Source organism: Pseudaquabacterium pictum, assembly GCF_005403045.1.
GTDB lineage: Bacteria > Pseudomonadota > Gammaproteobacteria > Burkholderiales > Burkholderiaceae_C > Pseudaquabacterium > Pseudaquabacterium pictum.
The window spans coordinates 55,582-113,252 of sequence record NZ_BJCL01000004.1; the positions used below are offsets into that span (position 1 = coordinate 55,582).

Below are 57,671 nucleotides of genomic sequence, written 5' to 3' on the forward strand. Positions count from 1 at the left end.
GGGCTGGTTCCAGCACGGCTCGACGATCATCGTCTTCACGCCGCGCGGCTTCACCCTGGCCGATGGCCTGGCCCCCGGCAGCCGGCTGCGCATGGGCCAGGCGTTGATGCGGCTGCCAGCGGGCGCCTGAAGCCTCAGGCGGTGTGGCGGCGGCCGCGCTGCAGGGCCAGCAGCACCAGCAGGCCGGCCGACAGCATGGCCAGCGTCGACGCCTCGGGCACCGGGCTGGTGACCACCCACAGTTGCGGCGCGACCGACCCCTGCAGGCTGTCAAACCGCTTGGCGGTGCGCGTGTCCGCCGGCTCGGCGCCGATCAGGATCCAGCCGAAATTGCTGGCGGGCCGGTCCAGCCAGCCCTGCACATCGGCCACCAGGCCGGGCGTGCTCGTCCAGGTGTAGGCCGCTGGCGCCGGACCGACCAATGTGGCAGCGCTGGACTGCGCCACGAAGTCGCCACCGCGGCGGGCCCATTCGGTCACGCCGAAACTGCTCCAGCGCCAGGTGGTATCGCCCGCCTGCGCCGGCGCGCCGGAACCCAGCGATCCGCCGTTGGACGGCCCCTCGCCCCAAGGCGACAACAGCCGGTGCACCCGCACCGCATGGTCGTCCACCGAACGCGTCTCGAACAGGCGCAGGGAAGCCGACACCACCACCTGCCCCGCCGGAATGCTGCCGAGGTCGAACCGCAGCAAGGCCCGCCGCACGAAGCCACCTGCCGTCGTTCCCAGCCACAACGATCCGCCCTGGCTGTCGCTGACGCTGTCCCAGTCGACGACCGACGGTGCATCGGTGGCGTTGGCGAAGATGGTCGTGTCCGCCACGGGCTGGAACTGGTGGACCACCTCGCCCGGCAGCGCCTGGGCGGCGCCGCTGCCCAACAGCACCAAAAGACAAAGCCCGTGTCTGCCGTCCATCGATCGCATGCCGCACTCCTGTCTGTTGCCATCCGCAGCGTAGGCACCCCACGTGGCGGCCATGTGACAGCACCGCGGCCGGTGTGCCCCGACTCGATCGGGGGGCATGGCAAGGCCTTCACGCCACGGTCACATCGCCTCCCTAGATTCCACGGCATTCCGCCGCACAACCAGGCCAGTGACGGCGGAGCCACACCACACGCCAGGAGCATCCCCGCCATGAGCAGCGTCTTTCACCCGAGCAACGACGAGACCATCAATCCGTCCGGCAACGCATCGATCCGCGATGTCATGGCCGCCTTCACCGGCCGCCGCAATTTCATGAAGGGCACCCTGGGTGCGGCCACGCTGGCCACGCTGGGTGGCTTCGGTACGTCGGCCCATGCCTATCCGGTGGCACCGGCGCCGACCGGCGCCATCGGCTTCACCGGCCTGCCGCCCAACCTGGCAGCCGGCTTCATCGATGCGGTGCGCGTGCCCGCTGGTTACACCGCCAAGGTCATGGTCAGCTGGGGCGACGCCATCGGCGTGGCCGGCCCGAACGCCCTGGTCGGCCACGACCACAGCGATCCGTCGCCCATCACGGCTGCCGTGCAGAACGCGACCTTCGGCCAGCACAACGACGGCATGCACTTCTTCCCGTTCGCCGGTGTCGGCGCGGGCACGGTGAGCAATGACCGCGGCCTGCTGGTGGTCAACCACGAGTACGTCGATCCGGGCCTGCACGCCAACACCGCCAGCTACGGCTCGGCCACCATCACCAAGGCCCTGGTCGATGCGCAGGTCGCGGCCCATGGTGTGAGCGTCGTCGAACTGCGCCGCATGGGTGGCAAGTGGAGCGTGGTGCGGCCGTCGACGTTTGCCCGCCGCATCACCGGCGCCACGCCGATGACCATCAGCGGACCGGCCGCTGGCGCCGATGCCCTGAAGACCGCTGCCGACCCGACCGGCATGTCGGTGATGGGCACGCTGAACAACTGTGCCCACGGCACCACGCCCTGGGGCACCTACCTCACCTGCGAAGAGAACTGGAACGGCTACTTCGGTGCCAACGGCGCCTTCACGCAGACGCCCGTCGAGCGCCGCTACGGCGTCACGGCCGGCGGCTTCGGCTACCGCTGGCATGAGGCCGATGCGCGTTTCGACCTCAACGCCCCGGGCAACCGCAACGAGCCCAACCGCTTCGGCTGGGTGGTGGAGATCGACCCGTTCAACCCGCGCTCGACGCCGGTCAAGCGCACCGCGCTGGGCCGCATCAAGCACGAGAGCTGCGACTACGCGGTGGCGCCGGACGGCACGGTCTGCTTCTACACCGGTGACGACGAGCGCAACGACTACATGTACAAGTTCGTCTGCGCCGGCAAGTTCAACAAGACCAACCGCGCCGCCAACCGCAACCTGCTGGACAGCGGCACGCTGTACGTGGCCCGGTTCAATGCCGATGGCACCGGCACCTGGCTGCCGCTGGTCTTCGGCGTGGGCCCGCTGACGGCCGAGAACGGCTTCACCAGCCAGGCCGACGTGCTGATCCGCACCCGCCAGGCCGCCGACCGCGTGGGCGCCACGATGATGGACCGCCCGGAGTGGGTGGCCGTGCACCCCACCACCCGCGAGGTCTACCTCACGTTGACCAACAACAACCGCCGCGGCACCAGCCCGGCGTCGGTGAACAACCCCAACGGGTCGTCCAGCGCCGGCGGTTCCCGCCCGCCGGTGGATGCCGCCAACCCGCGTCCGGACAACCGCTACGGCCACATCATCCGCTGGACCGAAACCGGCAACAGCCCGGCCGCCACCAGCTTCGACTGGGATATCTTCGCCGAGTGCGGCGACAAGATGGCCACGGCGGCCAACCTGAAGGGCAACATCAACGGCGACGACCTGGGTGCGCCCGACGGCCTGTGGTTCGACAAGCAGGGCCGGCTGTGGATCCAGACCGACCAGCAGGGCGATGGCCTGGGCGACTGGGCCAACATCGGCGGCAACGCGATGTTCGCGGCCGATCCGTCGACCCGCAAGATCACCCGCTTCCTGACCAGCCCGCGCAACTGCGAGGTCACCGGTGTGATCAACACGCCGGACGGCAAGACCATGTTCGTCGGCATCCAGCACCCGGGCGAGGACTGGGCCCCTGGCGGCTACACCAAGAACAGCACCTGGCCCGACAGCGGCGCCAACGGCCCCACCACGCAGGCCGTGGTGACCAAGCCGCGCTCGTCGGTGGTGGTCATCACCAAGGACGACGGTGGCGTGATCGGCACCTGACCGCCACGCGGCCGGCCCAGGCCGGCTGCCACCCGCATCCCCATCCCTCGACTGGAGTTCCCATGAAACTGCACCTGATTGCCGCCGCCACCCTGGCCGCCGCGGCCACCCTGCCGGCCCACGCGCTGCTGGTCAACGACGCCGCCGCCATCGCCGGCCCGACCATGATGGTCGATTTCGAGGCCTTCGACGGCCTGCTGGGCAGCGGCCCGGTGACCGTGGCCCCCGGCGTCGTGTTCAGCGGCGACAGCGGCGCCGAGCTGGGCGCCAACAACCGCGACCTGGGCGACAACGGCCTGTGGGGCGCCATCGGCAACTTCGCCGCCGGCGGTGTCGGCGGTGAGCTGCGCTTCACCTTCAGCGACGGCCTGAGCAGCGGCGCCGGCGCCTTCGTCAGCCACTATGCCAACGCGGCGCTGCCGTTCGCGCTGGCGGTGGAAGTGTCGGCCTACGGCGACAACGGCCTGATCATCGAGACCCACAGCTTCACCGTGGGCGCCACGGCCGAGGACTACAACGCCGGCCAGTTCCTGGGCATCACCCGCGCGCAAGCCGACATCCGCAGCATCAGCTTCAAGGGCGTCGGCGTGGTCGCCGACAACCTGGTGCTGACCACGCCGGTGCCGGAGCCCGGCACCTGGGCGTTGATGCTCGCCGGCCTGGTGGCCGTGGGCTTCCTGGGCGTGCGCCAGCGCATGGGCTGAGCGTCCCCGCAACAGACAACAGCAAGAACAAGGCCGGGCGCAAGCCCGGCCTTTTCTTTTGGTGCGCCATGGGCTGTCACACGCCTGCCGCCACACCCGCCCAGCCCGGCCAGAAGGCTGCGTGGGCATGGTCCGAACGGACCATGCAACGCACCAAAGCGCGTCGAAACATCACTCGGCAGTCACGGCCGGTCGGTAGTCTGAGCCGATTGTTGCTGCGCCTTGTCCACACCGTGTCCGTCCCTCCCGTCCACCCCCGTTCCACCCCGCCCCGGCGCAGGTTGGCCACCGGCTTCACCCTGCTGGAGCTGCTGGTGGTGATGGTCATCATCGGCCTGCTGGCGGGCTATGTCGGCCCCAAGCTGTTCGCGCAGATCGGCAAGTCGGAGACCAAGGTCACCCGGGCCCAGATCGACGCGCTGCAGAAGGCGCTGGACCAGTACCGCATCGACACCGGCCGCTACCCCAGCACCGAGCAGGGCCTGGCGGTGCTGGTGCAGCGCCCGGCCGACGAGCCGCGCTGGAGCGGCCCCTACCTGGCCAAGGCCGTGCCCGCCGATCCCTGGGGCAGGCCTTTCCTCTACACCATGCCCGGCCGCCAGGGCGAGTACGACCTGCAGAGCCTGGGCAAGGATGGCCAGCCCGGTGGCGACGGCGACGACGCCGACCTGAACAGTTGGTGAACCGGCATGCCGCAGTACCGCGCCCGCTGGCTGGAGCCGGCCACCACCACCGCGGCCGCCCGCCTGCGCCAGGCCACGGTGCAGGCCGCCGGCCCGCAGGCGGTGGCCGCAGTGCTGGGTGTGGCACCGCCGCAGCTGCTGTCGGTGCAGCCGGTGGCGCCGGCCTGGGGCTGGGCCGTACGCTGGCGGCAACGGCCGCTGGGACTGCAGTTGTTCAGCCAGGAGCTGGCAGTGCTGCTGCAGGCCGGCATCCCGCTGCTGGAAGCGCTGCAGACCCTGCGCGAAAAGGACGACGGCAGCGCCGGCAGCAGCCCGCTGGATGCGGTGATCGCCGCGCTGCGCGACGGCCAGCCAGTGTCGGCCGCGCTGGCGCAATCGCCCGACTGCTTCGATGCGCTGTTCATCGCCCTGGTGGCCGCCAGCGAGCGCAGCGGCCAGCTGGCCACCACGCTGCGTGACCATGCCGCCTACCTGGGCTGGGTGCAGGCGCTGGCCGGCCAGCTGCGCGCTGCCCTGGTGTACCCGCTGCTGCTGCTGGGCGCCGGCGGCGCGGTGATCCTGTTCCTGCTGCTGTATGTGCTGCCGCGCTTTGCCGGCGTGTTCGACGGCCTGGGACGCGACTTGCCGCTGGCCTCGCGGTGGCTGATCGACCTGGGCGTGCTGGCTGCGGCCCACCCCGGCGCGGCCGTGGCGCTGGCCCTGGCCGGCCCGGTGCTGGCCGGGCTGGGCAGCCGTTGGCCGGCCTTGCGCCAGGCGGTGCAGCGCGGGCTGTGGCGCAGCCCCGGCCTCGGCCCGCGGCTGCGCCTGGTGGCCCTGGCCCGGCTGTACCGCGCGCTGGGCCTCACCCTGGCCGCCGGCCTGCCGGCGCCGGCCGCGCTGCAGCTGGTGGCCGGCGTGCTGCCGCAGCCGCTGCAGCCGGCGCTGCAGCAGGTGCTGCAGCAGGTGCGCAGCGGCCTGCGCCTGTCGGCCAGCCTGCAGGGGCAGGGCCTGGCCACGCCGGTGGCCTGGCGCATGCTGCGGGTGGGCGAAAGCAGCGGCGAGGTGCCGGCCATGCTGGCCCAGGCCGCCGCGTTCCACGATGGCGAGATCGCCCGCTTCTCCGAGCTGGTCACCCGCCTGGTCAACCCGCTGCTGATGCTGGTGATGGGCGTGGTGATCGGCGGCATCGTGGTGCTGATGTACCTGCCGATCTTCACGCTGATGGAGCAGGTGCAGTGACGCCGCTGCAGCGCTTCGACCACGCACGCTGGCCGCAGGCCCAGGCGGTGCGCCACCGCGCCCTGGTGGCGCTGCAGGCCGACGGCGCAGCCCGCCTGCTGGCCGACCGGCCCCTCGACCCGCTGCTGCTGCAGCTGGCCGAGGCCCGCCTGGCCGCGCCGCTGCAATGGCAGCAGGTGGATGCGGCCACGCTCGACGGCTGGCTGGCACAGGGCGAGGCCCAGGGCCGTGCGCTGGATGCATTGGGCAGCGAAGCGGCCACGGTGGCCGCAGGCCCATCGGCCAACGACAGCGGCACCCAGGAGCTGAGCCTGGCCGGCCTGGGCGCCGAGACCAGCCCGGCGGTGCGCCTGCTGGACGCGGTGCTGTTCGACGCCCTGCAGGACGGTGCCAGCGACATCCACATCGAAAGCCAGCCCCGTGGCGCCCAGCTGCGCCTGCGCCACGACGGCGTGATGCAGCCGCTGCGCAGCATCGACAGCGCCGCGCTGGCCGAGCAGATGGTGTCGCGGCTGAAGGTGATGGCCGAGCTCGACATCGGCGAGCGCCGCCTGCCGCAGGACGGCCGCTTCAAGCTGCGGGTGCAGGGGCGCGAGGTGGACTTCCGCCTGTCCATCATGCCCAGCGTGTTCGGCGAGGACGCGGTGGTGCGGGTGCTCGACCGCAGCCACCTGGCGCCGGGCGGCCAGGCGCTGACGTTGCAGTCACTGGGCTTCGCGCCCGCGCTGCGCGCATCGGTGCTGGCGCTGGCCCGCGCGCCGCACGGCATGCTGCTGGTCACCGGCCCCACCGGCAGCGGCAAGACCACCACGCTGTACGCCGCCATCACCGAGGTGCACACCGGCCGCGAGAAGGTCATCACCATCGAGGACCCGGTGGAGTACCAGCTGGCCGGCGTGGTGCAGATCCCCGTCAACGACCGCAAGGGCCTGGGCTTTGCCCGCGGCCTGCGCTCCATCCTGCGGCACGACCCCGACCGGGTGATGGTCGGCGAGATCCGCGACACCGAGACCGCGCAGATCGCGGTGCAGGCGGCGTTGACCGGGCACCTGGTCTTCAGCACCGTGCATGCCAACAGCGCCTTTGATGTGATCGGCCGCTTCATGCACATGGGGCTGGACCTGTACAACGTGGTCTCGGCGCTGAATGCGGTGCTGGCCCAGCGCCTGCTGCGCCAGGTGTGCGGCCAGTGTGCCGAGCCGGTGGCTGCCAGCGCCAGCGAACAGGCCGTGCTGGGCAGCGACGATGGGGCCCCGCTGCAGCTGCGCCGCGGCCGCGGCTGCGCCCACTGCCACGGCAGCGGCTACCGCGGCCGCCAGGCCGTGGCCGAACTGCTGCGCCTGGACGACGGCCTGCGCGACCTGATCGCCGGCCGCGCACCGCTGTCCGACATCAAGCAGGCCGCCCGGGCGCGTGGCCTGCAGACCCTGCGCGCCGCCGCGCTGGCCGCGGTGCGCCAGGGCCACACCACGCTGGAGGAGGTGGACCGTGTGGTCGGCAGCGACTGAGCGCCCCGCCTGGGCCCGCCGTCTGGCACCGCCGCATGCGCTGTGGCTGGGCGCCGATGGCCTGTGGGACCACGGCCCCCAACCCGGCTGGCGCGCCCGCGCCATGGCACCGCAGCGCCATGCCGGCTTCGGCGCCTGGTGCCAGGCCCACCCGGGCCGGGCCTGCCAGCTGGCGCTGTCGGGCTGGCTGCTGCATGAGCTGCTGCTCGATGCCCAGCTGCCGCTGGCCGACGACGCCGCCCGCCTGGCCTATGCCCGCGGCCTGCTGCAGCACTACCACGGCGAGGCCGCGGCCCATTGGCCGCTGGCGGCCTGGCAGGCCGGTGGCCGCCACGGCATCAGCGCCCTGCATGGCGTTGCGCTGGATGCCCTGCAGGCCAGCGCCCGCCGGGCCGGCGTGGCGCTGCGGCGGGCCTGCCCGGCCTGGAGCCTGGCCCTGCCGCTGGTGCAGCAGCACCAGCCGGCGCTGGCCAGCGCGGCCAATGCCCGGCTGCTGGTGGTCGACGGCACGCTGGTCACCCAGATCGACCTGGCCGGCGGCCGCCTGCAGCAGCTGCTGCAGCGGCGCCTGGCCAGCAACCAGCCGGCCGCGCTGGCGGCCCTGGTTGCAGGCTTGCCGCCGGTGGACTGCAGCCTGGCCGTGGGCCATGGCCTGGCCGCGCCCTGGCCGGCGGGCCTGGCCGACCTGCCGGCGCTGGGCAACCTGGCAGGCGACGTGCCGCCGGCACCCTGGCTGGCAGCCACCCCGCATCGGATGGCGGCATGACTGCAGCACGCTGGCCCCGGCCCGACTTCCTTCGCCCGGCCGCCCGCGCCGGACGCCTGGCCTGGGCCTGGTGCGCCACCGGCCTGCTGGTGCTGGCGGCAGCCGGCCTGGAGGGCCAGACCGCCTGGGCCGAGCGGCAGCAGGCACTGCAGCGCCAGGCGCGCGCCGCACAGCAGCCCGCAGCCTCCGCCCGTGGCCCGGCCAGTGGCGATGCCACCCGGCGGAGCGCCGAGGCCACCCAGCGCGCCGCCGAAGCCGCCCGCTGGGCCGCCGGGCTGGCCCAGCCATGGCCCGCGGTGTGGGCCGCCAGCGAGACGGCCCCGGCCAGCGTGCAGTGGCTGCAGCTGGCCCATGGCCCGGGTGGCGGCCTGCGCCTGTCCGGTCTGGCCAGCGACCCAGCCGCCGCCCAGGCCGCGGCGCAGGCCCTGCATCAGCAGGCGCCGTGGCAGGGCGTGACACTGGCCAGCATCGAGCGCCTGCCGGAGGGCCAGCGCTTCGAGCTGGTGGCACGCTTGGCGGGCGACACCCGGAGGCCGGCGCCATGACTGCGTGGCGCACGCACCTGCCGGTACTGACCGGCAGCGCCGCCCTGCTGCTGGCCGCCTGGCTGGCGGTGGTGGCCACGCCGCGCTGGCGGGCCGAGGCCACGCAGGCCATGCAGACGCAGCGCCAGGCAGTGCGTGCGACGGCTGGCGCACCACCACCGGCCGATGCCCGGCTGGTGCAGGCGCTGCCCAGGTCAGACGCCAGCGCCGCCCGCATCCAGGCGCTGGTGGCCGCCGCCCAGGCCCACGGCATCCGGCTCGACAACCTGCGCCAGAGCCCACCGCTGCGCCTGGGCCAGGGCGCCGGCCAGCTGGCCGCCGAGCGGGTGCCGCTGCAGCTGAGCGGCCATGCCAGCTACAGCGCCTGGCGGCAGTTCGTCGCCGACGCACTGCAGCAGGATGACGCCCTGCTGCTGGACGACCTGCGCCTGCACCGCAGCGGCCCCACCGAGCCGCTGCTGGCCGGCACGCTGCAATGGGCCCTGCTGCAGCAGTTGCCCGGCGCCGCTGCGGCGCCCACCGCCGCTCCCCTGCCCACCCGCCCGGCCGACTGGCCCGCTGCCCCGGCCACCGCGCTGGCCGCCTGGCAGCCGCCCGCGGCCAAGCCGGTGCTGACCGCCGCAGCCCCGCAGGCCGCCGCACCCAGCGCGCCGCCGGCACCGCCCTTCCCCTACCGCTGGATCGGCCAGCTCGACGATGGCGGCCCGCCCCAAGCGCTGCTGGCCAGCGCCCAGCGCAGCGTGGCCGTTCGCCTGGGCGACACGCTGGACGGCCGCTGGCGGCTGCTGCGCGGCGCCGATGGCCGGCTGCTGGCCCAGGCCCTGCCCGACGGCACCCCGCTCCCGGTGCCTGGCGCGCCGGCTGCTGCCCTGCCCTGAAACCGCCTCCGCGCCCCTGACACGTGACGACCCGAGCATTCGCCTTCCCACCCGCCAGCCCAGCCGTGCGCTGTGCAGCCGCCCTGCTGCTGGCCGCCGCCCTGGTCGGCTGCGCCAGCACGCCGGTGGACGATGCCGAGCGCCAGGCGCGCAGCCAGCGCGCCGAGGCCGCCCTGACCGCCCGCTTGGCTGCGCTGGACGCGCTGCATGCCCAGTCCCGCGCCAACCTGCAGCGCCAGGCCGAGGAGGCGCAGGCCCGTGCTGCCGCCGCCGCAGCGGCCACCACACCACCGCCACCCCCGCTGCCTGCCGCGCTGTCGGCCGCCTTCCAGAAGCCGGTGGGGCTGGAGTTCCGCGAAGCCACGCTGCGCCAGGTGTTCGAATCCCTGGCGCGCAGCAGCGGCGTCAACTTCGTCTTCGACAAGGACGTGCGTGGCGACGCCAAGGTCACCGTGTTCCTGCGCCAGGTGTCGCTGGACGAGGCGCTGCGGGTGATCCTGGCCACCCAGCAGCTCGACCGCAAGCTGCTCAACGACAGCACGGTGCTGGTCTACCCCAACACCACCGCCAAGCAGCGTGAGCACCAGGAGCTGGTGACCCGCACCCTGTACCTGGCCAATGCCGATGTGCGGCAGGTGCTGACCCTGGTGCGCACCATGGCCAAGACCCGCGACCTGCATGCCGACGAGCGGCTGAACCTGCTGGTGGTGCGCGACACGCCCGAGGTGGTGCGCCAGGTGGAACGCCTGGTGGCCACGTTGGATCTGCCCGAGCCCGAGGTGATGCTGGCGGTGGAGGTGATGGAGGTGGCCAGCAGCCGGCTCGACCAGCTGGGGCTGAACTGGCCCAGCACGGTGCAGTACGGCATCACCAACGCCACGGGCCAGATCGAGCTGGGCCAGCGCGGCAGCTTCACAGCCAGCATCGCCAACCCGGCGCTGCTGGCCACGCTGCGCGGCGACAGCGGCAGCACCAATTTGCTGGCCAACCCCAGCATCCGCGCCCGCAACCGCGAGAAGGCCAAGGTGCAGATCGGCGACAAGCTGCCGGTGTTCACCACCACCTCCACCGCCAACGTGGGCGTGTCCACCTCGGTCAGCTACCTGGACGTGGGGCTGAAGCTGGAGGTCGAACCCACCGTGCAGCTCGATGGCGACGTCACCATCAAGGTGGCGCTGGAGGTGAGCAACCTGCTGCGTGAGGTGAGCGGCCCGGCGGGTGCGCTGGCCTACCAGGTGGGCACGCGCAGCAGCAGCACCACGCTGCGGCTGAAGGACGGCGAGACCCAGGTGCTGGCTGGCCTGATCAACGACGAGGACCGCCAGCGTGCCGTGGGCGTGCCAGGCCTGAGTGCGGCCCCGGTGGTGGGCAAGCTGTTTGGCACCCAGAGCGACACCCGCAACAAGACCGAGGTGGTGATGCTGATCACCCCGCGCATCCTGCGCCAGGTGACACCACTGCCCGTGGCGCTGGCCACCACCGGCTCGGGCACCGACAGCCAGCCGGGCGCGCAGCCGCTGCGCCTGGGCAGCAGCGGCGCGGCGCGTGTGGCGGCCGGCAGCGGTGGGCGCGGCGCCACGCCGCGGCAGACCGAGCCGTCCGACAGCGATGCCGTGGCCGCCACCGCCGCCGCCGGCCCGCGCCTGCTCTTGTCGGCCGCCAGCCAGGCGCGGGTGGGCGAGACGGTGGCCGTCACGCTGCGCAACGACAGCCCGCTGCAGGCCGGCGGCACCCTGGTGTTCGACCCCGCCAGCCTGCAGCCGGCCTCCGGCGGCAGCGATGCCGGCAGCGGCCGCGTGGCCTTCTCGCTGACGCCGCGCGGCGAGCTGGTGGCGGTGTTCCGGGTGCTGGCGCCGGCCGCCGGCCAGCAGCTGGCGGTGCAGTTGGGCGGGCTGCGCGCCAGCACCGCCGATGGCGCCACCGCCAGCCTGGCTGTCGAGGGCACGGTGCAGATCGACGTGCCTGCGGCCGACCAGCCACGCAGCGGAACCGCACCATGACCAGCCGGGCCAACCGGCGGGGCTTCACGCTGATCGAGATGGTGGTGGTGCTGGGCATCGTCGCCATCCTGGCGGCCACCGCGCTGCCGCTGCAGGAGCTGGCGCTGCGGCGCAGCCAGGAGCAGGCCCTGCGCGAGGCCCTGCGCAGCCTGCGCGGCGCGCTGGACGCCCACCGCCTGGCGGTGGAGGCCAAGCGCATCGCCCCGGGGCCCGACGGCTCGCCCTGGCCGGCCAGCCTGCAGGTGCTGGTGCAGGGCGTGCCGCTGCTCGATGGCGACGGCCAGCCACAGACCAACGGAAGCCGGCTGTACCTGCTGCGCCAGCTGCCGCGCGACCCGTTCGCCGATGCCGCGCTGCCGGCCGCCGACACCTGGGCGCTGCGTGCCAGCGACACCCCGCCCGACGCGCCGGCACCCGGCCGCGATGTCTTCGACGTGCGCTCGCGCAGCAAGCGCAGCGCCCTGGATGGCAGCCGCTATGCGCAGTGGTGAGCACGCCCGCGGCTTCACGCTGATCGAGCTGATCGTGGTGATGGCTATCGTCGCGCTGCTGGTGTCCATCGCCGCACCGCGCTACCTGCAGAGCCTGGACCGCGCCCGCGAGGCCAGCCTGCGCAGCAGCCTGCAGGTGCTGCGCCATGCCATCGACCAGTTCGCCGCCGACCGCGGCCGCTACCCCGACAGCCTGGACGAGCTGGTGCAGGCGCGCTACCTGCGCGCCCTGCCCGAGGAGCCGATCAGCGGCCAGCGCGACCGCTGGGTGACGCTGAGCCCGGCACCCGACAGCACCGTGCCGGGCCAGGTGTGGGATGTGCGCAGCGGCGCCGCCGGCCGCGCCCGCGACGGGAGCCTCTATGCCGATTGGTGAGCGTCCAGGCCGCAGTGCCCAGCGCGGCTTCACCTACCTGCTGCTGCTGTTCATCGTGGCAGCCAGCGGGGTGGCCGCGGCCACGCTGGGCACCCGCTGGCAGACCCAGGCCCAGCGCGAGCGCGAGGCCGAGCTGCTGTTCCGCGGCCTGCAGATCCGCCAGGCCCTGCAGCAGTACCACGACCAGAGCCCCGACGGCCAGCCCCGGCGCCCGCAACAGCTGCAGGACCTGCTGGTCGACGCGCGCGGCGGGCCGGTGCGCCACCCGCTGCGCCAGCTCTATGCCGACCCCTTCACCGGCCAGGCCGACTGGGTGCTGCTGCGCGATGCCGACGGCGGCATCGTCGGCCTGCACAGCCGCGCCAGCGTGCCGTTGCTGCGCCGCCAGGGCCTGCCCCCCGGCGTGGAGGGCGGCAGCACGGCCACCACGGTCGACCAGTGGCAGTTCCTGGCCGGCCCGGCCAGCGCCCCTGCCCTCACCCAACCAGCCGATGCCCAGGCCGCGGCTTCCGCCGGCGGCACGCCACCATGACCCCCTCCCCCGACCACCTGCCCCTGCCGCGGCCGCAACCGGTGCCGCTGCTGCTGTCCACCGACCAGGCCCAGAGCCTGGTGCGGCTGATGGAGGCCGCGCCCGCGGTGCACCGCCGCTACCAGTTCTTCGTCTGGGCCCAGAGCCATGTGCAGCCGCTGGTGCCGCACCAGCTGCTGGTCTGCGGCCACTACCAGCGCCAGCGCCGCGGCGTGGTGTTCGACACCTTCCACAGCGTGGTGCTGTCAGGCGCGTTGCTGGCGGCGCTGAACGATGCCGAGGGTGCGCTGATGCGCGCCATCAGCCAGGCCTGGGTGGACGGCCGCGGCCACCCGCTGCGCCTGGCGCTGGCCGGGCTGCCGGCCGCGGCCCGGCCGGCCGCCGAGCTGATGGCCCGCGAGCTGGGCACCGCCGGCCTGCTGGTGCACGGCGTGGCGCGGCCGCAGCGGCCGGCCGACATCGAGAGCCTGTTCATCTTCGGCACCACCGGCAGCCCGCCCGCTGCCGCCGACACCCGGCTGCAGGCCTGCCTGGACCTGCTGCTGCCGCAACTGCACCGCACCTGGCAGCGGGTGGTGGGCACCGAGAGCGATCTGCTGCGCCCCGGCCTGCCGTCCGCCGAACGCCCGCCCGCCACCCGCCCGGCCGAGCTGCCTGCGCGCAGCGCGGTCACGCCGCGCGAGTGCCAGATCCTGGCCTGGGTGCGCGAGGGCAAGAGCAACCAGCAGATTGCCGACGCGCTGGCCATCAGCCCGCTGACCGTCAAGAACCATGTGCAGAAGATCCTGCGCAAGCTGCAGGCCAGCAACCGCGCCCAGGCCGTGGCCATTGCCATGGACCTGGGCCTGCTGGGTGATGCCGGCAGCCGCGGCATCGCCTGACCCGCGGCACCCCCCAACCCCTTCAACCAACCGCCCGCCTGCCGGAGCCTCGCCATGCCCGCCTTCCACACCCCGTCCATTCGCCGCCCCGCCGGCGCGCTGCTGTCCACCCTGGCCCTGTTGACCCTGGCCGCCTGCGGCGGTGGCGGTGGTGGCGGCGGCGATGCCGAGCCCGTGCCCGTGCCCGAGCAGCCACCAGCCGGCATCCCCGACAGTGCCACTGCGCAGTTCACCAGCAGCGCCGATGCCGCCGCGGCACTGGCGCGCGATGTGGAGCAGCGCACCCGCGACCTGCAGCTGGGCAGCGGCCTGGCCCATGCCACCGCGCCGCAGGCGCCGTCGGCGGTGGGCGGGCCGGTGGCCGTCAGGTTGCGGATCGTGCCGGACGGCATGAAGCGCCCGTTGGCGGTGGAAGACCTCAGCGCCGAACTGTGCAGCCAGGGCACCGCCAGTGTCGACGTGCCCGACGCGCTGCTGCAGCGCTTCGCCAACGACCCCAACGCCACGCTGCGCACCGGCGACAGCCTGTCCTTCAGCGCCAACGCCTGCGTGGTGCGCGGTGCGGTGGAGCTGGGCGACGATGTGGCGCTGGGCAACTTCGGCGTCGGCGACACCGTCAGCGGCAGCTTCCGGCTGGACGTGGAGGCACGCGATGCCAACCAGGAACTGCTGCGCCTGACCTACACCGCCTTCCGCTGGCAGCCGGCCGGCCAGGCCGCCTACGACCCGCTGGACGCGGTGGTGCGCTTCGGCACCCAGGGCGGGCAGCAGGTGTTCGCGCTGGACCTGGCCGGTCGCCGCTTCCTGGATGCGCCGCAGGTGGTGGCCCAGGTCGACGGCAGCCGCATCGCCAACGGCCGCCTGCGCAGCGCGCTGCCGGCAGCCGCCGGCAGCGGCTACGGCGACTACCGCTTCACCGGCTGGCGCTACCTGCCGGGTAGCAGCCGGGCCAGCGCGGGCACGGTGGTGGTGACGGGCGGTGGCGTGCAGCAGGCCACCGTCACGCCCACGGCCGGCGGCTACCAGGTGCAGATCACCACCGCGGCAGGCACGCAAGCCTATGCCATTAGCCGCTGACACCCGCACCCCCGGGTTTGCAGGGGTGCCGTTCAGCGCAGGGATGGTCCGAACAGCACATGGCCGCATGTTTCCAGACCATTGCTGGTGTCATGCACGCTTGCCAAACTTCCGGCAGTGCAAAGGCTAGTGGAGGGTTCTGGGGTGCAACGCCCCGGGCTCCGGGGTGCGCCCCGATCCGCCGGCGCTGCGCGTCTTCACCGGCCGGCCGCCCCGCGCGGCCCGGCCGGTGGCAACCACAGCACCGATCCATCCCAGATCTCAGGAGTGACCCAACCATGAAACTGATCCAGAAGACCCTCGTTGCCGCTGCGGTGGCACTGTCGGCACCGGCGTTCGCGGGCATCGCGCCCACCGGCACCGGCAACGGCGAACTGTTCCTGGTCCTGTTCAACCCCACCGCCGAGGTGTCGCTGACCAAGGACCTGGGCATCGGCATCAACGACTTCCGCGCCTTGGACTTCAACGCGGCGATGGCGCCCGCTGGCAGCAGCAAGACCTGGGCGATCGAGGCGGGCAACGCCGAAGTGGCCAAGTTCCTGGCCAAGGCCGGCGCCTCGAGCGACTGGCGCTGGTATGTGCAGGCCGGCGACTCGGTGGGCCCGCAGAACGTCTTCGGCGGCCGCGGCCTGCTGACGACGCTGACCGACGGCGTCGATGCGGCGACGATCGGGACGATGAAGAACAACTCGTTCACCGCAAACTTCGGTCCGATCAACAGCTTCCTGTCGGCCACCAACGTCAACGGCGACACCGAAGGCGACAGCCACGAGCTGCATGGCTACAGCTTCGGCGACAAGACCAACGGCGGCTATGCGCTGACCGAGGGCTTCGCCGGCATCAACGGCGGCTCGTTCGCGCCCTACACCAACGACAACGCCTTCGGCACCAGCTCGGCGGTCTACTACGTCAGCCGCGACGTGTCGAGCAACCTGGCCAACGCCAAGTACGACCAGTTCGACAGCCAGCACGGCCCCAGCACCTTCAGCGTGGCAGCCGCCTCGGGTGGCGACTACGTGGTGAGCTTCACCACCGCCGTGCCCGAGCCCGGCACCTACGCACTGATGCTGGCCGGCCTGGCCGCCGTGGGCCTGCTGGCCCGCCGCCGCGCCTGAGCGGCACCGCCACCCCTCCCTGACCCCATCGCCGACCCACCCGCCGCAGGCGGGCAGGGCGGCGCCATGCCCGAAGGACACACCATGCAAATCCGTCTGATCGCCGCCGCCGTCCTGTTGGTCGCCGGCCAAGCGCACGCCCTGACCCCCACCGAAGTCGCCGCCGCCTCCACCATCAAGGTGTATGCATCGGGCGCCTCGGCCATCCGCAACATCGTCGGCCAGATCTTCCTGCAGAACTGCGCCTCCAACCTCGACATCTACTACAGCGACCGTGCAGCCGGCGGCAACTTCACCGCCGACGGTGCCAATGGCGACTCGCACCGCGTCTACACCTGCACGCTGAAGGCCGAGGCCAACCTCGAGACCGACCTGAAGGGCAAGGGCCTGGGCGGCCGCAACGTGGCCTTCTTCAAGCGCGATGCCGGTGGCTCGGCCCAGGGCGTGTTCCCGGTCGCCGTGCCGTCGAACTCGGCCAACCTGGCCGTCAACGGCACCTCGTGCGTGGCCACCGGCAATGCCGCCGCCTTCAACGCGGCCACCGGCGTCACCACGCCGTCGTTCCTGTGCAAGAACAGCGAGACGGTGCGCGCCCCCGAGCTGGGCTTTTCCGACGTCGAGCCGGCGTTCTTCAAGGGCCTGAATGCGTTGTCGGGCTTCAGCAGCGCCGGCCTGACGCCGGCCCAGGCCAGCGGCCTGACCGTGGTGCCCACCTTCCTGACCATCATGGGCGTGGGCGTCAGCAATGCGCTGTACACCGCGCTGCAGGACGCCCAGGGCACCACCGGCGTGCCGACCGTGCCGCGCAGCGTCATCGGCTCGCTGACCCGCGGTGAGCTGGCCGACCCGGCTGGCGGCCTCGGCTGGCAGGCGCTGGGCGTGGCCGATGCGGAGAAGCAGGTCAACATCTGCCGCCGGGCTGCCGGCTCGGGCACGCAGGCTGCCGCCAACCTGCTGTTCAGCAACTTCCCCTGCAGCCGCGACGCCCAGGCCGCGCCGTCCGTCAACGCCGACTCCGAGTACCCCAACACGCTGACCCCGGCGAGCTGGAACGATGGCGCCTTCTTCGTCTACGAAGCCAGCTCGGCCGGCAACGTGGCCAACTGCCTGTCCAACGCCAATGACGCCGGCGGCTATGCCATCGGCCACCTGTCGCTGGAGAACGCACCCACCGCCAAGTGGAAGCATGTGGCCCTGGACGGCGTCGAGCCCACCCGCGCCAACATGACCGCCGGCAAGTACGACTACGCGGTGGAATCGACCGCCCAGTACCGCACTGCGCTGATCACCGCGCTGAACGCCGGCAGCGCCGACGACAAGGCCAAGGCCGGCTTCATCACCGGCTTCGCCAAGGCCGTGGGTCGCCCGGTGAACATGGACAAGCTGGCCACCGCCACCAAGGCCGGCCTGGCTGCCCTGCCCGGCGCCGGCATCTACAACGACCCGGCCGATCCGATCGCTGCTGCCTTCGTGTCGCGTGTCGGCCGCACCAACGGCAACAACTGCACGCCGCTGGCCGTGGTGCAGTGACCGGGGCCTGACTGCCCCGCCACCGCAGGGTGCCGCACCGTCGGCAGCCTGCGTTCCCGTGGCCCCGGCATGCCGGGGCCACCTTGATGTTCCTTCGCCACCGGTCCCTGCCGTGAACAAGCGCTCCCTCCCTCTTCTGCTGGTGCTGATCGCAAGCCTGGTGTCCGCACACCATGCGCAAGCCACGCTGCGCCGACCGAACCTGGCGACCCTGAGCAACGGCGACAGCACGGACGGCACACGCTCGGAGCTGTGGTTCAGCGTGCTCGATCCGGTGGGCGAGATGTCCTACACCCTGGACCTGGGCGTGACCATGACCATGGTGCGCCAGGCCAATGCGGATGCCGGCTCGGCCAGCACGCTGGCGCCGGCCGGCAGCAACATCGCCGCCACCTTCCAATCGGCCAGCGACGCGACACGGGACCACGCCTTCTGGATCATCGATCCCGGCAAGGACACGGCCTGGTCCCAGTTCGCCGCTGCGGCGAGCCTGTCGAACAGCGCCTGGGCGGTGATGGGCAGCGACTCCATCGGCTCGGCTGCCACCGTCGGCGGCCGCGGCATGCTGCTGACCATCGGCCAGGGCGGTGAGGCCGCCTACCGCAACCTGACCAACGGCGGCCTGAACGGGCTGTTCGCGCAGGTCAACCAGTTCGTCGGCGTCGGTGTCAACAACCGGCCCAGCCATGCAGTGGAGAGCGATGTGACTGGCGACCTCGAATCGTCGATCGCGGTCAACGGCTCCAGCTTCGACACCAAGGCCAGCCACCCGGATGCCTACTTCGCCCAGGTGGTGGAAACCTTCGCCGGCCTGGGCGTGCCCGCCATCACCAACCCCATCGGCCAATCGGCCTGGTTCTACGACATCACCCGCAGCGGCAGCAGCAACCTGGCGCTGGCCACCGTCAATGAATTCGACAACCTCGGTGGCGATGCCTACTGGGGCTTCACCGCCGAGGCCGGCAACACCGGCCGCTACCTGCTGAGCTTCACCACACAGCGCTTCGTGTCGACGGCCGAGGCCCGCACCGCGCTCACCTTCGAGAACAGCTTCGCCCGCCTGGCCGGTGTGCTGAGCGTGGCCAACGCCGTGGGCCAGAGCGACGAGGTCATCGGCCTGACCGACGGCTTCCTGCGCCGGCTGGTCAGCCGCCAGGCCGCCCGCAGCCAGCTCGATGGGCCGACCGACAAGACGCTGCAGCTGGTGCAGGGCCTGCAGGCGCCGGTGACCCCGGTGCCCGAGCCCGCCGGCTGGGTGCTGATGGGCCTGGGCCTGGCCGGCCTCGGCCTGTGGTCACGCCGCCGCGCCCGCTGACACCGCGCCACCGTCCCGCCATGCGCCGCACCGCCTGCCTGGTGGCGCTGCTGTTCGCCGTCCTGGCGCCGGCAGCGCCTGCCGCCGATGCACCTGCCCGCCCCGCCACGTCTGCCGAGCCGGCCTTCGACGTGCTGGAGTTCGAGGTGCATGGCAACACCGTGCTGCCGGTCCTGGCGATCGAGCAGGCGGTCAGCCCGCACCTGGGGCAGCAGCGCGGCATGGCCGCGGTGGAGGCCGCCCGCGCCGCACTCGACAAGGCCTACCAGCAGGCCGGCTTCCTCAGCGTGGTGGTCGACATCCCCGAGCAGCGGGTGGACCAGGGCGTGGTGGTGCTGCGGGTGGTCGAAGGCAGCGTGGCCCAGCTGCGGGTGACCGGCGCGCGCCACTTCTCGCAGGGCTGGATCCGCGACAAGGTGCCTGCCCTGGCCCCCGGCTCGGTGCCCGATTTCAACGCCGTGCAGACCCAGCTGGCCGCGCTGAACCGCAGCGCCGAGCGCCGGGTGCAGCCGCTCTTGAGCGCCGGCGCCGTGCCCGGCACGCTCAATGCCGAGCTGCGGGTGGAAGACAGCCTGCCGCTGGCCGCCAGCCTGACGCTGCACAACCGCCATGCCGCCAACACCGTGCCCTGGCGCCTGGCCGCCAGCCTGCGCTACGACAACCTGTTCCAACGCGAACACAGCCTGTCGCTGACCGCCATCACCGCGCCCGAGGCGCCCCGCCAGACCCGGGTGCTGGTGCTGAACTACGCCGTGCCCACCGACGACGGCGGCCGCTGGACGGTGCAGCTGGTCGATTCCGACAGCCTGACCGAGCCGCTGGGCAGCAGCGTGATCGGCCAGGGCAGCACCCTGGGTGTGAAGCGCAGCTGGCCGCTGCCGGGCGCGGGCGACTTCAGCCACGGCCTGACCCTGGGTCTGGACCTCAAGCGGGTGCAGCAGCGCATCGTCGCCGGCAGCGATGTGCTGGCCTCGCCGCTGCGCTACCTGCCGCTGTCGGCCGCGTGGTCGGGCGTGCTGGCCGGCGCCGACCACAGCACCCAGTTCGACCTGACGCTGACCCTGGCCAACCGGGCGGTGCTGCGCCGCACCGTGCGCTGCGCCGGCCAGGCCGAAGACCAGTTCGCCTGCGCCCAGCGCGATGCCGACGGCAGCTTCATGACCCTGCGCGCCGACCTGCGCCATGACCGCGCCCTGGGCGCCGGCGGCTGGCGCCTGGCCGGCCGGCTGGCGCTGCAGCAGGCCACCGGCGCCCTGGTCAGCGGCGAGCAGTTCGCCCTGGGCGGCGCCGACACGGTGCGCGGCCACCTGGAATCGGCCACCGCCGGCGACCAGGCCTGGCTGGCCTCGCTGACGCTGCGCACCCCCAACCAGGCGCCGCGCCTGGGCCTGGCCACCAACGCCGAGCTGGTGTTCTCGGCCTTTGCCGATGCCGGCGGCACCACGCTGCTGGCGCCAGCCATCGGCCAGGCCGGCCACCGCCAGCTGGCCGGCGCCGGGCTGGGCATGGCCGTGCGGCTGGGCGGCCAGCTCGACGGCAACCTCGACCTGGCGTGGCCGCTGCACCGCAGCGGCAACAGCCTGGGTGACCCCCGGCTGCATGCGCAGCTGCAGTGGAAGTTCTGACCGCCATGGCCCGCCGCGCACCGCCCCTCCCTGCCGCCCCCACGCTGCGCCCCCTGGCCGCTGCGCTGGCCGGCGTGTTCCCGCTGGGCCTGGCCATGGCCGCCGAGCCGGTGGCCGCGCCCCGCATCAGCCTGCCGCCGCCGGCTGCCGCAGCGCTGCCGGTGCCCGCTGCGCGCTGGGTGGTCAACGGCGCGGCCCGCGTGGCAGCCGATGCCGCCAATGCCCAGGGCGGCCGCAACCTCACCATCGAGCAGAGCTCGCAGCGCGCCATCTACCACTGGCAGCGCTTCGACATCGGCGCAGCCAGCGGCGTGCACTTCGACATGCGCACCGGCGCCAACGGCACGGCGCTGAACCGGGTGGTGGGCGATGGCAGCGGCATCAGCCCCAGCCAGATCCTGGGCCGCCTCACCAGCAACGGCACGGTGGTGCTGGTCAACCAGAACGGCGTGCTGTTCGGCGCCAATGCGCAGGTCAACGTGGGCGGGTTGATCGCGTCGACGCTGAACGTCGGCGATGCCGACTTCCTCTCGGGCTTCACCAACAGCCTGTTCAGCACCGCGCCCACCTTCCTGCTGCAGGATGTACACCAGCCGCTGGCGCTGTTCGCCAACCCGGGCAACTTCGTGCTGGTGGAGCCCGGTGCGGCCATCACCACGCCGGCCGGCGGCCGGGTGATGCTGCTGGCCGAATCGGTGGAGAACCGCGGCCGCATCAGCACCCCGGGCGGGCAGACGGTGCTGGCCGCCGGCAACCAGGCCTACCTGCAGACGCCCACCGCCGAGCGGCTGTACGCGTCCGAGGCCAATGCCGACATCCCGGCGCTGCGCGGCCTGCTGGTCGAGGTGGATGGCGCCGGCCGCGCCAGCAACCTGGGCGAGATCCTGACCGAGCGCGGCAACACCACGCTGGTGGGCCTGGCGGTCAACCAGAGCGGCCGCATCTCGGCGTCGACCGGTGTCAGCGAGAACGGCTCGGTCTTCCTGCTGGCGCGCAACAAGGTGCAGGCCACGCAGACCAATGCGCTGGTCAAGCGCGCCACCGAGGGCGGCCAGCTGGTGCTGGGCCCGCAGAGCGACATCCGCCTGCTGCCGGCCACCGAGTCCGACAGCGCCGGCAAGCCGCTGACCTCGTCGGACAACTCGGCCTTCACCACCTCGCGGGTGGAGCTGTCGGGCGCGCAGATCGACCTGCGGGGCGGGTCGTCCATCGTGGCCCCGGGCGGCCTGGTGCGGGCCCGCGCCGAAGCCCAGCCGCTGTACGACGGCACGCTGGCCGATGCGCCGCCGCAGACCTTCCTGCCGGCCGATGCGCACAGCCGGCTGACGCTGAGCGACGGCGCCCGCATCGACGTGGCCGGCACCCGCAGCGAGACGCTGTCGGTGGCGCGGCAGTTCGTCACCACCGAGCTGCTGGGCAACAGCGACCTGCGCGACGCCCCGCTGCAGAAAGACGGTCCGCTCTACCGCAGCCGCGTCACCTTCGACCTGCGCCAGGGCGTGCCCATCCTGGGCGACACCAGCGCCTACAGCCGTGCGCTGCAGCGCACGGTCAACGAGCGCTTGTCGGTGGGCGGTGCGGTGCTGCTGGCGTCGCGCGGGGATCTGCACACCGCCGCCGGCGCGCGCATTGACCTGTCCGGCGGCCAGCTGACCTACACCGCCGCCAGCGTGCGGCCCAGCGCCCTGGTGGCCGACGACGGCAGCCGCTACAGCCTGAACACCGCCCGCGCCGACCTGCGCTACACCGCGCTGGAGAACGCCACCCAGACCGCCCGCAACCGCTGGCAGGACACCCTGCCCAGCTTCGCCAGCAACCTGGCCGGCCAGCTGGAGCCCGGCTACACCGAAGGCCGCGCCGCCGGCAGCCTGAGCCTGCTGGCCCGCCAGGCGGTGCTGGACGGCCAGGTGCTGGCCAGCACGCTGCAGGGCAGCCGCCAGACCAGCGGCAGCGATGCCCTGGCCGGCCGTGCCAGCCTGGCGCTGGCACTGAGCGCACCCTTCAACACCACATTCGGCACCGCCGCCATCAACCCGGCCGACCTGCGGCTGGCCGCCGCCGCCAGCGGCCTGTCCGCACCGGACTGGGCCGCCCTGGGCAGCAACGGGTCGGCGCTGGCCGATCTGGTGGCCGGTAGCCACTGGTCGGCCACGGCCCTCACTGCTGCCGACCCTAGCCGGCTGACGATCAGCACCACCGGCGCCCTGCTGCAGCAGGACGGCGCCCACCTGCGCCTGGGCCCACGCACCAGCATCAGCCTGACGGCCCAGGGTGCCGGCGGCCTCACGCTGGGCGCCGACATCACCAGCGCCGGCGGCAGCCTGACGGCCCGCACCGCCGATGCCGCCGCCGGCTCGGCCACCGGCCCGGGCGTGGCCGGCACGCTGCAGCTGGGCGCGGCCGCCCGGCTGGACATGGCCGGCACCTGGGTCAACCAGGCCGCGGCGGTGCAGGCCCTGCCGGCACCGGCGCTGGCCGGCGGCAGCGTGGCGCTGCAGGCCGCCCACGGGTTGCAGCTGGACGCGGGCAGCGCCATCGACGTGTCCGGCGGCGCCACGGTGCGCACCAACGGCAGCGTGCAGGGCACCGCGGCCGGCAGCATCACGCTGGAGGGCAACACCGGCCTGGCCTCGCCCGGCGAGGCACTGGCACCGGTGCTGCTGGGCAGCCAGCTGGCCGGCTTCGCGATCAACGGCGGCGGCAGCCTGAAGCTGCGCGCCGCCGACGTGCACATCGTCGCCGACACCGCCGGCCAGCCCGCGCTGCAGGCGCTGGACGGCGGCCTGGGCCTGCAGCTGGGCACCAGCTTCTTCCAGCAGGGCGGCTTCGCCAGCTTCGACATCGACGGCGCCAACCGCCTGGTGCTGGAACCGGGCGCGGTGCTGGCGCCGCGCCAGCTGAATTGGCTGGCCGGCGCCGACGCCCGCCTGTCGGCCAGCGGCAGCCGCCCGGCCGAGGTGCTGCAGACCAGCCGGCTGGACGACGCCCTGCGCCAGCCGGTGCACCTGGCCCTGCGTGCCACCGGCACCGACCGGGTGCTGCCCGCCGGTGCGCTGACGCTGTCGGCCGGGTCCGCCATCCAGGCCGATGCCCGCGCCAATGTGCAGCTCATTGCCGGGCGCGACCTGCTGGCCGCCGGCCAGGTGCAGGCGGCGGGCGGCAACGTGGCGCTGTCGCTGGCCGGCAGCTTCAGCGGCGTGCCGGCGGGGTATGCGGGAAGCCTGGTGCTGGCCAGCGGCGCGGGGATCGACGTGGCGGGCACCACGCTGGTCACACCCACCACCAACGGCCTGCAGCAAGGCCAGGTGCTGGCCGGCGGCACGGTCAGCATCAGCGGCGCACGGCTCACCGGCATCGACCTGCAGCCCGGCGCGGTGATCCGCCTGGACGGCGCCAGCGCGGTGCTGAACCAACCCACCCCGACCGGCGCAGGTGCCACCGCCACCCAGCGCGTCCACGTGCACAGCGATGCCGGCCAGCTGCAGATCGCCACGCAGGAAGGCGGCGGCCGGCTGGCCGCCACGGTGTCGGCCAAGGGCGGGCGCAGCGCCGCCGGCCAGGCCGCCGGCGGCAGCCTGGGCGTGCGCCTGTCGGCGCAGGCCAATGCCACCGATGCCAGCCAGGACCGCGACGATGTGCAGCTGCGGGTGCAGGCCGGCGCGGCCGATGCGCCGGTGCAGGCCGGCGTGGTCACGCTGTCGGCCGATGCGGTGCGCGACGCCGGCCTGGCCAGCCTGAGCCTGCGGTCCAGCGACCGCATCCGCTTCGACGGCGATGTGGCGCTGGACCTGCAGCGCGCGCTGACGCTGGACGCGCCGGTCATCGAGGCCACTGCGGGCGCCGACGTGCGCCTGTCCACTGCCGGCGTGCTGACGGTGGGCAACACCGACACCGGCACCCGCTTCAACGACAGCGCCCGGCCCAACAACCAGGTGCAGCGGCCGGCCAGCGGCGGCAGCGCCAGCCTGGCGCTGCAGGGCGACCTGGTGCAGCTGGTCGGCCGTCAGGCGCTGCAGGGCGTGGGCACGCTGGACCTGCGCAGCACCACCGAGCTGCGGCTGCGCGGCGCCAACGTCGGCAGCGGCGCCACCGGCAGCCTGGCCACCGCGGCCGATGTGACGCTGCTGGCCGCCCGCGTGGCGCCGGCCACCGACACCACCTACCAGCTGCTGGCCCCCGGCCACCGCCTGCGCATCGACGCTGGTGGCACCCTGGCCGACCCGCTGCTGTCGGCCGGCGGCGTGCTGACGCTGCAGGCCGCGCAGATCGAACAGTTCGGCCGCGTGCAGGCGCCGTTCGGCCAGATCACGCTGGACGCCAGCGAGCGGCTGACGCTGGGCAGCGGCAGCATCACCTCGGTGGCGGGTGGCAACACCACCGTGCCCTACGGCAGCGCGGTCGCCAACACCGCAGGCAGCGCCTGGACGGCCGGCGACGGCCGCAGCCTGGCCAGCGGCCCGGCCAAGTCCATCCAGCTGAAGGTGGCCGGCGGCAGCGCCGAGGTGCAGGCCGGCGCCACGCTGGACCTGTCGGGCGGCGGCAGCCTGCAGGCGCAGTCCTTCGTGCCCGGGCCGGGCGGCTCGCGCGATGTCTTTGCCGGCGGTGCCGACGGCGCCTTCGCGGTGCTGCCCGGCGTGCAGGCCTACGCGCCGCATGACGACGCGATCCTGGCGGCGGTGAACGACCGCAACCAACCGGTCAGCGTGCGCCCCGGCGACACCATCACCTTCGGGCCCGGCGGGCCGATCCCGGCCGGCACCTACGCCCGCCTGCCGGCGCGTTACGCGGTGCTGGATGGCGCCTTCCTGGTGCGGCCGGCGGCCGGCAACCTGGGGCTGGGCCAGACCCAGGCGCAGCCATCAGGCGCCACCCTGGTGGGCGCCCGCACCGGCCTGCGCGCCGATGCCGCGGCCGGCCTGGCGCCGGCGGCCGACAGCACCTGGCAGGTGCTGCCGTCGGCGCTGGCGCGGCGGTCCAGCGAGATCCGGACCGCCCAGGCCGACACCGTGTTCGCCGCGGGCCAGGGCCGGCCCATGGATGCCGGCCAGCTGGCCATCGAGACCGGCGCGCTGACGCTGGCCGGCGCCCTGCGCTTCGACCTGCCCGGCGGCACCGCCGGCCGGGGTGCGGTGGGCGGCGAGCTGGCCATCGCCTCGCGCCACATCCTGATCGACAGCGCCGGCAACGCCGAAGCAGGCAGCCTGCTGCTGACACCAGCGCAGCTGCAGGCCGCCGGTGCCCAGCGGCTGCTGATCGGCGCCACCCGCGGCGCTGACGGCCAGCTGGCGGTGCAAGCCGACACCATCCGCGTGGGCGCCGGCCTGGACCTGGCCGCTGCCGCCGACCTGACCCTGGCCGCCACCGACAGCCTGCAGGTGGGCGCCGGCACCCGGCTGGGCACCCGCGGCAGCCTGGCCGCCGGCAGCGCCACCGAACTGCGCCTGGCCGGCGACGGCGCGCTGCTGCGGCTGTCGGCCGATGCCGAGGCCAGCACCCGGCGCAGCGGCACCAGCCGCCTGGCCGGCACGCTGGACCTGCGCACGGGCGTGCAGCTGCAGGCCGCCTCGGTGCTGGCCGAGGCCACGCAGGCGGTGCAGCTGGCGGCCGATGTCGCGGTGGCGGCCCAGGCCGTCACGCTGGGCGGGCCGCGCATCGCCGTGGGCGCGGGCGATGGCGATGCGCTGGCGCTGTCGGCTGCGCTGGCCGCCCAGCTGGGCCAGGCCGAGGCGCTGACGCTGCGCAGCTTCAGCAGCATCGACTTCTTCGGCGACGCATCGCTGGGCAGCCCCGGCCAGCGCCGGCTGGCACTGGACGCCGGCAGCCTGCGCCTGGCCACGCCCGGCAGCACGGTGACCGTGCAGGCCGGCGCGCTGGACCTGGTCAACACCAGCGGCGCGGCGGCCACGGCCGGCAGCGGCGGCAGCAGCCAGCTGCGGCTGCTGGCCGGCGGCACGCTGACGCTGGGTGGCGGCACCGTGGCCGTCGACGGCGCCGACCACACCCTGCTGCGCGCCGATGGTGGCCTGGTGGCCGGGGTGGCAGACAACGCCCCCGCCCGCCTGGCGACCAGCGGCGATCTGACCCTGCAGACGCCGCTGCTGACCGCCGGCACCGGCGCCAGCGCCAGCCTGACCGCCACCGGTGCGCTGCAGCTGCAGCCGCTGCCGGCCGGCCGTGCGCCCAGCGCCAGCCTGCCCACGCCGGGCGCAGGCGCCCATCTGCAGCTGCAGGCCGGCACCGTGGCGCTGGACGGCCGCGTGGCGCTGCCGTCCGGCGCGCTGCAAGTCCAGACGCGCGGTGCGGGCGCGGACGGCGTGGCGGTGCACCTGGGCAGCGCCGGCGTGCTCGACCTGGCCGGCCAGACGCGGCGCATCGACGGTGTGACGATCGCCACGCCCGGCGGCGACCTGCAGCTGCGTGCCGACGCCGGCAGCGTGCGGCTGGATGGCCTGGTCGATGTCTCCGGCGCTGCCGGTGCTCCGGCCACTGCCAGCATGCCGCGGCGGCCGGCCAGCCAGGGCGGCAGCCTCAGCCTGCAGGCCGCCGCCGGCGCCATCGACCTGGGCGGCACGCTGCGCGGCCACAGCAGCGCCGGTGCCGATGGCGCGACGCTGCGCATCGATGCCCGCGACGCCGTCGATCCGGCGCAACTGCAGGCCCTGCTGACCGCCAGCGCAGCGGCCGACGGCAGTGGCAATTTCAACGGCCTGCTGGCGCTGCGCAACCGGCAGGGCGACCAGACGGTGGCCGCCGGCACCAGGCTGCAGGCCGCCACGATCGACCTGGCCAGCGACGCCGGGCGGCTGACCGTGGCCGGCAGCCTGGTCACCGACGGCGCCACTGGCGGCCAGGTGCTGCTGGCGGCAGGCCAGGACCTGCAACTGGCCGACAGCAGCCGCATCCGCGCCACCGGCGTGGCTGGCCAGCCTGGCCGGGTGACGCTGGCCAGCCGCGATGGCAGCGTGCAGATCGCGCCGCAGGCCGGCATCGACGTCGCGTCCGCAGCCGGCGCGGCCAGTGGCGAGCTGCTGCTGCGGGCCCCACGCACGCCCGGCGGCGACGTGGCCGTCGGCGCGCTGAGCGGCCGCATCCAGGGCGCCGCCCGGGTGGTGGTGGAGGCGGTGCAGGTCTACCAGGCGGACACCATCGTGGCGGGTGACCTGGCACCGACCGCAGCACCGACACCGGCCCCGACTGCGGCGCCAACTCCCGCCCCGACGCCTGCCCCCACGGCTGCACCGACCGCCGCGCCCAGCCCGGCGCCGACGGGCGCGCCCGCGCCGGCACCCACCGCGCCACCGGCCACGTCGACCATCGGCGTGACGCCGCCGACGCCGCCCGACCAGGTGCCCGGCGCGGCCGCCACCAAGACAGCTGCGGACGCGGCCAATCCGGGCAGCTCGACCGTGGGCAGCAAGCCGCCGTCGCCGCCTTCGAGCATCCCGGCGCCGACCGCGGCACCGACGCCAGCCCCCACGCCGGCGCCCACCCCGGCCCCGACGCCCGCACCGACACCTGCACCAACGCCCGCACCAACGCCCGCACCCACGGCAGCGCCTGGGGAGTCGACGGTGGGCGTCAAGCCGCCAGCGCCACCGTCCGTGGTGCCGACCCCGGCACCCACCCCCGCGCCAACCGTGGCGCCGACGCCGGCGCCAACACCGGCACCCACCGCCGCGCCGACGCCAGCGCCAACACCGGCACCCACCGCAGCACCGACACCTGCGCCAACACCGGCACCCACCGCAGCACCGACACCTGCGCCAACACCGGCACCCACCGCAGCACCGACACCTGCGCCAACACCTGCACCCACCGCAGCACCGACACCTGCGCCAACACCGGCACCCACCGCGGCCCCCACACCTGCTCCCACTGCTGCCCCCACCGCAGCCCCCACCGCAGCCCCCACACCTGCCCCCACCGCAGCCCCTACCGCAGCGCCGACACCGGCGCCGACGCCTGCACCCACGCCCGCCCCCACCGTTGCGCCCACGCCGGCGCCGTCACCGGGCGGCTCGACGATCGGCGTGAAGCCACCGCTGCCGCCGTCGGTCGTCCCCACCGTGGCGCCCACGCCGGCGCCCACCGCTGCACCCACGCCGGCGCCGACACCGGCCCCAACCGCGGCCCCGACGCCAGCACCAACCCCAGCGCCCACGGCTGCGCTCACACCCGCACCCACGGCCGCGCCCACACCCGCACCGACGCCCGCACCCACGGCTGCGCCCGCACCGGGCAGTTCAACCATTGGCGTGACGCCCCCGCTGCCGCCATCGGCCGTGCCCACGGCAGCGCCCACGCCCGGGCCGACCCCAGCGCCCACCGCGGCGCCAAGTCCGTCGCCCACGGTTGCACCCACCGCCGCGCCGACGCCAGCGCCCACCGCGGCGCCCACGCCAGCCCCGACGCCGGCGCCCACCGCGGCGCCGACGCAGGCCGTGGGCACGGCGCAGATCCAGCGCGACAACCAGGCCTTCGCCGGCGCCGACGGCAGCGGGCTGGCAGCCATCGCCGGCCGGTTGACCGGTGGCGACGGCATGCTGGCACCAGCCGTGCAGGTGCGGCCCGGCGTGGAGGTGCGCAGCGCCGGCCGCCTGCGCCTGCAGGGCGACTGGAACCTGCTCGACTTCGACGACACCGGCACCGTGCTGCCGCGCCCCGGCGGCGCACCCACCGTGCTGACCCTGCGCGCTGCCGGCGACCTGGTGCTGGACCACAGCCTCAGCGACGGCCTGCGCAGCAGCACCCGCGAGACCGCCGGCAACGCGGGCAGCACGCTGGCCGACCGGGCCGCGGCGGTGCGACCCGACAGCACCATCGTCGCCGGCGAAGGCGCCAGCCTGCGCCTGGTCGGCGGCGCCGACCTGGGCGCGGCGCGGGTGCTGGAGACACGCAGCGACGGCACCGGCGATGTGCGCATCGGCCGCCAGGATGGCGCCAACGCGGCCGACGTCATCGTGCGCACCACCACCGGGCGCATCGACATCGCGGCCGGGCGCGACGTGGCCCTGGCCAATGCCAAGGCCGTGGTCTACACCACCGGTCTGCCGCAGCCCACGGCCGGCATCGCTGGTCTGGTGCTGCCGGCTGCCAGCCAGCTGCTGGCGGCCGGCCAGGAAGGCAACAGCCGGCAGAGCCCGTTCCTGGACGGCGGCGGCGACATCACGCTGCAGGCCAGGCGCGACCTGGTCGGTGCGGCCGGCAGCGGCGCCAGCCCCTACGGCACCGACTGGTGGTGGCGCAGTGCCAGCGGCACCACCGGCGCACTGAACTGGTGGAGCCGCTACGACCTGTTCCAGCAGGGCGTGGCCACCTTCGGCGGCGGCAGCCTGGCGGCCATGGCCGGTGGCGATGCGCGCGGCCTGGCGCTGTCCACCGCGGCCAGCGGCAGCCTGACGCAGGACAGCGGCAGCGGCCGCAGCCTGCTGGGCTTTGGCGGCGGCGCGCTGCACTGGCAGGTCAGCGGCAACCTGGTCGACGGCTTCGTGTTCGCCGGCGGCGACCGCGCCACCATCGATGCCGGTGGCGCCGTGCAATCCAGCACCGGCTTCAACGGCCTGCAACTGATGCACCTGGACACGCAGGTGTCGGTCACCGCCCGCAACGGCCTGGACCTGGGCCAGGTGGCATCGGCCGGCCTGGTGGCACCACTGGCGCGGCAGGGCACGCAGTCGACCAACGGCGTGCTGCTGGCCGGGCTGTCGCCCGCAGCCAGCCTGGGCGTGCTGAGCACCGCTGGCAGCGTGGCCTACAGCGGCCAGGTGCCGACCGCGCTGACCGGCAACTACAGCCAGCGCAGCCAGGCCGAGCGGGTGGTGCCATCGTCGACCTGGATGGCCGCACCCGAAGGCAGCCTGCGGCTGCAGGGCGACCTGGTGCAGGCGCCGGTGCTGGGCGCCGACCTGCTGCTGCTGGCGCGCGACGATGTCACCCTGTCGGCCATCGCCATCACCGGCAGCCAGCCGGCCTTCGCCCGGCCCTTTGCCTCCGATGCCAGCGGCCTGGCCGACCGGCTGGACCCCTTCCCCCGCAACAGCAGCGCCACCGCGCCGGCCGGCCAGCCGCCGCTGCGGGTGGTGGCCGAGACCGGCAGCCTGCGCTTCGATGCGGTGCAGGCGCTGAGCCCGGCGCGGCTGGTCGCCGGCCAGGACCTGGTGGGCCGGGCGCTGTCGCTCCAGCACCAGGCCAGCGATGCGCTGAGCCTGCTGCAGGCTGGCGGCGACCTGGTGTTCGATGCCGTCACCGGGGACGCCAACTTCAGCGCCAAGCTGCAGGGCCCGGGCGACCTGGTGGTGCTGGCCGGGCGCGACGTGGTGCTGGGCAGCTCCGGCGGCATCGGCAGCGTGGGCAACCTGGAGAACAGCGCGCTGCTGGCCGGCGGTGCCGCGATCACCGTGGTCGCCGGCGTGCAGCTGGGCACGGCCGATGTGGCGCAGGCAAGCAGCCGCCATGTGGCGGTGCTGGGCGGTGCCGGCCTGGCCAGCCAGGCGGCGCAGCTGTTCGTGCAGCTCGATGCGCTGGCGGCCGGCCGCACGCCGCCGGCCATCGGCTCGGCCGAGGCCCAGGCGGCAGCCACTGCCCATGGCCAGGCGACGCTGGACGAACGCCAGGCCCGCATCCAGGCCCTGGTGGGCGCCGGCCCGCTGGCGGCGCAGGCAGCAGACTTCCTGGCCCAACGCGGCCTGGCGCCGGTGGCGCCGGCGCAGGCGCTGGCCGCCCTGGCCCAGCAGCCCGCCGCGCTGCGCGAAAGCTTCCTCGGCCATGCCCTGGCCGAGGCCTGGCTGGCGCGGGTGGATGGCAGCGCGCGCAACGCCGCGGTGCTGGCGCTGGCCACCTTGGCCCCAGCCACGCCGGCGACGGCCGACGCACCCGCCGATCCACGCAGCGGCTACCTGCCGCGGCTGCGCAGCTTCCTGCAGGCGCGCACCGGCCAGGCAGTCGACAACGCCCAGGCCCTGGCCGCCTTCGACGCCCTGCCGCCCGAGCAGCGGTTGCTGTGGCTGCAGCAGGTGCTGTTCGACGAGCTGCGCTTTGCCGGCCGCACCGCTGCCCGCAGCGATGGCGCCGAGCGCGCCGCCGCCTACGAGCGCGGCTTCAGCACCCTGGCCGCGCTGTTCCCGGGCAGCCGGGCGACCGGCGAGATCCGCATGACCGCCAGCCAGATCAAGACCCAGCAGGGCGGCGCGGTGCACCTGCTGGCGCCGGGCGGTGGCGTCAACGCGGGCGAGACCTTCAGCGGCGGTGCGGTCAAGCCGGCCAGCGCCATCGGCATCGTCACCGTGGCTGGTGGCGATGTGCAGATCGCTGCGCGCGACAGCCTGGTGGTCAACCAGTCGCGGGTGTTCACCGTCGGCCAGGGCGATGTGCTGATCTGGGCCAGCCGGGGCGACATCGACGCCGGCCGCGGCGCCAAGACGGTGACCGGCGCGCCCGCGCCGATCACCCGCATCGACCGCAACGGCAATGTGGTGGTCGACACCTCGGCCGCCTTCTCCGGCAGCGGCATCGCGGTGCTGGATGCGAAGAGCACGCTGGACCTGTTCGCGCCGTCCGGCGAGATCAACGCCGGCGATGCCGGCATCCAGTCACGCGGCAATGCCAACCTGGCTGCCGAGCGGCTGGTGGGCGCCGATGCGATCAGCGTGCGCGGCGACACCAGCAGCAACATGCCGCCGCCGGCGGTGAATGCCGCCACCGCGCTGCCGGCCACCGTGGCCACCGCCGGCCTGGCCAATGCCAGCCCCGCCGCCAGCGACGACGAGGCGCAGAAGCGGCGCCGCCGGCGCAACCTGATCCTGGACTTCCTCGGCTTCAGCCAAGGCGACTGACCCCATGCACACCTCCACCTTCCTCCCCGCCCGGGCCCGCGCCGCGGCCGCCGGCCTGCTGCTGTGTCTGTCGGGCGTGCTGGGCCTGGCCGGGCCGGCCCAGGCCTGGTGGCAGGCCGACTGGCCGCAGCGCACCCGCTACACGCTGGACACCAGCAACCAGGGCCAGCCGACCACCGAGGCGGTGAACGGCCTGCCGCTGGCCATCCGCCTGCACAGCGGCAACTTCGACTTCGCCGGTGCCAAGGACGACGGCAGCGACCTGCGGGTGCTGGCCGCCGACGACAAGACGGTGCTGCCGCACCGCATCGAACGCTTCGATGCGGTCAACGAGCTGGCGGTGGTCTGGGTCACGCTGCCGGCGGTGCTGCCGGGCAGCGACAAGAACGCGGTGCTGGTCTACAGCGGCAACCTGCAGGCGCCGGCCGCCACCGGCAGCCCGGCCGCCGATGCGGCGCTGAAGCTGGCGGTGGGCTTCGACGATGCCGCCGGCCGCGGCCAGGACCGGGTGGCCGGCGCGCTGGCCACCACCCCGGTGGTGCGCGAGGCCAACGCCCTGCTGGCTGGCGGCGCCCGGCTGGACGGCAGCACGCTGCAGTGGCCGGCGGCCGATGCGCTGGCGATCACCCCCGGCGGTGCGGCCACCGTGTCGCTGTGGCTGCGTGCCGATGCGGTGGACGGCGGCCAGGTGCTGCGCTGGGGCCCGCTGCAGATCGCCCTGGCCGGCGGCAAGCTGCAGGCCCGCGTGGGCGGCACGGTGCTGGACGGCGGCCCGCTGACCGCCGCCACCTGGACCCATGTGGCCCTGGTGCTGGAAGGCGCCAAGGCGCGGCTGCATGTCAACGGCGGCGAGGTGGCGCAGGCCGCCGTGGCCACACCCGCGTTGGCCGGCGCGCTGCAGCTGGGTGGCACAGAAGGGAGCACCGCGCTGCGCGGCGCAGTGGACGAGCTGCAGGTGGCCGCCGCCGCCCGCAGCGCCCCCTGGCTGGCCCTGGTGGCCGGCTCGCAGGGCAGTGCCGGCAAGCTGGTGAAGGCGGTGCGCGAGAGCGACGGCGAGGCCGACGGCGGCGGCCAGCACGGCTACATGGGCATCCTGGTCAAGAACCTCACCATCGACGCCTGGGTGGTGATCGTCATCCTGGGCGTGATGTTCGTGGTGGCCGCCCTGGTGATGGTGGTCAAGCTGCGCTACATCGTGCGCGCCGACCGCGACAACCGGCAGTTCCTGGGCCGCTTCCGCCAGGCCACCGATGCGCTGCTGCAGCTCGACCAGGGCGCCGCCCACCCCAACTCCACGCTGTACCGGCTGTACCTGGCCGGCCAGCGCGAGCTGCGCAAGCGCCGGGTCGGCGAGCCGGGCATGGCGCCACTGTCGGGCGCGTCGATCGACGCGGTGAAGGCCTCGGTCGATGCCGACCTGGTGCGCGAGAGCCACCGCCTGAACGGCCAGATGGTGTGGCTGACCATCGCCATCTCCGGCGGCCCGTTCCTGGGCCTGCTGGGCACGGTGGTGGGCGTGATGATCACCTTCGCGGCCATCGCCGCGGCCGGCGATGTCAACGTCAACGCCATCGCCCCCGGCATCGCCGCGGCGCTGCTGGCCACGGTGGCCGGCCTGGGCGTGGCCATCCCGGCGCTGTTCGGCTACAACTACCTGGCCTCGCGCATCAAGACGCTGTCGGCCGACATGCAGATCTTCGTCGACGAGTTCATCACTCGGATCGCCGAGGAATACGGCGCACGATGAGCGCCGACATCAAGGCTGAGAACCAGCCGTATGACGACATCAACGTCACACCGATGCTGGACCTGGCCTATGTGCTGCTGGTGGTGTTCATCATCCTCACCACCGCCTCGGTGCAGGGCGTGAAGGTGGACTCGCCCAACACCCGCGCCAGCGAGAACCTGGCGCGGCCGCAGACCCGCGCCATCACCATCACCGCCGACGGCACGGTGTTCCTCGACGCCTACCCGGTGGACATCGCGCAGCTGAAGAGCCGCCTGGCCGACCACAAGGCCGCCAACCCGGCCCTGCCGGTGGTGCTGAAGGCCGACGCCGCCGCGCAGTACGACACGGTGATGCAGGTGCTGGAAGTGGCCAAGGCGCTGGACATCACCGAGCTGGGCCTGGTCACCAAGCGCCAGGCACCCTGAGCCCAGGAGCCATCCGCGATGCAGCTCAACACCGACGCCCAGCCCTACGACAGCATCAACGTCACGCCGATGCTGGACCTGGCCTATGTGCTGCTGGTGGTCTTCATCCTGATGACCACCGCCTCGGTGCAGGGCCTGAAGATCAACCTGCCGCTGCCCAGCAACAAGCCATCGACCGAGAAGCACGAACTGAAGATCGTGCAGGTGATGCCCGGCGGCGCCCTGCTGGTCAACGGCGCGCCGGTCACGCTGGCCCAGCTGGAAAGCCAGCTGCAGGCCGACCGCGCCCGCGATCCGAAGCTGACCGTGGCCATCAAGGGCGACGCGCGGGCGCAGTACGCCGCGGTGGTCAGCGTGATCGACCTGTGCAACGCCCTGGCCATCGACATGGCCCTGGTCACCAGCCGCATCGGCAGCTAGCCGGCGCCACCACCCGGCACCACCCGGCACCACCACCCACCCCATGGCCGACCTCGCCGACGCCCAGACCCCACCCGCCTCCGCCGGCCAGCGCATCGCCGTGGCCACCGCGGTGCTGGCCGGCCTGCTGCTGGTGGGTGCGCTGGCCTGGTGGCTGAAGCAGCAGCTGTCGGCACCGGAGGCGCCGAGGCGCCAGGTGGCGCGCATCAGCATCCTGCCCGACACCCCGCCGCCACCGCCCCCGCCGCCGCCCAAGGACCAGCCCAAGCCGGCGCCCAAGGACGACGCCCGGCCGCCGCCGCCCACCGCCACGCCCCAGCCGCCCGCCCCGGCGCCGGCCGATGCGCCGATCAAGATGGAAGGCGCCGCCGGCACCGGCGACAGCCCGTTCGCCGCCGGCCCTGTCACCAGCGACTACCAGGGCGGCCGGCCCACGGTGGGCGGCACCGCAGCATCCGCCCCGCCGCCGGTGGCCGACCGCGCCCAGGCCCGGCTGTATGCCAACAGCGCGCGCGGCCTGCTGCGCGACGCCATCGAGCAGCACCTGCGCAGCGATGCGGCCGAGCTGACCGCCGAGTTCACCCTCTGGCTGGCGGCAGACGGCAGCATCCAGCGCTACGCCCTGCAGCCCGGCGCCGACCCGCGCCACGACAGCGCCCTGCAGGCCGCGCTGGACGACACCCAGCGCCAGCTGCGCCTGCCGCGGCCACCGGCGGCGCTGCAGCCGATGCGCTTCCGCCTGACCGTGCGTCCGCAAGGCTGACCCCCGAATTTCCTCTTTGAGACCTCCGCATGCACCACCCTGCCCCACCCCACCGCTGGCGCCGCCATGCCCTGGCCCTGCTGCTGGGCTGCAGCGCGCTGGGCGCCGCCCAGGCCGCCGACCCCGCCAGTGACCGCGCCGAGCTGGAACGCCTGCGCGCCACCACCCAGGCCCTGATCGAGACCCTGGTCAGCCAGGGCCTGGTCACCCGCGAGCGGGCCGATGCCATCCTGCGCCAGGCCGGTGCCAGCGCCGCCCCGGCCGGCCCCGGCTGGGGCAGCCCGCTGCCGGCCGCCAGTGCCACCGCCGCTGCGCCGGTGGTGCGCGTGCCCTACCTCAGCGAGACCCAGCGCGCCCAGCTGCGCGACGAGATCCGCAACGACGTGCTGGCCACCGCCCGCAGCGACGGCTGGGCCGATGCGCGGCAGATCCCCGAGTGGGTGCGCGGCATCCGCTTCGAAGGCGACCTGCGGCTGCGCGCGCAATCCGAGCGCTACCCCGAGCCGGCCTATGCGCTGGACGCCACCACCGGCCTGCTGCTGGGCGATGCCTGCAGCATCGTCGCCGGCAACCTGCCGGCGCGCTGCTACCGCCGCCAGGTCAGCTCGCCCGCCTGGGCGCCCGACATCGCCGACACCACCAACGGCCGCAACCGCCTCACGCTGCGCGCCCGCCTGGGTCTGCAGGCCCGCATCTCGGGCGATTTCACCGGCCAGCTGCGGCTGTCCACCGGCAGCGCCACCGGCGGGCCCAGCTCGTCGACGCAGACCCTGGGCAACTACTTCAACAAGAGCAGCGTGGTGATCGACCGCGCGCTGGTGCAGTGGGAGCCGCGCCACGACATGCGCCTGCAGGCCGGGCGCATCGGCAACCCGTTCTTCTCCAGCGACCTGACCTGGCCCGACGACATCGGCTTCGACGGCGTCGCCGCCCAGGGCGAGCTGACGCTGGCGCCCGGCGCCTTCGCCTTCGCCCACGCCGGCGTGTTCGCGCTGCAGGAGCTGAGCCTGGACCGCGACCGCTGGCTCACCGGCCTGCAGGTGGGCGCGCAATGGGCCTTCAATGCCCACGGCACGCTGCGCCTGGGCGTGGCGATGTACGACTTCGCCCGCGTGGAAGGCGTGCGCGAGACCAACCCGCCGCCCGGTGGCGAGCGCGCCGGCACCGAGCCCTACTTCAGCAGCCAATACCCCGCCGGCGTGCGCCAGAAGGGCAACACCCTGATCAACCTGAACGACCCGGCCAGCACCGCCGCGCCAACCTGGGGCCTGGCGTCGAAGTTCCGGCCGATCAACATCACCGCCCAGCTGGACTACCGCTTGAGCGACCGCCTGGCGATGGCCTGGAGCCTCGACTGGCTGCGCAACACCGGCTTCGACCTGGCCGACATCCGCCGCCGCGCCGGCACGCCGGCGGTGGACGGCCTGGCCGAGAAGACCGACGGCCTGCAGACCCGCTGGCAGATCGGCAGCCCGGCGCTGAACACCGCCGGCCAGTGGCGGCTGTCGGCCGCGCTGCGCCGCTTCGAGCGCGACGCCTGGCTGGACGCCTTCACCGACACCACCTGGCACCTGGGCGGCACCAACTACAAGGGCTGGCAGCTCGTCGGCCAGTACGCCATCGACAGCCGCGCCGTGCTGGGCCTGCGCCTGACCAGCAGCCGCAACCTGGACGACGGCGTGCGCACAGTCAATGCCGCCAACGGCGCGGTGGAGTCCAGCTTCAGCAATGCGCCGCTGAAGATCGACGTGCTGCAGCTCGACCTGAGCACGCGGTTCTGAGCATGCGCAGCCGTCGCATCCTCCCCCTGCTGGCTTTGGCCCTGGCCGTGCTGCATGCCGGCGCGCCGGCCCAGACCACCGACCGCGACCGCACCGCCCTGCGCCGCGCCCAGGCCGCGCTGCAGCAGGCCCAGCAGGCCCGCGAGGCCGCCGAGGCCGAGGCCCGCAGCCAGGGCACGGCCCGCAGCGAGGCCGAGGCGCGCCTGACCCGCCAGCAGGCCGAGCAGGCCGGCCTGCGCCGGGCGCTGGCCGAGGCCCGCGCGGCGCTGGCGGCCGCCCAGGCCACCCACGCCACCGCGCTGGATGCGGAACGCCAGCGCCAGGCCCAGGCCGAGGCGGCCCGCACCGCCGACGAGGCCGCCCGCACCCAGGCCTGGCGCGGCCAGCTGGCCGACAGCGAGCGCCTGGCCGAGGAGCGGCGCCTGGCCAATGCCGCCCTGGTGCAACAGCTGGCCCAGCGCAGCGCCGCGCTGGCCGATGCCGAGCGCCGAATCGACGCGCTGCACGGCCTGGGCGGCGAGCTGCTGCAGCGCTACCGCGACAAGGGCCGGCTGGAGCAGGCGCTGCAGAACGAGCCGGTGTTCGGCCTGGTGGCGGTGCGGCAGGAAGACCGCATCACCAGGCTGCAGGAGCAGCTGGACCAGCTGCGCCAACCCACGCCGCCGGCGGCCGGCGCGGGGCAGTGACCGCTGCTCAACAACCGAAGCGCGCGCGCCGCGCCTGCGGTGCGATCTGCCGCGCGGCGTAGTCGATGCCGCTGAACGCCGCATAGTCGGCCAGCGTGCGCCGGCGGCCCAGGCCGTAGACGCCGAGGTCGGCGCCGCCCCACAGCAGCGACGCCAGGCGGCGGTTGGCGGCCTCGGTCAGCGCGGCGGCGCGCACCGAGCGCTGCGCGTCCAGCTCGGGCGACCAGTGCAGCGGCCGCGGCGCCGCGCCGGCCTGGTGGTAGAGGTGGTAGACCGGCATGCCGGGGATGTGGAAGATGTCCCAGCCATGGGTCCAGGCGCGCAGCGCCAGCGCCTGCTCCTCGCCGTGGAAGTACAGCTGCGGGTCGTAGGGCAGCGCATCGACGATGCTGCCCGGCGCCCACAGGCAGCCCGCGCCCACATGCAGGCCGGGCACCGGCTCGGTGCTGGCCACCGGCACGCCCTCGAACATCAGCACCGGGTGGGCGGCGTCGAACTGGCTGGCATCGCCCACCACATGAGCCAGCACCTGCGGCCCCACCACGCTGGCAAAGGGCTCGCCGGCGGCCATGCGGAAGGGGTTGGGATAGCAGCTGATCAGGCAGCGCGGGTTCAGCGCCTGGCAGCGCTGCGCCCAGCGCAGCAGCCGGGTGTCCCAGCCGGGCTCGAACCAGGTGTGCGAGTCGATCTGGAAGAACCAGTCCTCGCCCTGGTACAGCGACATGGCCAGCGCCCGCGCCCAGCAGGGGCCGCGCGCCTCCAGCGCATGCAGCCGCGCCCAGCGCAGCTGGCCGTCGGCCCAGGGCGCCTGCAGCCGCAGCTGCTCGGCGGGCAGCGCCTGCTCCACCACGCCGATGAACACCCGGCCGGGATCATCGGCCTGGGCCATCGCGCTGCGCAGGGTGAAGCCGAGCAGCGGATCGCGGTACGCGGCCACGCTGATGAAGATCGAAGGGCGCGTCGCCATGTCTGCCGGTGCGTGGCCGCTCAGGGCAGGCGGTAGGCCACCTCGCGCGGCTGCGCCACCACACGCAAGCGCGCCGGCCGCACCAGGGTCTGGCCGTCGAAGTGGCGCACCGGCAGGTCGGCGGCATTGAGCTGGTCGACCAGCGCCTCCAGTGGCCATGGCGCCGGCTGGTAGCCGCGCAGCAGCAGCAGGCTGGTGGCACGGCAGTTGTCCCAGGCCCAGAGGTCGTGCCAGTGCAGGTCGCGCTCGCTCCACACCGACAGGTGGGCCTCGGCCGCCACGCCGCCCACGGCGCCCTGCACCACGAACTCGGGCACCAGCACCAGCAGGTAACCGCAGCGGTAGACCATGGCATTGAGCAGGTCCAGCCCGGCGCTCTTGGGCAGGTGCTCCAGGCAGTCGCCCACCAGCACCAGGTCGAAGGTGTCGGCCGGATGCTGGCGCCACCACTGCGCCGCATCGGCCACATGCAGGCGGTGGTACAGCGCCTGCAGGCCATGCGCTTCCACATAGGCCGGCTCGATCTCGATGCCCTCGCGGTGGCCGTCGGGCGCCAGCGCGGCCAGCATGCGGCCGTACTTGCCGGCACCGGCGCCGATGTCCAGCGCCCGGCCCGGCGCCAGCAGGCGGATGACCTGCTGCACCACGGCGTCGAACACGGGAAACGATCCAGGCATGGAAGGGTCGGCGGCGGGCCGCTGGGCAAAACCCGCCATTCAATCGCCGCCGTGTGACAGCTTGATGGCCGGGTCGCAGAAAAATCGCGTATATTTTATAAATCGTTTATACGGAATTCTGCGATGACCACCACCACGCCCACCCCTGCTCCCACCGACGCCCCGGCTCCGGCCCCGGCTGCGACCGCCACACCAGCGGCAGAGGCACCGACACCGGCAGCGGCCACGAAGCCCGCCAAGGCCGCCCGCAAGCCCGCCAGCCGCACACCGGCGAAGTCGGCAGCCAAGCCGGCGGCCCCAGCGGCCGCCAAGGCCGAAGCCAAGCCGGCCTCCAAGCCCATCGTGAAGCCTGTCACCAAGCCTGTCGCCAAGCCGAAGGCCAAGCGAGCCACCCCGGCTGGCCCGAAGAAGGCAGCGCCGGCGGTGGCAACCGCTGCTGCGCCCAAGCCACCCAAGGTCAAGGAGAAGCTGGTCCGCGACAGCTTCACCATGCCGCGGTCCGACTTTGCCCTGGTGCAGCGGCTGAAGGACCGGGCGCTGGGTTTCCGCCATGCCGCCAAGAAGAGCGAGCTGCTGCGCGCCGGCCTGCATGCCCTGATGGCGCTGGACAACGAGCAGTTGCAGGCCGCGCTGACCGCTCTGCCCACACTGAAGGCTGGCCGGCCGCGCAAGGCGGGCTGAATCCGGGCGCTGCACACGTCTGCAGCCCTCAAGCCGGCGCCCTGGTGGCCGAACTGTCTGGCCATGCACCGCACACGCCGCCCTGCCCTCTGCCCGCCGATTGGCGCGCTGCGCCACCTGCTGGCCGGCACGGCCGCCGCCTGGTTGCTGCTGGCGACCGGGCCGGTGGCGGCCCAGGCCCCCACCGGACCGGAGCTGGTGGCGGCCATGGCCACCAGCACCAGGCAGGCGCAGCAGAGTGGTCTGGTCTGGCGCACCCAGCAGCTGTGGCTGGAGGCGCTGCGCCACCGCAGCCCGATGGTGGCGGTGCACCACCGTGGCGTCTGCCACCTGGGCTACTCGGCCTACACGCCGGGGCAGGATTTCCGCTGGCTGTTCCCGGCCCTGCCACCGGCCCAGCGCAGCGTCTGGCTGGCCGGCGTGGTGCACCACGAACTGGCGCACTGCGCCGAGCAGGCGGCGGCCGGCGGCGATGCCCGGGCCGTGCCCGCCAGCCCGCGCCAGCAGGAGGTGCTGGCCGATCTGGCCTTTGCGCTGCAGGTCGACCAGCCCGATGCCGACGGCACCGCCCTGGTGGCGCTGCTGGCCGCATTGCGGTCACGCCAGGCCAACGCCGATCCGGTCCACGACACGGCCGCTGCACTCCAGTGTTACCTGCAGCAGCGCGGCAGCTTCACGCCGCCAGGGGACTGGCTGGCGCGGCTGCAGGCCTGGCGCAGCCGCTGCAGCACCGAGACGGACGCCCTGCCAGCTGCGCCGCCGGCCGACATGGCAGCGGCGTGGGCCGCGCCGGCCAGCGCTCAGGCCAGCGCGCCCCAGCCGGTGGGGATGCGGCGGTAACGGCCCTGATCGTCCAGGGCATGGCGGGGCACGTCCTCCGCGGTGCCGGGCACCAGCTCGGCCGTGGCCACCTTGCCGATGGTGTCCAGCGTGGCCTTGCAGGCAGCCACCTGCATCTCGCGCGAGTCGGGATCGAACACCTTGAAGCCGTGGACGGTCACGGTGCGGGTGTCGGGGCGGTGCATCCTGGGCATCATGGGCGGCTCCGGAGCCAGATCGTCTGGCGCTGATCCATTCTGCGCCGAACACCGCTGCCGCACCATGCGCCAGCGCAAGCATGGCAGCCACCGCGCCACAATCACCGCATGCCTGACCGCCCCCTGCCCCCTCTGCAGCCCCAGGCCACCTTGGCAGTGACCGCCGGCGCCTACGGCTCGGACCGCCATGGCCTGGTCAGCGGCTTCCACTTCTCGGCCGGGCAGGCCGGTCGTGCGCTGTCCCTGGACGAGGCCCTGGGCTGCCTGGCCGCACCCGCGGAGGCCCGCGCGCCCGACGACTTCCTCTGGCTGCACTTCAACCTCAGCGATGCCTCGGCCGAGGCCTGGATGCAGGCCCACCTGCCGCTGCCGGCGGAGTTCTTCGACGCGCTGCACGAGGGCTCGCGCAGCACCCGCATCGAGGACGCCGCCGACCACCTGGTGGCGGTGGTCAACGACGTCGCCTTCGAGTTCTCGTTCGAACCGTCGGAGATCGCCTCGCTGTGGCTGGCGGTGCATCCGCGGCTGGTGGTCAGCGCCCGCACCCAGCCGCTGCGCTCGGTCGACCGGCTGCGCCAGGCCGTGAAGGACGGTACCCGCTTCGGCTCACCGGTGGCGCTGCTGAACCACCTGCTGCATGACCAGGGCGATGTGCTGGTGCGCATCGTGCGGGACGCCACGCTGCAGGTGGATGCAGTGGAGGACAACCTGCAGCGCGGCCAGTTCCGGGTGCAGCGGGCGGCGCTGGGCAAGCTGCGTCGGGTGCTGGTGCGGCTGCAGCGCCTGCTGGCGCCCGAGCCCGGCGCGCTGTTCCGCCTGCTGCGCCAGCCGCCGCCCTGGCTGGACGCCGACGACCTGGACGCGCTGCGCCAGGCCACCGAGGAGTTCTCGCTGGTGCTGCGCGACCTGGCCGCACTGCAGGAGCGCATCAAGCTGCTGCAGGAAGAGATCACCGCCCAGGTGGCCGAGCAGACCAACCGCAGCCTGTTCACGCTGACGGTGGTGACGGTGCTGGCGCTGCCGATCAACATCATCGCCGGCCTGCTGGGCATGAACGTGGGCGGCATTCCGCTGGCCGACAGCCCGCATGGCTTCCTGACGATCGCGCTGATCGTGCTGAGCTTCACCGTGGTGGCTGGCTGGCTGGCGTTCCGCCGGCGCAGCTGAAGCCGGCGCGCCGGGGTCAGCTGCGCACCAGTTCCAGGGTCAGGCAGTTGCGATCCTGCACCCGCTCATAACACCAGGCCGACACGGCTTGGCGCGTCAGCAGCAGGCCCAGGCCACCGGGGGTGGCGTCGTCCAGCGACGTGGGCAGGCCGGGGTGGCGCGCCAGCGTCGGATCGAAGGCGGGGCCGTCGTCCTCGAAGCGCAGCACCAGCCCATCGGGCTGCACCTGCAGCTGCAGATCGGTGTGGCCGACGCCAGCCGGCGCGCCGCTGTGCCACAGGCGGTTCATCAGCACCTCCTCCAGCACCAGCTCCAGCCGGTAGATCACCCGGTCGGGCAAGCCATCGCCCTGCAGGAACTCGAGCAGGCGCAGGCGCGTGGCCTCGAGCGCAGCGCGCTCGTTGGGCACCTGCAGGCGCAGCGTGCGCGCGCCGTCAGGGGGTGGCGAGCCGGGCAAGCGCCTGGGCCTCGGTGTCGACCACCGGGATGATCTGGTCCAGCGCCACATCGTCCAGCACGCCACGCACCAGCGGGCCAGCGCCGAACAGCACCATCGCCTGCTGGCGGGCGGCCATGCTGCGCGCCGTGGCGATCAGCAGGCGGATGCCCAGCGAGGCAATGAAGCTGACGCCGCCCAGGTCGACCACCGCCGGACGGCCGCCGGTCGCCACCGCAGCGGTGAACTGCACGCCGATCTGGTCGGCACCCACGGCATCCAGGCGGCCATCCAGCCGCACGCAGGTGGTCGGTCCGTCGAGTTCGCTCACACGCAATTCCACAGCAGTCATCTCCAGCGGCGACGGCGGTGCCCGGCCTGTCCGGGCCTCGCCTGCCGGACGCCACTGTGCGACAGGTCCGTGACAGGACAGTGACGTCCGGTGGACACGGCCATCATGCGACGGGCAGGCGCCGGATCAGCACCATCGTGATGTCGTCGTCCTGCGCGGCGCCACGCGCATGGGCCTGCACCGCCACCAGCAGCTGTTCGGCCACCTCGGCCGGCATGGCCGCCTGGTGCCGCTGCAGCACGGCCTCGACCCGCGCACAGCCGAACTGCACGCCGTCGGGATCGGCGTACTCGTAGATGCCGTCCGACAGGAGCAGCAGCCAGTCGCCCGGCGCCAGGTCCAGCACCACCGCGGGTTTCAGCGCCTGCAGCCGCATCGCGCCCATCGGGAAGCTGGTGGCGCGGTGGGCGGTGCACTGGCCGCTGGCTGCCTGCAGGTGCAGGATCGGCCCCTGCCCGCCGCTGAGGAAGCGCAGCTGGTGGTGCTGCGCGTCGAGCAGACCGACGAAGGCCGTGACGAAACGGCTGTCCGGCAGGGTGTCGGCCAGCCGGTCGTTGACATGCCGGAAGGCCTGCTCGAGGCTGGCGCCGAGGCTGAAGGCCATGCGCAGCATCGCGTGCATCTGCACCACCGACAGCGCCGGCCCGATGCCGTGGCCGGTGGCATCGGCCAGCACCACCAGCAGGCCCTGGTCGAGCAAGGCCAGGTCGTAGGTGTCGCCGCCGGTGGCCGCCGCGGGCATGAAGACGCCGTGCATCGCATAGCCGGGAACCTGCGGCATGGCCGCCGGCAGCGTGCTGCGCTGCACCTGGCCGGCCAGCTCCACCTCCTGACGCAGCAGCTCGCTCTGGACCAGCTGCCGGGTCAGGTGCACCCGGGTGAGCGCCACGGCGCACTGCGCGGCCAGGGCTTCGGCCAGTTGCTGGTCCTGGTCGTCGAAGACACCGCCGCGCCGGTTCAGCAGCTGCAGCACGCCGACCAGCTGCGCGCAGTGGTCGATCAGCGGCACGCTGAGCATGCTGCGGGTGTGGAAGCCGGTCTGCCGGTCGATGGCCGGGTTGAAGCGTGGATCGGCGTAACAGTCGGGCACGTGGATCGTGCAGCGCTGCTGCGCACAGGCACCGACGAGGCCCTGGCCCAGCGGCACCCGCAGCATCGGCAGGTCTCCAGCCACCTCCACATGCAGCGACTGGCCGTCGGCATCGGCCAGCCACACCGAGACGCGCTCGGCCTGCACCACCCGCTGCGCCGCCGCGGTGATTTGCTGCAGCAGGGTGTGCAGGTCGAAGGGCGCGGCCAGCGCGCGCGTCACCTCCAGGATGGCCGACAAGCCGTCGGCCGACGGCGGCATCGTCAGGGTGTCGGGCCCGGTCATGCCGCGCCGGGCTCGCCAGCCTGGTGCGTCGCCATCAGCGACTCGAACTCCGCCAGCGGCAGGCCGGCCCAGTCCTCGTCGATCTCGCGGCGGGCGTAGTGCTGGATCACCATCACCTGCACCAGCGGCGACTGCCATTCGCCCCGCAGCAGCCGCTTCATGATGCTGGGGCTGGGCGTGGCACTGGCCTCCACCTCGTCGCGCACGCGGCGCACCCACTCGGCCTGCTCCTCGGCATCGAGCTGGGCGAACTGCTCGCGGATGCGGCTGAAGCGGCGGTGGCGCTCGGCATCGTCGGCGGCATGGCGTGACGGCGGCGGCGCCGGTGCGGCGGCCGGCAGCAGCACCGCATCGGCCGGGCTGCCGGCGGTGGCGCCCTGCCCTGCCCCGCCGTACCCTGCCCCACCCTCCTCGCGCGACTTGTTGGCGATGATGCTGCGCAGGTAGGCGCCGGCATTGCCGATGCGCGGCCGGTCGCCGCCGCTGAGGAAGCGCTCGTAGCGGTCCAGCCCATCGGCCACCGCGGCCGCGCCGTAGGCGCGCTCCAGGTCCTCGACCACCGTGTCGCGCACACCCAGCTTACCGCCGCGCAGGATGTTGGTGACATCGGGCGGCACCGGCGCCATGCGGTCGGGCCGGCGCGCGCTCTTGCGCACGCCGAACTGCACGAACTCCACCTCGCGGCCGCGGCGGAACTCGATCAGCTCGATCTCGATGTCGCCCAGGTCGTTGATCTCCTTGATCGCCGGGGCGACGAACTCGTTCTTGAACTTGCGCCAGGCCCGCACCTTGGAGGTGGGCGAGCTGCGCAGCGCCTCGGCCCACCAGGACCAGTGCTGGCGGCTGGTGACGCCGGCCGGACTGTCGCGGTAGCGGGCGCACATCTCGTACAGGGCCACGGCACAGTAGGTGGTCAGCTCGCGCAGCACCGCGAAGTCGACCTGGGCCCAGCGCGACGGGCTGACCAGCTCCTCGCGGATCGACGGCGGGTAGTACCAGGTCACCCAGTTCTCGCCGGCGCGCTTGTAGATGCGCACCTCGGCCAGCAGGTTGAAGATGCGCAGCTCGTCGGTGATCTGCGGCGGCACCGTGCCGGCATCGGTGGCGGTGCCGGTGGCGGGGTCGAAGCCCAGCGGCAACTGCTGCTCGGACTTCGACAGCGGCCGCCACTCGACCTTGGTCGACACCATCTGGTCGATGTACTTCTTGGCGTCGGTGGAGATGCTGTTGGTGGCACCAAAGCCGCGCAGAATCGCGTTCAGCGGCGTCGAGAAGCCGCCGTCGGCACCCTCGGCCCCGGCGGCGGCCTGGCGCTGCGCCAGGTGCAGCATCACCGAATAGGCCTTGCGGCCGGTGACCGTCAGCGACCGGTTGGTCGGCACGATGGCCAGGGCAATGACCGACTTGTGCAGCATGCCCTGCACCACGTCCATCTGCCTCACGATCGCGACACCGTCCATGTGTCCATTCTAGGCGGCGACTCCCGGGCAAGTGTCCGGGGCGATCAAACTTTTCCGGACGCTGACGGCGCCGCGCTTGCTGCCCCAGGACCAAGGCAGCGAAGGGCCCGCGCAGGGCCTGAGAATCCGGACACTTCGCGGGGCACCAGGGGCCGGAAACGCAGGACGCGTCGCCGCCCAGCCGGCCGGCAGGCCTGGCGCGTGGGCCGGAAAACCCGGACACCGAGTTGTCCACAGCCCGCCAGCCCACACCCCGGACTTTCCGGACGACCGGGCCGGCATCGACGGACGCATCCGGCACCCAATCCGGACGCCAGACAGGCAGAGCCCGGACGCAGAAGCGGCCAAGTGCTTGATCTGCCTGAATTTTCAGGCACAGAAAGTCTAGAAGACTTGAACTTCTAGAACAGATCGACGATGGACGGAAGGATGAACCTGGAACGTCCTGAAATCCAGGGACGGCAGCGCTGGAAGACAGTGCCTTGTGCGACTGACGTGAAATTCGCCGACATCTTGGCAAATGACTGTCCCACGTAGAATGCGGTCATCGACACACCACACTCCAAGGACCGCATGGATCCGACGACTCCCGGGCCCTCGCTCACCCACCCGATCTCGCTGAAAGCCATCACCGAGCAGGCGGAACGGGCCACCTCGATCGTGGCCCAGGCCCGCAGCGTGATGCTGTCGCCCGATTCACGCAAGCTGCCGCCCACATTCTCGGCCACGCAGCTGATCGAGCGGCTGAAGATCGAGCGCTCGCAGTATGAATACCGGGTGCGCAACCCCAACGGGCTGCCGATCGGCCGGCTCACCTCCACCGGTGCGCGGCGCGAGTTCAGCCTGTCGGAGATGCGGCAGTGGGCGCGGCAATACCGGGCGGCGCACCTGCGGCCTGAGGGTGGCGAGGCCATCACCATCTCCACCGCGCACTTCAAGGGCGGCAGCTCCAAGACCACCACCGCCACCACGCTGGCCCAGGGCCTGAGCATGCGCGGCCACAAGGTGCTGGTGGTCGACGTCGACCCGCAGGGCAGCATGACCACCCTCTTCGGCTTCCTGCCCGATGCCGAGGTGGACGTGACGCAGACCCTGCTGCCGCTGCTCAGCGGCGACGAACCGGATGTGGCCTATGCCATCCGGCCCACCTACTGGGACGGTGTCGACCTGGTGCCGGCGGCCTCGCCGCTGTTCTCGGCCGAGTTCATCCTGCCGACGCGGCAGCTGAAGGAAGCCTCGTTCCAGTTCTGGCGCACGCTGGACTTCGGCCTGGATCCGGTGCGCTCGCAGTACGACGTGATCATCTGCGACACCCCGCCCTCGCTGTCGTTCCTGACGGTCAATGCGCTGATGGCCAGCGACGGCATCATCATGCCGCTGCCGCCCAACAACCTCGACTTCGCTTCCAGCGCGCAGTTCTGGGACTTGTTCAAGGACCTGGCCGACGACTTCGCCGGCCGCGGCGCCGGCAAGGATTTCGCCTTCATCAATGTGCTGCTGTCGAAGGTGAAGTACGCCGCACCCAAGGACAACACCGGCCAGTCGACGGCGATCATCCGCGAATGGATCCAGGCAGCCTACGCAGAGCGGGTGCTGCCGGTGGAGATCCCCGACGTGGAAGCCGTGCGCACCGCCAGCAAGGAGTTCGGCACGGTCTACGACGCCAGCCGCGACAACGCGTCGACCCGCACCTTCAAGAGCGCTTTCGAGGCCTACGACCGCTTCGTCGACCTGATCGAACAGCAGATGGAAACCTTCTGGCGCCGCCAGGTGGGAGGCTGAGATGGCCACGCCGAAAAAGGGACAGGGGATCGCCTTCAAGATCCCGGGCCTGGACGAGGCGGCGGCACCGGCCGCCGAATCGCCCGCCGAGCCGCGCGCCGGGCAGCCGCGCACCGGCGTGGGCATGCTGTCGCGGCTGATCCAGGGTGCGCAGGCCGACACCGAGGCGGTATCGCGGCTCAATGCCGAGATCGACCGGCTCAAGCTGCAGGTGGGCGAGCAGCTGGTCGACCCGCGCCAGATCGTGCTGACGCGCTGGGCCGACAGGCATCCGGATTCCTTCGCCAGCGCGGCGTTCCTCGAGCTCAAGCAGGAGATCGAAAGCGCGGGCGGCAATGTGCAGCCGGTCAAGCTGCGGCCGCTGCGCGGCGCGCTGGCCGACCAGGCAGACGGTCCGCGCTTCGAGCTGGTCTACGGCTCGCGGCGCACCCGCGCCTGCCTGGAGCTGGGGCTGCCGGTGCGGGCGGTGGTCGACGAACACATCGACGACCAGGCGCTGTATGTGCAGATGCAGCGCGAGAACCGCGGCCGCGCCAACCTGTCGGCCTGGGAACAGGGTGTCAGCTACCACAAGGCGTTGAGCGAAGGCCTGTTTCCCAGCGCCCGGCGGCTGGCTGAGCAGATCGGCCTGGACCACAGCAACGTGGCCAAGGCGCTGCGGGTGGCCGAGCTGCCGCACGAGGTGGTGGGTGCCTTCCGCAGCCCGGTGGACATCCAGTTCCGCTGGGCCGTGGCGCTGGACAAGGCCTGGCAGCAGCACCCCGACGCGGTGTTGTCCGCGGCGCGCCAGCTGGCCGGGCGGCAGGTGCGGCCGGCGGCTGCCGAGGTGTTCCGGGCGCTGACCGAAGCCGCCACCACCAGGCCGGCGCGCAAGGTGGCGCCGGCCAGCCAGACGCTCGCCTTGGCCGGTGGCCGCAAGGCGGTGATCCGCGCCGGCAAGGCCGGCGCCGTCAGCATCGACCTGCCCCGCGGCAGCGTGCCGGCGGGCCGCTGGGCGGACTTCGAGACCGCCCTGCAGACCCTGCTCGATTCGCTGCAGGACGGCCGCTGAAACGGCCCGTGGTACGGTACCACGGACCCCTGGGAAGGGGTCCGGGTCGTGCCGGTCGGGCTGGGGCGCAAGCCCCCTGCCCTGCCCTGCACTGTTGACCACCACCAAGCCGGGGTGTGGTTCCGTACCACACCCCCTGCCTCAGCCGCTGTCCGGCCTGGTGCCCGGCGGCTGCAAGGCCCGCATGCCGCGTACCACTGCGGCGGTATCTGTCGCCAGATAGCGCGCCGCCGTGCGCGGGCTGACATGTCCCAGCACCTGCTGCAGCAAGGGTGGAGAAAGCTGCTGCGCCGCACGGTGCGCAAAGCTGTGGCGCAGCCAGTGGCTGGACGCGGCGAGAAAGGCCTCGGCAGCTGGCGCACCGGCGCGTGCCGCCGCCTCCCGTGCCACGCCGTGGAAGAAGCGGCGCAGCAGCTTGTCGATGGCGGACCGCTCCAACGCGCCGTGGCGGTCGGCCTGCGTGGGCTGGGCGCGGTCGACCACCGGCAGGCCCAGGGCGTCCAGGCCGCGCCGCGGCGGTGGGCGGCGAAGGATGCCCAGCAGCGGCCGCCAGGCCTGTGGATCGTCCTGCGGCGACGTGCTGGCGGCCGCGCCTTGTGCATCTGAGCCCGGAGCCGGGCAGGGCGCCTGCACCCGCGCCACCGCGCTGTCGAAGCCCAGGCCGGCGGCGTCCATGTCGCGGTGGTGCTGCCCCAGCAGCGCGTGCACCTCGTTCGGGACCAGCACCGTGCGGGTCCGGCCGGCCCGGCCCACCAGCTCCAGCAGCCAGGCGGGTTCACCATCCACCGAGCTGCGGCGCAGCGCGCGCAGGCGGGTGGTGGCCAGCTCCGACAACGTCAACCCGGCGCCGCCCGCCAGTGCCAGCAGCAGCTGCAGGCGCCGCCGGGCCGGAGTGTCCGGCTTTTCATGCAGCACCTGCCGGGCAAAGTCCCACTGCGCCGGGCTCAGTGCGCGGCCCACGTCGACCGTGGGTGTGGGCAGATCCAGCCGGCGCAGAATGCGCGCTGCAGGATGGCCGGGCAGCTGGCCGGCGGCATGCAGGTCGCCCAGCAGGCTGGCCAGCACCGCCAGCTCCTGCCGCTGGCTGCTCGGCCCCAGCGGGCCCTGGAAGGGCCGCCATGCCGGGCTGTCGCGCCGTACCCGGCGCTGCTGCACCCAGTCGGCCGGTGGTGCCCGCACGAAGTCCAGGTAGGCCTGCAGATCGGCGGCTGTCAGCCCGGCCAGCGGCTGGTGCCGCAGTTCGCTGGCCCAGCGCAGAAATCGCTCGGTCACGCGGGCATAGGCGCGGCGGGTGGCGCCAGTGTGGCGGTCCAGCCAGGCGCTGACGACTGCCGCGTCGGTGGCCGGGCTGGTGGTGGCCTGCGCAGGGCGTGTCGATGCCGTGGCCGGGGTTCTCAGCCGCTGCCGCGCCAGCACCAGATCCGTCTCCGGCCGGCGTGAGGTCTCCAGCACCGGCTGGCCGCCCGCCTCGGCCACCGGCAACAGCCAGTCCAGCAGGCGCTGCGCCCGCACCACGCCCAGGCCAGGCACCAGCCGGTGCCAGCGGAAGCCCTGCAGGTTGATCAGGCTGACCAGATCGCCCAGCGTGCGCACGCCGGCGGTGGCCAGCTGCCGTGGCAGCTGGCCGGCCAGCCAGAGCCCGGTGGCGTCGCCCAAGTGCGCCTCGCGGGCCAGGGACAGCTCCAGCGTCGCCAGCGCATCGAGCACGGCGCGGCGCCGTGTCGGAGCCAGACCGTTGGTGCCGGGTGCCGGCACGGACTCGGCCAGGCGCACATCGGCCGTCGCGGCCAGGGCAGGCGAGGGCGCTGCCGCCAACTGTCCGGGAATGCCGGCCCCTGCAGGCTGCGCGGCGCCTGTGCCGAACGCATCGGCATACAGCGCCAGCCACTCCGCCTCGGTGTAGAAGTCCTCGTCGATCCCGGCGTCGCCGCACTGCCGGGCACGCCAGTCGTCGAGCGTCGGCGGCGCCTGGATCGGCGCCACGGCGATCGACTGTCCGGGATTTCCGGCCCCATGCCGGGCACGCCGGCGTGCCAGGTCGGGCAGGGCGCGCAGCGCGGGCAGGGCCACGGCCATGGCGGGCGCGCAGCCTTGGTGCCCACCAGCACGGCCCAGCGTCTGGACCAACTGCCGCAGCTGGCCCAAGGCTTGCCGGCGGTCGCCCGGCCCGCCAGCGAACGACAGGTAGGTGCGCCAAGCCTGTTCCAACGTGATGCCGTCGAGCAGCGCCCGCAGGAAGGCGAAGTGGTGGCGCCCGACCGGCCCGGCGCCGCTGTTCAGCAGCCGGGTCTGCGCGCCGCGCGGGCGGCCGAGCGGCTGCAGTGGCGCGGGCCGGTCCACCACTGGGAACAGTCCGTCGGCAGGCATCGCGACACGCCGGTTGCTGAACACGCCGGGATCATAGTGGCGTTTTCCTAGCATCTTGATAAACGAAGTTATCAAGACGTTGTTTTAAAAGTCTGGCCTCGATGCGACAAGTGCAGCCCCCCGCCTCGGTGATGATCGATGCCATGACCACCAGCCCACCGCCCAGCCACCCGCCCGATGCCACGCACCACCGCCTGCTGCACCGGGCGCGCCCCCATGGCTGATCTCCGCATCCGACCGGCCCTGGCGGCGGCCGCCACGGTGCTGCTGCTGGCCGCACTGGCCGCGGTGCCCATGCTGGCCACCGACTTCCAGCTGTTCCGCTTCACCAATGTGCTGATCTACGCGCTGGCCCTGGTCGGGCTCAACCTGCTGGTCGGCTACAACGGCCAGATCTCGCTGGGCCATGGCGCCTTCTATGCCATCGGCGCCTACGCCACCGCGCTGCTGGTGGCCCACGCCGATCTGGCCCACTGGCTGGCCGTGCCGCTGGGCGGCCTGCTGTGCCTCGTGCTCGGCTTCCTGTTCAGCCTGCCGGTGCTGCGGCTGCAGACCATGCACCTGGCGATGGCCACCTTCGCCTTCGGCGCCGTGCTGCCCACGGTGGCCAAGTGGAAGGGTGTGGAGCAGTGGACCGGCGGCACCCAGGGCCTGGCGCTGGACGAGCCCACCGTGCCCTTCGGCCTGGCGCTGCGCTTCGACCAGTGGATCTACCTGCTGGCGCTGTTCGTCCTGGTGGTGTGCTTCTGGATGACCTGGCAGCTGCTGCGCGGCCGGGTGGGCCGCGCCGTCATCGCGCTGCGCGACCACCCGATCGCCGCCCAGTCGATGGGCGTGCATGCGGTGCTCTACAAGGCGACGATCTTCGGACTCAGCGCCATGCTGGTGGGCCTGGCCGGCGGCCTGGCGGCCTTGTCGATGCGCTTTGTGGCGCCGGGCATGTTCGGCCTGTTCCTGTCCTTCGGCTTCCTGATCGGCATCGCCGTCGGCGGGCTGGGTGCGCTCAGCGGGGCGCTGTACGGCGCCGTGTGCCTGCAGTTCATCTTCCTCGTGGTGGGTGCGTCGGCCAGCTCGCTGCGCACCTCGAACACGCCGCTGGTCTACGGCGTGGTGCTGATCATCTTCCTGTGCCTGTTCCCCAACGGCATCGCCGGGCTGGTGCGCACCGGCTGGGCAGCGCTGCGGCGGCGCTGGGCAGGACGGTCTGGGTCAGGCCACCCCTTGCCAGGTCGAATCGGCTAGCGCGTCCGGCGGAGGGCCCGGGTCCGGCCAGGTCCAGCTGGCTGCCACCGTTGCAGTGCGGCTGGGCGGCGCCTTGACCGTGCCGGCAGTGGCCGTCAGGCGGCAGTGACGTCCAGCCAGAAGCCGCCCTGGGGCAGGCGCTTCACCCGGCCGGCGGTGGGCGCGGCAAAGTGGGTGCCGATCACCAGCGTGCCGGCATCGGCCGCCTGCGCCCACACGCGCTCGCGCGTGGCGCGGGCCTGGGCAGGGTCGGTGTCGGCCGAGCTGCCCCAGTCCAGGCGCTCCAGCTGGCACGGATGGTGGGTGAAGTCGCCGGTGATCAGGGCCTCCTGCCCACCCGCGCGGATGCGCACCGACACATGGCCCGGCGTGTGGCCGGGCGTGGGCTCCAGCTGCACCTCGTCGCACACCGCATGGTCGGCCGCCACCAGGTCCATCAGGCCCGCGGCCAGCACCGGCCGCACCGAATCGGCCAGGATCTGCGCCGATTCGCCATGCACCACGCTGGCCTTGCCATCGCCGGCTGCAGGGGCGGCCGCAGCGGCGGCCTGCAGCTCGGCCTGGCTTTCGCGGTCCCAGTGGGTCCACTCGTCGCGGTGCACCAGGTAGCGGGCCTGCGGGAAGGTGGGCACCCAGGCGCCGTCCACCCACATGGTGTTCCAGCCCACATGGTCCACATGCAGGTGGGTGCAGAGCACGGTGTCGATCGAGGTGCGTGCATAGCCGGCTGCGGCCAGCGTGTCCAGGAAGCCGGTCTGCAGGTGCGACCAGTTCGGGTTGCGGCGCGGCTTGTCGTTGCCGATGCAGGTGTCCACCAGGATGCGGCGCTGGCCGGTGTCGATGACCAGCGCATGCACGCTCATCTTCAGCTTGCCTTCGGGCGTGCAGAAGTGGGGCTGCATCCAGCGCATCGGCTTGCAGGCCTCGGGTGTGGCATCGGGCAGGATGAAGCGCGATCCGCCGGTGGCTTCCAGCTCCACGACGCGGGTGATGCGGACATGGCCGACGGTCCATTGCAGCATGGGGTGTCCTTGCAGCGCGACGACGCTGCCTGCGTTTGACCGTACCAGCGCCCGGCGGGCGCGGCCATCGGGATTGCGCCCAGGCCACCCTGGGCGGGTCGGCCTCAGCCTGCCTTCAGCCGCTGCCGCACCATGTCGATGTGGCTGCGCAGCGAGTACAGCTCGTCGGCATAGCTCAGCGGCACGGTGACCTGGCCCACCCGGGTCTCGATGTCGGCCAGCTCGGCCAGCAGGGCGTCGGCCGGGCGCTGGCCCACCGCCTCGTCCACCGCCCGCAGCTGGGCATACCAGCGGAACACCCGGCGGCGGATGCGGAACTCGTAGACCGGCGGCAGCACCCGCGCCAGCGGGATCAGCACCGCCACGATGGCCAGCAGCGCCAGCCACATGCGGTCGGCCAGGTTGGCCAGCCAGAACGGCAGGAAGCGCTGCAGCCAGGGCGGGCCGCCGTTGGCATAGAAGCGCTCGGCTTCGGCCGCCATCGGCCACTCGCTGTCGCCGGCATTGGGAAAGTCGCCCTTGCGCTGGAACCAGCCGGCGCCGCCATGCACCTGCTGCGCCGCCTGCACCAGCAGCTGCACCAGCGCCGGATGCAGGCCCTCGCGCGCCACCAGCGATGCGGTGGGCGCCAGCAGACGCACATCGGCCGACGGCAGGTCGCGCGACAGATCGGCCACGCCGCGCGGCAGCACCACCGGGCTCAGGAAGGCGAAGCGCCGGCTGTAGGCCTCGGCCTGGGCCACGTCGAACAGGGCGATGCCGGGTGTCTGCAGCAGCATCTGCACCATCAGCGACTCGGGTGCCGAGGCCAGCGCCAGCGCGTCGATGCGGCCGGCCAGCAGATCGACCACCGCCGGCGTGGTGGGCTGCTGCTGGATGGTGATAGCCCCGGGCGCGATGCGGTTGGCCTCCAGCAACGCCTGCAGCAGCGGCGGCACGCCGCTGCCCGGCGCGCCCACGTTCAGCGTGCCGCCGGCCAGCTGTGCCAGCCGGGTGATCTGCGGCGCCTTGGCCAGGCGGCGGGCGCTGTCGCTGCGGTAGAACAGCCAGATCGGCTCGTGGAACATGCGGCCCAGGCTCTGCAGGCCGGGGTCGGCATCCGGGTCGGTGCCGGCCGGCTTCTGCCAGGTGCCGCCCTGCACGAAGGCGATGTCCACGCCGGATCCCGCCTGCTGCAGCAGCGCCAGGTTCTCGGCCGATCCCTGGGTGTTGCGCAGCTGCACGGTGATGCCGTGGCGCGCCAGCAGCTCGGCATAGCGCTTGCCGAAGCCGTCGTAGGCGCCCTGGGCCACGCCGGTGGCCAGCACCACGGTGCGCGGCGGGTTGGGCTGCAGCAGCTGGTAGGCGGCCCACAGCAGGCCGGCGGCCAGCAGGGCAAACGGGCCGGCGGTGAACAGCAGTTCGCGCAGCGTCAGCAGGGTGGTCTGCAGGGCCTTGGGCATGGTGTCGCCCTCAGCGGGGGGCCGGGGTGGGTGTGGCAGGCATGCGCATGCCGGCGCAGGGGTCGGTGCGGGGTTGCGCGGCGGTGCGCAGCACGGTGTCGTAGGCGGCGGGCCCGGTGCTGTCGGCCTCCAGCGCGCCCACCACCCGGGTGCGCGCGCGCAGGTCGGCCGGCAGCCAGCTCGGCACGCCGATGTCGCTGCGCACATGGCCATTGCCGGCCAGCAGCACCACGCCGCGGCCGGCATGCCGGGCCACCAGGCGGGCCATGAACTGGTCGCGCGCCACCTGCGCCAGCGCCAGCCGCGCCGCCTGCGCGGCAGTCAGCTGGCCGCAGTGGCTGGCCTCGATCGCCGTGGCCTGGGCACGGGCGATGTCGTCGGGCACGGCGGCGTCGAAGCCGGTTGCGGCCAGGCCCTGCTGCATCACCGTGCGCGCCTCGGCGCGCGGGACATTCGCCGCCACGATCGGCAGGCCATGCAGCAGCGCCAGGCGGATGTAGGGGGTGTAGAAGGGCCAGTGCCAGCCCGGTGCCGAGCCAGCGGCCTGCACCACCGCATCCACCTGCGCGTCCAGCGCGGCAGGCGACAGGTCGCCGCCGGGGCGGCTGGCGGCATCCAGTGCCGGCTGCCGCTCGCGGTCGAGCTGTTCCATCAGCAGGGCAGGGCGGTCGCCGCGGGCCATCAGGGCGGCCAGCAGTTCTTGCCGCAGGGCATGCTGGGCCGCGTTGTCATGCACCTCCCCCAGCAGCAGGGCCTGGCCCGGACCGGCGCGCAGGGCGGGCAGGTCGGCCGGCGGCGGCGCCGTGCCGGCACAGCCGGCCAGCAGCCCGAGCGCCGCCATGACCAGTCGCCCGGTCAGCGCGGCGCCCCAGCGCAAGGCCAGGCGGTGCGTCGGGGGGCGGTGCAGGGTCTGGGCAGGGGGCATGCCGGCATTCTGCGCTGCCCACCTGGCCGGCCGGCGGGTTGACGTGCAGGCCGGCGCCGGCGCAGCATCCGGCGGCTGCCACCACGCTGCCATCCACCGTGTCCACCCTCGATCTGCGCGCTGCGCCACAGACCCTGCACGCCCCCCGCCTGCGCCTGGAAGCACCGGCCCTGCACCATGCCGCCGCGTTCTCGGCCGGTGTGCAGGCCTCGCGCGCCACGCTGGACTTCGTGGCCTGGCGCCTGCGCCCCTGCGATCTGGCCTGGGCCCAGGGCTTCTGCCAGCGTGATGCCGACAGCCGCGCCGCCGGGCTGGACCTGGCCTTCCATGCCTTCACCCGCGACAGCGGCGACTGGGTGGGCCGCATCGACGTGCACAGCATCGACTTCGATGCTGCCCGCGGCGAGATCGGCTACGTGGGTGATGTGCGCCTGTCCGGCCGCGGCCTGATGCGCGAGGCGGTGCGCGCGGTCATCGGGCTGTGTTTCGACCTGGGTTTCGAGCGCATCGAGGCGATGAGCGACGCCCGCAACACCCGGGCGCTGCACTTTGCCGACAGCCTGGGCCTGCTGCAGCGCGAGGGCGTGCTGCGCCGGCACGAGCGCGATGTCGATGGCCAGCTCTGCGACATGGTGCTGTGGGCGGCGCTGAACCCCCGGGGCCCGCTGCCGGTGGCGCCGCCCACGGCCTGAACCGTGCCGCCAGCTTGTCCACCGATGCTGTGGATAAGCCTGTGGGCAAGCCTGAACGGCCGGCCGCCGGGCCGCGCCAACGCTGGCTGTCAAGAGCCTTGCTGCCAAAACGGGCAGGGAAACCCTTGGCACCAGGCGGCCCCTGGGTGACACGGCCCGGGCTGGCGCCGGGCCTATGCTGCGGCGACCTTGGCAAGCCTGCTGTCCGCCACCCCCACCACCTGCCCGCGCGGCCTGCGCTGGCGGCTGGCATGCTGGCTGCTGGCCGCCTGGCTGGGTCTGCTGGGCCTGCCTGCCGGCGCCGGCACGCTGGACCGCAACGCGCTGCAGGCGCTGCTGCCACCGCCGCTGGTGCTGGGTGAGCGCAGCCCCAGCCTGCCGGCCTGGCCGGTGTTTCGTCGCGAGGGTGCGGCCCTGACCCTGCAGGGTCATGTGTTCGAGACCATCGACCTGGAGCCGGTAGCCGGCTACGGCGGCCGGCCGGTCAACATGCTGGTGCTGCTGGACCGCGACGGCGTGTTCCTCGACGTGCGGCTGCTGTCGCATGCCGAGCCGCTGTTCACCTCGCCCCAGGGCACGGCGGTGCTGGCGGCGTTTGCGCAGCAGTACAAGGGCCTGTCGCTGCAGCAGGACATCCAGGTGCTCAGCGCGTCGGCCCAGCGCCAGGTCACCGACACCAGCGCCGCGCTGCACGGCGTGCTGACCGGCACCGTCTCGGCCCTGGCGATCGACCGTGCGGTGCTGGAATCGGCCGCGCAGCTGGCGCGGCTGCGCGCCCAGGCCGACAGCGGCCAGCCTGCCGCGTCGCCCCCCCGCGGTCCCGACGACCGCTACCGCAAGACCGGCTGGAACGAGCTGGTGCGCCTGGGCCTGGTGCAGCCCTGGCGGCTGAGCAACCGGCAGGTGCAGGCCGCCTTCGACAACGGCCCGGCCGCCTG

46 protein-coding genes (2 of these 46 only partly in view) are annotated in these 57,671 nt (G+C 73.4%); 34 read left to right on the forward strand and 12 right to left on the reverse strand.

Translation table 11 applies throughout. The features are described 5' to 3' along the window. Positions 1 to 130, forward strand: the 3' portion of a protein-coding gene (gene asd, locus FFT10_RS09870; RefSeq protein ID WP_137732650.1) for an archaetidylserine decarboxylase. The gene continues 749 nt to the left of window position 1, outside the view; the window shows 130 of its 879 coding nt (coding positions 750-879); its start codon lies beyond the left edge, outside the window; it ends in the stop codon at positions 128 to 130. Between the two features lie 4 nt (positions 131 to 134). On the opposite strand, the gene FFT10_RS09875 is transcribed toward asd, so the two are convergent. After that, positions 135 to 884 carry a DNRLRE domain-containing protein gene (locus tag FFT10_RS09875; protein WP_162520738.1) on the reverse strand — a complete coding sequence of 250 codons (750 nt, stop codon included), beginning with the start codon at positions 882 to 884 and terminating at the stop codon, positions 135 to 137. A gap of 249 nt (positions 885 to 1,133) precedes the next feature. On the opposite strand from FFT10_RS09875, the gene FFT10_RS09880 reads away from it, so the two are divergent. From FFT10_RS09880 to FFT10_RS10000, 25 genes are all read left to right on the forward strand, one after another. Then, positions 1,134 to 3,179 carry a PhoX family protein gene (locus FFT10_RS09880; RefSeq protein ID WP_137732652.1) on the forward strand — a complete coding sequence of 682 codons (2,046 nt, stop codon included), beginning with the start codon at positions 1,134 to 1,136 and terminating at the stop codon, positions 3,177 to 3,179. Between the two features lie 62 nt (positions 3,180 to 3,241). Then, a complete protein-coding gene (locus tag FFT10_RS09885; protein WP_137732653.1) occupies positions 3,242 to 3,883 on the forward strand; it encodes a PEP-CTERM sorting domain-containing protein in 642 nt (213 codons plus the stop codon). Between the two features lie 281 nt (positions 3,884 to 4,164). Continuing rightward, the gene (gene gspG / locus FFT10_RS09890; RefSeq protein ID WP_228027044.1) at positions 4,165 to 4,566 is read left to right on the forward strand and encodes a type II secretion system major pseudopilin GspG; all 402 of its coding nucleotides are present in this window, start codon (positions 4,165 to 4,167) and stop codon (positions 4,564 to 4,566) included. 6 nt (positions 4,567 to 4,572) lie between these two features. Then, on the forward strand, positions 4,573 to 5,784 hold the full coding sequence (locus tag FFT10_RS09895) for a type II secretion system F family protein (protein WP_137732655.1): 1,212 nt from the start codon (positions 4,573 to 4,575) through the stop codon (positions 5,782 to 5,784). Continuing rightward, positions 5,781 to 7,292 carry a GspE/PulE family protein gene (locus FFT10_RS09900; RefSeq protein WP_137732656.1) on the forward strand — a complete coding sequence of 504 codons (1,512 nt, stop codon included), beginning with the start codon at positions 5,781 to 5,783 and terminating at the stop codon, positions 7,290 to 7,292. The genes FFT10_RS09895 and FFT10_RS09900 overlap by 4 nt, the downstream gene beginning before the upstream one ends. After that, on the forward strand, positions 7,273 to 8,058 hold the full coding sequence (locus FFT10_RS09905) for a hypothetical protein (RefSeq protein WP_137732657.1): 786 nt from the start codon (positions 7,273 to 7,275) through the stop codon (positions 8,056 to 8,058). Before FFT10_RS09900 ends, FFT10_RS09905 begins: the two co-directional genes overlap by 20 nt. Beyond that, positions 8,055 to 8,603: a hypothetical protein gene (locus tag FFT10_RS09910; RefSeq protein ID WP_137732658.1), complete on the forward strand. Its 549-nt coding sequence runs from the start codon at positions 8,055 to 8,057 to the stop codon at positions 8,601 to 8,603. The genes FFT10_RS09905 and FFT10_RS09910 overlap by 4 nt, the downstream gene beginning before the upstream one ends. Beyond that, the gene (locus FFT10_RS09915; protein WP_137732659.1) at positions 8,600 to 9,481 is read left to right on the forward strand and encodes a GspMb/PilO family protein; all 882 of its coding nucleotides are present in this window, start codon (positions 8,600 to 8,602) and stop codon (positions 9,479 to 9,481) included. Before FFT10_RS09910 ends, FFT10_RS09915 begins: the two co-directional genes overlap by 4 nt. Before the next feature lie 65 nt (positions 9,482 to 9,546). Further along, positions 9,547 to 11,481, forward strand: coding sequence for a secretin GspD/PilQ domain-containing protein (locus FFT10_RS09920; protein ID WP_162520739.1), 1,935 nt, complete (start codon positions 9,547 to 9,549; stop codon positions 11,479 to 11,481). Continuing rightward, positions 11,478 to 11,972 (forward strand): type II secretion system protein, encoded by a 495-nt coding sequence (locus tag FFT10_RS09925; protein WP_137732661.1) that lies wholly within the window; start codon positions 11,478 to 11,480, stop codon positions 11,970 to 11,972. Before FFT10_RS09920 ends, FFT10_RS09925 begins: the two co-directional genes overlap by 4 nt. Beyond that, complete coding sequence (locus FFT10_RS09930; RefSeq protein ID WP_228027045.1) at positions 11,959 to 12,348, forward strand: type II secretion system protein; 390 nt, start codon at positions 11,959 to 11,961, stop codon at positions 12,346 to 12,348. The genes FFT10_RS09925 and FFT10_RS09930 overlap by 14 nt, the downstream gene beginning before the upstream one ends. Then, positions 12,335 to 12,880 (forward strand): type II secretion system protein, encoded by a 546-nt coding sequence (locus tag FFT10_RS09935; RefSeq protein WP_137732663.1) that lies wholly within the window; start codon positions 12,335 to 12,337, stop codon positions 12,878 to 12,880. The genes FFT10_RS09930 and FFT10_RS09935 overlap by 14 nt, the downstream gene beginning before the upstream one ends. Further along, positions 12,877 to 13,761 (forward strand): LuxR C-terminal-related transcriptional regulator, encoded by an 885-nt coding sequence (locus FFT10_RS09940; protein ID WP_137732664.1) that lies wholly within the window; start codon positions 12,877 to 12,879, stop codon positions 13,759 to 13,761. The genes FFT10_RS09935 and FFT10_RS09940 overlap by 4 nt, the downstream gene beginning before the upstream one ends. A 54-nt stretch (positions 13,762 to 13,815) precedes the next feature. Continuing rightward, positions 13,816 to 14,838: a hypothetical protein gene (locus FFT10_RS09945; protein WP_137732665.1), complete on the forward strand. Its 1,023-nt coding sequence runs from the start codon at positions 13,816 to 13,818 to the stop codon at positions 14,836 to 14,838. Positions 14,839 to 15,116: 278 nt separating this feature from the next. After that, complete coding sequence (locus tag FFT10_RS09950; protein ID WP_162520740.1) at positions 15,117 to 15,953, forward strand: PEP-CTERM sorting domain-containing protein; 837 nt, start codon at positions 15,117 to 15,119, stop codon at positions 15,951 to 15,953. An 84-nt stretch (positions 15,954 to 16,037) separates the two neighbouring features. Further along, positions 16,038 to 17,483: a hypothetical protein gene (locus FFT10_RS09955; protein WP_137732667.1), complete on the forward strand. Its 1,446-nt coding sequence runs from the start codon at positions 16,038 to 16,040 to the stop codon at positions 17,481 to 17,483. A 112-nt stretch (positions 17,484 to 17,595) separates the two neighbouring features. Then, a complete protein-coding gene (locus FFT10_RS09960; RefSeq protein WP_137732668.1) occupies positions 17,596 to 18,798 on the forward strand; it encodes a PEP-CTERM sorting domain-containing protein in 1,203 nt (400 codons plus the stop codon). Positions 18,799 to 18,818: 20 nt separating this feature from the next. Continuing rightward, positions 18,819 to 20,423, forward strand: coding sequence for a ShlB/FhaC/HecB family hemolysin secretion/activation protein (locus tag FFT10_RS09965; protein WP_137732669.1), 1,605 nt, complete (start codon positions 18,819 to 18,821; stop codon positions 20,421 to 20,423). A gap of 5 nt (positions 20,424 to 20,428) precedes the next feature. Then, positions 20,429 to 32,254 (forward strand): filamentous hemagglutinin family protein, encoded by an 11,826-nt coding sequence (locus FFT10_RS09970; protein ID WP_137732670.1) that lies wholly within the window; start codon positions 20,429 to 20,431, stop codon positions 32,252 to 32,254. A 4-nt stretch (positions 32,255 to 32,258) separates the two neighbouring features. Next, complete coding sequence (locus FFT10_RS09975) at positions 32,259 to 34,001, forward strand: DUF2341 domain-containing protein (protein WP_137732671.1); 1,743 nt, start codon at positions 32,259 to 32,261, stop codon at positions 33,999 to 34,001. Then, the gene (locus FFT10_RS09980; protein WP_137732672.1) at positions 33,998 to 34,408 is read left to right on the forward strand and encodes an ExbD/TolR family protein; all 411 of its coding nucleotides are present in this window, start codon (positions 33,998 to 34,000) and stop codon (positions 34,406 to 34,408) included. The genes FFT10_RS09975 and FFT10_RS09980 overlap by 4 nt, the downstream gene beginning before the upstream one ends. Before the next feature lie 18 nt (positions 34,409 to 34,426). Then, positions 34,427 to 34,828 carry an ExbD/TolR family protein gene (locus tag FFT10_RS09985; RefSeq protein WP_137732673.1) on the forward strand — a complete coding sequence of 134 codons (402 nt, stop codon included), beginning with the start codon at positions 34,427 to 34,429 and terminating at the stop codon, positions 34,826 to 34,828. A 43-nt stretch (positions 34,829 to 34,871) separates the two neighbouring features. Next, the gene (locus tag FFT10_RS09990; protein WP_137732674.1) at positions 34,872 to 35,591 is read left to right on the forward strand and encodes a hypothetical protein; all 720 of its coding nucleotides are present in this window, start codon (positions 34,872 to 34,874) and stop codon (positions 35,589 to 35,591) included. A 29-nt stretch (positions 35,592 to 35,620) separates the two neighbouring features. After that, complete coding sequence (locus tag FFT10_RS09995) at positions 35,621 to 37,372, forward strand: putative porin (protein WP_137732675.1); 1,752 nt, start codon at positions 35,621 to 35,623, stop codon at positions 37,370 to 37,372. Positions 37,373 to 37,374: 2 nt separating this feature from the next. Next, positions 37,375 to 38,058: a hypothetical protein gene (locus FFT10_RS10000; protein WP_137732676.1), complete on the forward strand. Its 684-nt coding sequence runs from the start codon at positions 37,375 to 37,377 to the stop codon at positions 38,056 to 38,058. A 7-nt stretch (positions 38,059 to 38,065) separates the two neighbouring features. On the opposite strand, the gene FFT10_RS10005 is transcribed toward FFT10_RS10000, so the two are convergent. Then, positions 38,066 to 39,025: a GlcNAc-transferase family protein gene (locus tag FFT10_RS10005; RefSeq protein WP_162520741.1), complete on the reverse strand. Its 960-nt coding sequence runs from the start codon at positions 39,023 to 39,025 to the stop codon at positions 38,066 to 38,068. Positions 39,026 to 39,045: 20 nt separating this feature from the next. After that, the gene (locus tag FFT10_RS10010) at positions 39,046 to 39,684 is read right to left on the reverse strand and encodes a class I SAM-dependent methyltransferase (RefSeq protein ID WP_162520742.1); all 639 of its coding nucleotides are present in this window, start codon (positions 39,682 to 39,684) and stop codon (positions 39,046 to 39,048) included. A 141-nt stretch (positions 39,685 to 39,825) separates the two neighbouring features. Between FFT10_RS10010 and FFT10_RS10015 the strand changes: the two genes are divergently transcribed. Both FFT10_RS10015 and FFT10_RS10020 read left to right on the forward strand, forming a co-directional pair. Next, entirely contained in the window at positions 39,826 to 40,383 is a 558-nt protein-coding gene (locus FFT10_RS10015; RefSeq protein WP_137732679.1) for a hypothetical protein, read from the forward strand. 63 nt (positions 40,384 to 40,446) lie between these two features. Beyond that, positions 40,447 to 41,223 (forward strand): hypothetical protein, encoded by a 777-nt coding sequence (locus FFT10_RS10020; protein WP_137732680.1) that lies wholly within the window; start codon positions 40,447 to 40,449, stop codon positions 41,221 to 41,223. Here FFT10_RS10020 and FFT10_RS10025 read toward each other — a convergent pair. Next, positions 41,184 to 41,420 (reverse strand): hypothetical protein, encoded by a 237-nt coding sequence (locus FFT10_RS10025; RefSeq protein ID WP_137732681.1) that lies wholly within the window; start codon positions 41,418 to 41,420, stop codon positions 41,184 to 41,186. The two genes, FFT10_RS10020 and FFT10_RS10025, sit on opposite strands and share 40 nt — an antisense overlap. A 108-nt stretch (positions 41,421 to 41,528) precedes the next feature. Between FFT10_RS10025 and FFT10_RS10030 the strand changes: the two genes are divergently transcribed. Next, on the forward strand, positions 41,529 to 42,587 hold the full coding sequence (locus FFT10_RS10030) for a transporter (RefSeq protein ID WP_137732682.1): 1,059 nt from the start codon (positions 41,529 to 41,531) through the stop codon (positions 42,585 to 42,587). A gap of 16 nt (positions 42,588 to 42,603) precedes the next feature. Here the strand turns inward: FFT10_RS10030 and FFT10_RS10035 are convergent, their stop codons facing one another. From FFT10_RS10035 to FFT10_RS10050, 4 genes are all read right to left on the reverse strand, one after another. Further along, a complete protein-coding gene (locus FFT10_RS10035) occupies positions 42,604 to 43,044 on the reverse strand; it encodes an ATP-binding protein (RefSeq protein ID WP_162520743.1) in 441 nt (146 codons plus the stop codon). Continuing rightward, positions 43,022 to 43,366, reverse strand: a complete 345-nt coding sequence (locus tag FFT10_RS10040) for an STAS domain-containing protein (protein ID WP_162520744.1) — start codon at positions 43,364 to 43,366, stop codon at positions 43,022 to 43,024. Before FFT10_RS10040 ends, FFT10_RS10035 begins: the two co-directional genes overlap by 23 nt. Before the next feature lie 112 nt (positions 43,367 to 43,478). Next, positions 43,479 to 44,750, reverse strand: a complete 1,272-nt coding sequence (locus tag FFT10_RS10045; RefSeq protein ID WP_162520745.1) for a PP2C family protein-serine/threonine phosphatase — start codon at positions 44,748 to 44,750, stop codon at positions 43,479 to 43,481. Further along, positions 44,747 to 46,210 carry a replication initiation protein gene (locus tag FFT10_RS10050; RefSeq protein ID WP_137732686.1) on the reverse strand — a complete coding sequence of 488 codons (1,464 nt, stop codon included), beginning with the start codon at positions 46,208 to 46,210 and terminating at the stop codon, positions 44,747 to 44,749. Before FFT10_RS10050 ends, FFT10_RS10045 begins: the two co-directional genes overlap by 4 nt. Before the next feature lie 573 nt (positions 46,211 to 46,783). On the opposite strand from FFT10_RS10050, the gene FFT10_RS10055 reads away from it, so the two are divergent. Next, complete coding sequence (locus tag FFT10_RS10055; RefSeq protein WP_137732687.1) at positions 46,784 to 47,992, forward strand: ParA family protein; 1,209 nt, start codon at positions 46,784 to 46,786, stop codon at positions 47,990 to 47,992. A gap of 1 nt (position 47,993) precedes the next feature. Further along, positions 47,994 to 49,043, forward strand: coding sequence for a ParB/RepB/Spo0J family partition protein (locus FFT10_RS10060; protein ID WP_137732688.1), 1,050 nt, complete (start codon positions 47,994 to 47,996; stop codon positions 49,041 to 49,043). 141 nt (positions 49,044 to 49,184) lie between these two features. Here FFT10_RS10060 and FFT10_RS10065 read toward each other — a convergent pair whose 3' ends face one another. Further along, positions 49,185 to 51,410: a phage integrase family protein gene (locus tag FFT10_RS10065; RefSeq protein WP_162520746.1), complete on the reverse strand. Its 2,226-nt coding sequence runs from the start codon at positions 51,408 to 51,410 to the stop codon at positions 49,185 to 49,187. Positions 51,411 to 51,626: 216 nt separating this feature from the next. Between FFT10_RS10065 and FFT10_RS10070 the strand changes: the two genes are divergently transcribed. After that, complete coding sequence (locus FFT10_RS10070) at positions 51,627 to 52,652, forward strand: branched-chain amino acid ABC transporter permease (RefSeq protein ID WP_162520747.1); 1,026 nt, start codon at positions 51,627 to 51,629, stop codon at positions 52,650 to 52,652. 95 nt (positions 52,653 to 52,747) lie between these two features. On the opposite strand, the gene FFT10_RS10075 is transcribed toward FFT10_RS10070, so the two are convergent. From FFT10_RS10075 to FFT10_RS10085, 3 genes are all read right to left on the reverse strand, one after another. Further along, positions 52,748 to 53,674, reverse strand: a complete 927-nt coding sequence (locus tag FFT10_RS10075) for an MBL fold metallo-hydrolase (RefSeq protein ID WP_137732691.1) — start codon at positions 53,672 to 53,674, stop codon at positions 52,748 to 52,750. 104 nt (positions 53,675 to 53,778) lie between these two features. Next, positions 53,779 to 55,116 (reverse strand): TAXI family TRAP transporter solute-binding subunit, encoded by a 1,338-nt coding sequence (locus FFT10_RS10080; RefSeq protein ID WP_137732692.1) that lies wholly within the window; start codon positions 55,114 to 55,116, stop codon positions 53,779 to 53,781. A 10-nt stretch (positions 55,117 to 55,126) separates the two neighbouring features. After that, positions 55,127 to 56,041 (reverse strand): ChaN family lipoprotein, encoded by a 915-nt coding sequence (locus FFT10_RS10085; RefSeq protein ID WP_228027046.1) that lies wholly within the window; start codon positions 56,039 to 56,041, stop codon positions 55,127 to 55,129. 98 nt (positions 56,042 to 56,139) lie between these two features. Here FFT10_RS10085 and FFT10_RS10090 point away from each other — a divergent pair, with 98 nt between their 5' ends. Both FFT10_RS10090 and FFT10_RS10095 read left to right on the forward strand, forming a co-directional pair. Beyond that, a complete protein-coding gene (locus FFT10_RS10090) occupies positions 56,140 to 56,733 on the forward strand; it encodes a GNAT family N-acetyltransferase (protein WP_162520748.1) in 594 nt (197 codons plus the stop codon). A gap of 189 nt (positions 56,734 to 56,922) precedes the next feature. Next, positions 56,923 to 57,671 carry the beginning of a 4Fe-4S binding protein gene (locus tag FFT10_RS10095; RefSeq protein WP_137732694.1) on the forward strand. Its footprint extends 1,402 nt past the window's final position, so only the first 749 of its 2,151 coding nucleotides appear in the window; its start codon is at positions 56,923 to 56,925; its stop codon lies beyond the right edge, outside the window.

What these genes read in the sequence shown, in the direction of transcription:
- FFT10_RS09880 (WP_137732652.1), top strand. Translation starts at nt 1,134, where the DNA reads ATGAGCAGCGTCTTTCACCCGAGCAACGACGAGACCATCAATCCGTCC.
- FFT10_RS09885 (WP_137732653.1), top strand. Translation starts at nt 3,242, where the DNA reads ATGAAACTGCACCTGATTGCCGCCGCCACCCTGGCCGCCGCGGCCACC.
- FFT10_RS09895 (WP_137732655.1), top strand. Translation starts at nt 4,573, where the DNA reads ATGCCGCAGTACCGCGCCCGCTGGCTGGAGCCGGCCACCACCACCGCG.
- FFT10_RS09910 (WP_137732658.1), top strand. Translation starts at nt 8,055, where the DNA reads ATGACTGCAGCACGCTGGCCCCGGCCCGACTTCCTTCGCCCGGCCGCC.
- FFT10_RS09915 (WP_137732659.1), top strand. Translation starts at nt 8,600, where the DNA reads ATGACTGCGTGGCGCACGCACCTGCCGGTACTGACCGGCAGCGCCGCC.
- FFT10_RS09925 (WP_137732661.1), top strand. Translation starts at nt 11,478, where the DNA reads ATGACCAGCCGGGCCAACCGGCGGGGCTTCACGCTGATCGAGATGGTG.
- FFT10_RS09930 (WP_228027045.1), top strand. Translation starts at nt 11,959, where the DNA reads ATGCGCAGTGGTGAGCACGCCCGCGGCTTCACGCTGATCGAGCTGATC.
- FFT10_RS09935 (WP_137732663.1), top strand. Translation starts at nt 12,335, where the DNA reads ATGCCGATTGGTGAGCGTCCAGGCCGCAGTGCCCAGCGCGGCTTCACC.
- FFT10_RS09940 (WP_137732664.1), top strand. Translation starts at nt 12,877, where the DNA reads ATGACCCCCTCCCCCGACCACCTGCCCCTGCCGCGGCCGCAACCGGTG.
- FFT10_RS09945 (WP_137732665.1), top strand. Translation starts at nt 13,816, where the DNA reads ATGCCCGCCTTCCACACCCCGTCCATTCGCCGCCCCGCCGGCGCGCTG.
- FFT10_RS09950 (WP_162520740.1), top strand. Translation starts at nt 15,117, where the DNA reads ATGAAACTGATCCAGAAGACCCTCGTTGCCGCTGCGGTGGCACTGTCG.
- FFT10_RS09955 (WP_137732667.1), top strand. Translation starts at nt 16,038, where the DNA reads ATGCAAATCCGTCTGATCGCCGCCGCCGTCCTGTTGGTCGCCGGCCAA.
- FFT10_RS09965 (WP_137732669.1), top strand. Translation starts at nt 18,819, where the DNA reads ATGCGCCGCACCGCCTGCCTGGTGGCGCTGCTGTTCGCCGTCCTGGCG.
- FFT10_RS09970 (WP_137732670.1), top strand. Translation starts at nt 20,429, where the DNA reads ATGGCCCGCCGCGCACCGCCCCTCCCTGCCGCCCCCACGCTGCGCCCC.
- FFT10_RS09975 (WP_137732671.1), top strand. Translation starts at nt 32,259, where the DNA reads ATGCACACCTCCACCTTCCTCCCCGCCCGGGCCCGCGCCGCGGCCGCC.
- FFT10_RS09980 (WP_137732672.1), top strand. Translation starts at nt 33,998, where the DNA reads ATGAGCGCCGACATCAAGGCTGAGAACCAGCCGTATGACGACATCAAC.
- FFT10_RS09985 (WP_137732673.1), top strand. Translation starts at nt 34,427, where the DNA reads ATGCAGCTCAACACCGACGCCCAGCCCTACGACAGCATCAACGTCACG.
- FFT10_RS09990 (WP_137732674.1), top strand. Translation starts at nt 34,872, where the DNA reads ATGGCCGACCTCGCCGACGCCCAGACCCCACCCGCCTCCGCCGGCCAG.
- FFT10_RS09995 (WP_137732675.1), top strand. Translation starts at nt 35,621, where the DNA reads ATGCACCACCCTGCCCCACCCCACCGCTGGCGCCGCCATGCCCTGGCC.
- FFT10_RS10000 (WP_137732676.1), top strand. Translation starts at nt 37,375, where the DNA reads ATGCGCAGCCGTCGCATCCTCCCCCTGCTGGCTTTGGCCCTGGCCGTG.
- FFT10_RS10005 (WP_162520741.1), bottom strand. Translation starts at nt 39,025, where the DNA reads ATGGCGACGCGCCCTTCGATCTTCATCAGCGTGGCCGCGTACCGCGAT.
- FFT10_RS10015 (WP_137732679.1), top strand. Translation starts at nt 39,826, where the DNA reads ATGACCACCACCACGCCCACCCCTGCTCCCACCGACGCCCCGGCTCCG.
- FFT10_RS10020 (WP_137732680.1), top strand. Translation starts at nt 40,447, where the DNA reads ATGCACCGCACACGCCGCCCTGCCCTCTGCCCGCCGATTGGCGCGCTG.
- FFT10_RS10025 (WP_137732681.1), bottom strand. Translation starts at nt 41,420, where the DNA reads ATGATGCCCAGGATGCACCGCCCCGACACCCGCACCGTGACCGTCCAC.
- FFT10_RS10030 (WP_137732682.1), top strand. Translation starts at nt 41,529, where the DNA reads ATGCCTGACCGCCCCCTGCCCCCTCTGCAGCCCCAGGCCACCTTGGCA.
- FFT10_RS10045 (WP_162520745.1), bottom strand. Translation starts at nt 44,750, where the DNA reads ATGACCGGGCCCGACACCCTGACGATGCCGCCGTCGGCCGACGGCTTG.
- FFT10_RS10050 (WP_137732686.1), bottom strand. Translation starts at nt 46,210, where the DNA reads ATGGACGGTGTCGCGATCGTGAGGCAGATGGACGTGGTGCAGGGCATG.
- FFT10_RS10055 (WP_137732687.1), top strand. Translation starts at nt 46,784, where the DNA reads ATGGATCCGACGACTCCCGGGCCCTCGCTCACCCACCCGATCTCGCTG.
- FFT10_RS10060 (WP_137732688.1), top strand. Translation starts at nt 47,994, where the DNA reads ATGGCCACGCCGAAAAAGGGACAGGGGATCGCCTTCAAGATCCCGGGC.
- FFT10_RS10065 (WP_162520746.1), bottom strand. Translation starts at nt 51,410, where the DNA reads ATGCCTGCCGACGGACTGTTCCCAGTGGTGGACCGGCCCGCGCCACTG.
- FFT10_RS10070 (WP_162520747.1), top strand. Translation starts at nt 51,627, where the DNA reads ATGGCTGATCTCCGCATCCGACCGGCCCTGGCGGCGGCCGCCACGGTG.
- FFT10_RS10075 (WP_137732691.1), bottom strand. Translation starts at nt 53,674, where the DNA reads ATGCTGCAATGGACCGTCGGCCATGTCCGCATCACCCGCGTCGTGGAG.
- FFT10_RS10080 (WP_137732692.1), bottom strand. Translation starts at nt 55,116, where the DNA reads ATGCCCAAGGCCCTGCAGACCACCCTGCTGACGCTGCGCGAACTGCTG.
- FFT10_RS10085 (WP_228027046.1), bottom strand. Translation starts at nt 56,041, where the DNA reads ATGCCCCCTGCCCAGACCCTGCACCGCCCCCCGACGCACCGCCTGGCC.